The organism is Geobacter sp., from assembly GCF_027327745.1.
In the GTDB taxonomy this organism is placed as follows: Bacteria; Desulfobacterota; Desulfuromonadia; order Geobacterales; family Geobacteraceae; genus Geobacter.
Genome location: NZ_DAHVYG010000041.1, coordinates 1 through 50,952, shown reverse-complemented (window position 1 = coordinate 50,952; position 50,952 = coordinate 1). Strand labels below are relative to the sequence as shown.

Here is a 50,952-nt window from a genome sequence, read left to right as displayed (position 1 = left end):
CAACTGGTGGTCTCGGAGCAGTACGGGGCCAATACCCAGGAGGTGACCGCCCGGGTGGAGGGTGCCCTGGCCGAGCTGCGCCCTGTGCTTGAGGCGCAGGGGGCGGAGCTCCACGGGGGCATCTTCCGGCCCGCCAATTTCATCCGGACAGCCACCCGGAACGTCAGGTCATCGCTTCTCATCGGCGCGGCGCTGGTCATCATCGTTCTCTTTCTCTTCCTCTTCAACCTGCGCACCGCGGCCATCTCCTGCTCGGCAATACCCCTCTCCCTCCTCGCCGCGGTATCGGTCCTGGAACACCTGGGGTTCAGCCTCAATACCATGACTCTCGGGGGACTCGCCATCGCGGTCGGCATGGTGGTGGACGACGCCATCATCGATGTCGAGAACATTCTGCGAAGGCTCCGGGAGAACCGTACCCCGGCGGTGCCGCGGCCGGTGCTGAAGGTTGTTTTCGACGCCTCCCTGGAGGTGCGGAGCGCCGTGGTCTATGCCACCTTCGCCATGACCCTGGTCTTCATCCCGGTCCTGACCATGTCCGGCGTGGCGGGACGCCTCTTCGCCCCCCTCGGCATCGCCTACATCCTGGCGACCCTCGCCTCTCTTCTGGTAGCCCTGACCGTTACCCCGGCGCTCTGCCTCGTCCTCCTCGGCCGGCAGGAGCTGCCGGAAAAGGAGCCGCCGGTGGTGCGCCGGCTGAAGGAGCGCTACAGTTCCCTTCTCGCCGGCGTCGAGCGGCATCCCCGCGCGGTCATCATCGGCGTGGCCCTTTTCACCCTGGCCGGGCTCGCTCCACTCCCATTCTTCGGCGGCGGGTTCCTGCCCGAGTTGAAGGAGGGGCATTTCATCGTCCACATGTCCGCCGTTCCCGGCACCTCGCTCCGGGAATCCCTCCGCCTGGGACGCCAGGTGACCATCGAACTCCTCAAGCTCCCGTATGTCCGTTCCGTGGCGCAGCGGGCCGGGCGGGCGGAGAAGGCCGATGACATATTCGGCACCCATTCCAGCGAATTCGACGTGGAGCTGAAGCCCCTCAGGGGGGAAGAGGCGGAGCTGGCGCAGGGTGAGATCCGGAGGACGCTGGCCCGGTTCCCCGGCGCCAACTTCGCCATCAACACCTTCCTGACCGAACGTATCGAGGAGACTCTCTCGGGCTACACCGCACCGGTGGTGGTTAACATCTACGGCAAGGACCTCGACACCCTCGACGCGAAAGCCCGCGAGGTGGCCGGGGTTCTGGGGCGTATCCCGGGCGCCGCCGATCTCCAGGTGCAATCTCCCCCCGGCACGCCGCAACTGGTGATCAGACTGCGCAAAGAGGACCTGGCCCGCTGGGGCTTCGAGTCCGTGGATGTCCTCGACGCGGTGCGTACCGCCTACCAGGGCGCCGTCGTCGGCCAGATCTACGAGGGGAACCGGGTCTTCGACGTAACCGTCACGCTTGACGCGGCGGCGCGCGGGAACGCAGCGGAGGTCGGGGAGCTGCAGCTGCGGAATCCCTCGGGGACCTATGTCAGCCTCAAGCAGGTTGCCGACGTATATGAGGAGTCGGGGCGCTACGAGATCCTTCACAATGCGGCCAGGCGGGTGCAGACCGTAACCTGCAACGTTGCCGGGCGTGACATCGGCAGTTTCGTCGCCGAGGCAAAGAAAAGCATAGCCGCGAACGTCTCGTTCCCTGCCGGGAGCTACGCCGAGTTCACCGGCGCGTCCGCGGCCCAGGCCCGTTCCCGGCGCGACCTCATGGTCCACTCCCTCATGGCCGGAACCGTTATTATCATCCTCCTCTCCATGGTTATGGGAAACGCCCGCAATCTCCTCCTGGTCATGGCGAACCTCCCCTTTGCCGTGGTGGGCGGGGTACTGGCGGCCTTCATCTCCGGCGGCGTCCTCTCCATCGGCTCCCTGGTCGGCTTCGTGACGCTGTTCGGCCTAACGCTCCGCAACTCCATCATGATGATCTCTCACTACGAGCACCTGGTCCGGGTCGAGGGGATGACCTGGGGGGCCGAAACCGCCATTCGTGGCGCTTCCGAGCGGTTTGCGCCGATCCTCATGACCGCCCTGGTCACCGCGCTGGGGCTCCTCCCCCTGGCCATAGGCGCAAGCGCGCCGGGACGGGAGATCGAGGGGCCGATGGCGCTGGTGATCCTGGGGGGGCTGGTCACCTCCACCCTCCTCAACCTCCTGGTGCTGCCTGCTCTCGCTCTCAGGTTCGGTTCCTTTACGGGGGGCGCCGAAGAATAGGAGCGGGCGCAATCCCGGTTGCCCACCTGACATTAGTCATGGCGAAAGGCAATTTGTTCAAGACGAGAGAAAATGATCTGCAGAAGAACCGTTTCCCGAGCAGGGGGGAGTTATAAGGTGAAAAAAATTGCCGCGGCAATGCTGCCGCTCCTTCTCGCACTGGCCGGCTGTGCGACCTACCATCCTCACCCACTTCCCACGGCGCCAGCGCTTCTGCAGCGCATTCCGCAGGTGGTGCCCGGGCGCGCCCCCCATCCGTTCAACCCCGCCGACGGCCTCGACATGACCGAAGTAGCGATCCTGGCGGTTGCCAACAATCCGGACCTGCGCTCAGCCCGCGATCAGCGTGGCGTAGCGGCTTCCCAGCTCATGGCCGCGGGGATCCTCCCCAACCCCCAACTGACCGCCGGCCTTGACCATCCGTTTGGCGCCGGCCCGGGGTACGTGAACGCCTTCAATCTCGGCCTGAACTACAACGTCGGCGCCCTCGTCACCCGCAGCGCCGCCGTTGCCGCAGCCCGTTCCGCCAGCCGCAAGGTCGACTGGAGCCTGCTCTGGCAGGAATGGCAGGTGGTGCAGAAGGCGCGGCTGCTCTTTATCCGCAGGGTCGAGGATGAGAAGGTGCGGCTTGAGCTGCAAGGATACCGCGACCTTCTTGCCGACCGGTATCGCCGGGCCAACCGGGCCATGGAGCAGGGGAACCTTACCATCAATGCGGTCAGCGCCAACCTGGCGGAGCTCCAGAAGGTGCGGGGCCGGCTGGCGGAGCTTGAACGCCGGCAGAGCCGGACCGGCCATGACCTCAACGCCCTGCTGGGGCTGGCGCCGGACGTGCCGCTTTCCTTGACGGGCGGCGAGGAGCTGCCGGCGCTCACCGACGGGGTGGCAAAGGAGCTCCTCGCCCAGCTTCCCCACCGCCGGCCGGATCTGCTGGCCCTGCAGGCCGGCTACGAAAGCCAGGAAGAGCAGCTCCGCCGGGCGGTCCTGGCCCAGTTTCCCGCGCTGAACATCGGCCTGACCAGGGCGCGGGACACGAGCGATATCAACACTTACGGGTTCGGGGTGAGCCTCACCCTGCCGATCTTCGACCGCAACCAGGGGGCCATCGCCGTCGCCAGGGCGACGCGACGGCAACTGTACGACGAATACCAGGCCCGTCTCGATGACGCTTACAGCAAGGCCGGGAGCCTCCTGGAGCAGATCGCCCTGGTACGGCGCCAGTACCGGGAAGTGGCGGCTGCACTCCCCCCGCTGGAAAAGGTGGTCGGAACAGCCGAGGCGGCACTGGCTGCCGGCAACATGGAATTTGCCACCTTCAGCAGCCTCCGGGCCTCCCTGTTCGAGAAACGGCTGGAGGCGCTCGCCCTGGAGCAGTCGCTCTTCGAGCAGCAGGCTATCCTGCAAACGCTCCTCGGCGCCGATTTCCGGGGGCTCACATCCCCCCCGCAGATTTACCCGGCACCTGGAGAGGAAAAACGATGAAGCGAGCTGTCATAGCGTGGATTATCCTGCTGGCCTTTGGGGCGTTTTCCCGTCAGGCGTTTCCCGCCGGCGGTCCGGTTGCCGCAGTCCGGACCGTGTCGCTCGGGATGCACGAACTGGCGGCGACCATTACCGGTTATGGCACGGTTGGCGCCGATCCCCGGAACACGACCAACATCAGTCTTCCCTATGCGGCGCAGGTTACGCGGCTGCTGGCAGCGCCGGGGGAGGTGGTGAAAAGAGGTGCCCCGCTGGTGGAAGTTTCAGTCAGTCCCTCCGAAGCCCTGGGTTTTACCTTGGCCAGGTCCAACCTGGAATTCGCACGCGCCGAACTGGTCCGGGTGCAGAGCATGGCGGAGCAGCAACTGGCCACCCGCTCCCAGCTCGATCAGGCCCGGAAAAATGTGGCGGATGCGGAAAGGGCTCTGGCCGTCCAGCAACAGCTGGGGACGAACAGGGGGAGCACGATGGTCACGGCCCCCTTTGCCGGCATCGTCAGTATGGTAAGTGCGGCCCCGGGTGACCGGATGCCGGCGGGAACCACCGTCATGCAGCTCGCCCGCCGGGACCGCCTGCGGGTAGTGATCGGCGTCGAGCCTGAGGATATGGGGCTGGTCAGGCCGGGGATGCCGGTGCTGGTCTCGTCGGTGTTCGACGAGAGACTTAAGATGGTGGGGCGGGTGGAAAAGGTTTTCGGCATGATCAACCCGCAGACGCGGCTGATTGACGTTACCGTCACACTCGGACCGGGGCGCGCGGCCGCTCTGGTGGCGGGAACGCGGGTGAAAGGGGTCATCACCGTCAGCCGGCGGAAGGGGTATGCGGTCCCCCGGAGCGCGGTCCTGAAAGATGCCGGCGGCGCCTATCTCTTTGTGGTGCGCAATGGCCGGGCCCATCGCGTTGCCGTGACCCCCGGAATCGAAAGCAACGGCATGGTGGCGGTGAGTGGCATGCTTGCTCCGGGAGACAGGGTGGTAACCGTGGGGAATTATGAACTGCGCGAGGGAATGGCGGTAAGGGAGGGAGGGAAATGAGCCTCTTTACCAGCTGGGTGCAGGCCCATCGGCGCTCCATTCTCTTCCTGGTCCTGATGATGGCGGTGGCCGGAGGGGCCATCTCCTTCCGGTTGCCGGTCGCCCTTTTCCCCAGCGTCGATTTCCCCCGGGTCGTCATCTCCCTCGACGCGGGAGACCGGGCCGCCGAACTGATGGAGCTCCAGGTGACCCGTCCCGTGGAACAGGCGGTGCGGGCGGTGCCGGGGGTAGCGTCGGTCCGCTCCACCAGCAGCCGGGGGAGCGCCGAGATTTCGGTGAACTTCGGGTGGGGGACCGACATGATCTCCGCCATGCTCCAGGTGGAATCGGCGGTCAGCCGGGTCCTTCCGGTCCTTCCGGGCGGGACGTCTTTCGAGGTGAAGCGGATGGACCCGACGGTGTTTCCGGTACTCGCCTACAGCCTCACCTCCGCCACCAGATCCCAGATCGAACTTTACGATATCGCCCGCTACCAGCTGGTCCCCCTCCTTTCCAGCGTCAACGGGGCTTCGCGGGTCCAGGTGACCGGGGGGCGCCGGGAAGAGTACCGGGTGACGGCGGATCCGGCCCGTCTCCAGGCCTACGGGCTCACCCTCGGCGACGTGGCCCGGACCCTTTCGGCAGCCAACGTGATTACCGCCGTCGGCCGCCTGGAGGACCACTACAAGCTCTACCTGGCCATGGTCGACACCCGGCTCACCACCCTGGACGAGATCCGCCAGACCATCGTGAAAAGCGGCCCCAACGGGGTCGTCCGCCTGGAAGAGATTGCCGACGTGCAACGGGATACCGTCCCCCAGTGGCAGCGGGTAACCGCCGACGGCCGGGACGCGGTACTGATCAACGTCTACCAGCAGCCGGGGGGAAACACCGTCCGGATCGCTCGGGAGATCAAGGCCAAGCTAGCCTCCTTCCGGTCCCAGCTCCCGTCGGGGGTGACGATCCGCACCTGGTACGACCAGAGCGAGCTGATCGTCAATTCGGCGGCCAGCGTCCGCGACGCCATCATCATCGGGGTGATCCTCGGGGCGGCGGTGCTGCTGCTCTTTCTGCGCAGTCTCAAGATCACCCTCGTCGCCATTGTAGTAGTTCCGACGGTGCTGGCGGCCACCATCGTCCTGCTCCATCTCCTCGGCATGAGCTTCAACATCATGACCCTCGGCGGCATGGCGGCGGCGGTGGGGCTCATCATCGACGACGTCATCGTCATGGTGGAGCATATCATCCGCCGTCTGCGGGGGGGCCGGGGGGACCACGAAGGACGGGTCATGGCGGCGGCCCGCGAATTCGCCCAGCCGCTGGCCGGGTCCTCTTCCGCGACCATCGTCATCTTCCTCCCCCTGGCCTTTCTGAGCGGGGTCACCGGCGCTTTCTTCAAGGCACTTTCGGTGACCATGGCGGCGGCACTGATCATCTCTTTCCTGATCACCTGGCTCGCCATCCCCATCCTGGCCGACCATCTGCTGGGTGAGAAGGAGGCCCATCGGGAGGAGGGGGGGGCGATCACGATCCGGGTCCACTGCGTCTATGAACGGCTCATGGCACCGCTTATCCGGCGGCCGGCGCTGGTCCTCGCCGGCATAGTCCCGCTCCTGATCCTCGGCTATGTCGGGTACCGCCAGGTGGGATCGGGCTTCATGCCGGTCATGGACGAAGGGGGGTTCATCCTCGACTACCGGACCCCGCCGGGCACCGCCCTTTCGGAAACCGACCGGCTGCTCCGCCAGGTGGAGGCAATCATCAGGGCGACCCCCGATGTGGAGACCTATTCCCGCCGCACCGGCGCCCAGCTCGGCGGCGGCCTCACGGAGGCCAATACCGGCGATTTCTTCATCCGCTTGAAACCGCTGCCGCGCCGCCCCATCGACGTGGTGATGGACGAGATTCGAGGCAAGGTCGAACGGCAGGTGCCGGGGCTAAGGATCGAACTGGCCCAGCTGATGGAAGACCTGATCGGCGACCTGACCGCCGTCCCCCAGCCGATCGAGGTGAAGCTCTATGCCGACGACCAGCGGCAGCTCTTCTCCGTCGCTCGCCGGGTGGCGGACGCCATCGGCAGAATCCCCGGGGTGGTGGATGTCCGTGACGGCATCGTCCTGGCGGGGGACGCCCTCGACATCCACGTGGATCGGACCAGGGCGGCCCTGGAGGGGGTGGATCCCGACGCGGTTACCGGGATGGTGCGGGAGTATCTTTCCGGGGTGGTCACCACCGAGGTGCAGGAAGGGATCAAGATGGTCGGGGTGCGGGTCTGGATCCCGCCGGAGAAGCGCACCACCGAGCCGGACATCGGTTCGTTCCTGCTTCGTGCTCCGGACGGCCATCTCTTCCCGCTGCGGCGGGTCGCCACGATAACCCCCGTCACCGGCCAGCCGGAAATCACCAGCGAGAACCTGAAGCCGATGGTCGCCGTAACCGGCCGGATCAGCGGCCGGGACATGGGGTCGGTCGTGCGGGAGGTTCGCCGGGTCCTCGGGCAAGCCGGCCTGATCCCCCGGGGAGTCTATTTCGAGCTGGGGGGGATGTACCGACAGCAGCAAATCGCGTTCCGGGGGCTCATCGGCGTCTTTGTCGCCGCCCTGGCACTGGTCTTCCTGCTGCTGCTCTTCCTCTACGAGCGGTTCCGGATCGTGCTGGCCATTGCCGTCATTCCCCTGCTGTCGCTGTCGGCGGTCTTTGTCGGGCTCTGGCTCACCGGCACCGAACTCAACATCTCGGCCATGATGGGGATGACGATGATCGTCGGGATCGTCACCGAGGTCGCCATCTTCTACTTCTCGGAGTACCGGGAACTCCTGGAGACCACGGAACCGCTCTCGGCACTGGTGGAGGCAGGAAAGAACCGGATGCGGCCGATCGTCATGACCACCGTCGTGGCAATCCTCACCCTCCTCCCGCTGGCCCTTGCCATCGGCCAGGGTTCGGCCATGCAGCAACCACTGGCGATCGCCATCATCTCCGGGCTGTTGATCCAGGTGCCGCTCGTCCTGGTCGTCCTGCCGGGGATCTTTACGCTCTTGTCTTCAGAGAAGAGAAAGCCATGCAGGGTAAAGGAAGCAAAGTGATGCAACGATTTCCGGAAAATACAAATCCAGTACCGAGACCCGCCGGCAGAAGAGCGTTATCCGGGGTTGACTTTTTCCTGCAGGCACCTTATCATGTGAATACATATTCGCATAAGGATTTGTCATGCTCCCCAGGAAAAGCACCCGGATACGCAAGGAAGAGATCGTTCAGGCGGCCCTCAAGGTCGTCGGCGCCCGGGGGGCAAGCGCCCTGACCATCGCCGCCATCGCCGAAGTGGCAGGAATGAGCGAGGCCAACATCTACCGGCATTTCGGCGGGAAGCAGGAGATCCTCACGGCCCTGGCGGATTTCATCGGTTCCGAGGTCATGGGGAAGGCGGCCGCCATCGCGGCCGGGAGCCGCTCTCCCCTTGAAAAGCTGCACACCATCTTCACCTCCCACATCGCGCTGATCGCGGAGCTGCCGGGAATCCCCCGCTTCATCTTCTCCGAGGAGGTCCATCTCGGCGACCGGGAGCTTTCCAGCTTCATCGCCATGCGGATGGGGAGCTACGTGGAGACCCTTACCGGCATCATCGCGGCGGGTATCGCCGAAGGAGAGATCAGGGACTCCCTATCTCCCCGGGAGACGGCCCTGACGCTCCTCGGCATGATCCAGTTCACCGCCCTCCGCTGGACCGTCGGCGGCACCTCCTTTGACATCCGGGATGAAGCGGCCAGGCTCTGGGAGAACTTCCTTCACCTTATCCGGTAAATTTTTTTGCACCGTATGTGACCAAATGTTCACTTTACATTCTAAAACATGCATACAAGAGGGGACGCCATGAAGAGTCCGGCAATCACCATGGGGCTGTTCTTCCTGCTGTGCGGCAGGCTTTACGCGGCCGAGACGCTGACCCCGGACGAGGCCCTTGCCACAGCCCTGAAAAACCACCCCCAAACCATTGAGGCCCGTGCAAACGTATCCGTCGCCGAGGCACGGACGGGGATGGCCCTTGCCAACTATTACCCGCAGGTGACCATTGCCGCCGACTGGAGCAAGGGGCGCTCCTTCCTCACCCCCCTGGAGAGCATCAGGGAGACGGAGGTCCACACCGAGGCCCTGTACCTCCGACAGACCATCTACGATTTCGGCCGGACCGCAGGGGCGGTGGCGGCGGCGCGTGGAAACCGCATTGCCGCCACCGAGGCCCTCGCCGTGACGCGGCAGGATGTGGCGTTCCGGGTGCGGGGCGCCTACTACCTCGTGCTCGCCGCGGAGAAGCAGGTTGCCGCAACCCGGGAGACCGTCGCGGCAAGGGAGGCGGTGTTTCGCCAGGCCGAGGAGTTCTTCAGGCAGGGGATCAGGGCGAAGGTGGACGTGGCCCGGGCCGAGGCGAACCTCTACGGGGCGCGGACCGCCCTCATCCGGGCGGAGAACAACCGGGAGCTCGCCCGGGTCGAGCTGGCCAACGCCATGGGGCTCCCCTCTCTTGAGGGGCGCCCCCTCGTGGAGCCTGCCGTCCCCCCGGCGCCGCTGCCGGAGCTCGACAAGAGCCGCCGGGAGGCCTTTACCGCCCGGGCCGAGCTCAAACGGATCGCCGCCCTGGAGAGTGCGGCGACGGCAACCCTGAAGAGCGCCAGGAGCGGCTATCTCCCCATCCTGTCGGGGACGGCGAGCGTCGGCTACGCCGACCGGAACTTCCCCCCCGGCGGCAACGTGTGGGGTGTGGGACTGAACCTCACCGTGCCGCTTTTCTCCGGGTTTTCCACGGTGGAGCAGGAGCGGGAGGCCGCCGCCTCACTGCGGGGTGTCGAGGCCCGGAAGGATAACCTGAAGCTGCAGGTCGTCAAGGAAGTGGAATCTGCCTGGCTCGGCGTCAAGGAGGCAGCGGCCCGCATCGAATCGACGACAAAGGAGGAGGAGGCGGCCAGGGAGCATCAGGCCCTGGCCATGGGGCGCTACAAGGAGGGGGTCGGGAGCATCATCGAGGTGACCGATGCCCAGTCCCAGGCCCTCGATGCGGAAACGGCCCATATCCAGGCGGTCTACGACTACCATACCGCCTTGGCCCGTCTCGACCGGGCCGTGGGAAGAGAATGAACAGCACGATCGGCGAGGAGCAAACCATGAAGCTAAACACCCTGGCACGAAGGAAGAAGTACCTGATCTGGCCCGTCGCCCTTGTGGCCGTGATCGTTGCGCTCAAGGCGACCATCCTCGCCCCGCCGAAGGTCGCGGTGGCGAAGGTCGAAAGGCGGGATCTGACGGCCCGGGTCTACGGCAACGGCACCGTCGAGGCAAAGGTCGTCGTGGGGGTATCGAGCAAGATCACCGGGAGGATCGTGGAGCTGTACGCCGATCAGGGAGACCGCGTGCGACGGGGACAGCTCCTCACCAGGCTCGAAAACTACGACTTCATTCAGCAGGAGCACCAGTCGGAGGCGGGGGTAACCAGGGCCGCCGCCGCCATCGACGTGGAGCGGGCCAACCTCCGGAAGGCCCGCGCCAACCTCGCCCTTGCGGAGAAAAACGCCCGGCGCTTCAGGACCCTCGCCGACAGGAACCTGGTCGCCCAGCTGGAGGCCGAGCAGTACGAAAACGCCTGCAAGGTCGCCCGGGAGGAGGAGTCCCGCTGCACCGCGGCGCTGGCGGCGGCACAGATGGAGCAAAAGGCCAACCGCGCCAACCTCGGCTTTGCCCGAAGCAGGGTGGCCGACACCCTCATCTATGCGCCGCAGGATGGGGTCATCATCGCCAGGGAGCTGGAAAAGGGGGCCACCGTGACGCCGGGGCTCGCCATCTTCACCCTGGCCGATCCGCAAACCGTCTGGGTCAAGACCAACGTGGACGAATCGCAACTGAAAGGGGTCGCCGTCGGGAAGCGCGCCGCCATCACCCTCCGCTCGGCCCCCGGCGAAGAGCTTCCCGGCCAGGTGGCCCGCCTCGGGCGGGAGAGCGACCGGGTGACCGAAGAGTTGGAGGTGGACGTGGCCTTCACCCCGCCGCTTGCAAACTTCCGACTGGGAGAGCAATCGGAGGTGTATATCGTCACCGAGGAAAGGATGAAGGTCCCCTCCATTCCCGCCGCCGCCCTCGTCTCCCGGGGGAAGAAGCGCGGCGTGTTCGTTGTGAACGACGGGAGGCTCAGATTCCGGGAGATCTCGGTCGGGATCGAGGATCGGCGCGGCCTTGTGGAGGTGCGGGGCGGGCTTGAGGGGAGCGAGCGGATCGCCCTGGCGCCGCAGCCGGAGATGGCCAAATTCGAAGACGGCATGCGGGTGAGGGTTGCGCCATGAACCTCGCCGTCCGGGACATCCGCTACCACCGGGGGCGTTTCATCCTCACCTCCGTCGGGCTGGGGCTCCTCCTCGGGGTGGTGATGAGCATGGGGGGGATCTACCGGGGGCTCTTCGCCGACGCCCTCTCCATCAGCCACGCCACCCGCGCCGACCTCTGGGTGGTGCAACAGGAGACGAGCGGCCCCTTTGCCGCCATCTCCCGCATCCCGGAGGATATCCGCTACCGGATCGCCGCGGTTCCCGGGGTGGCGGAGGCCTCCCCCCTCTCCTTCCAGACCGTCCAGATCGAGCGCCGGGGAAAGCCGTTTCGCTTCTTCCTCGTGGGGTACGATTTGAACGGCTTCGGCGGGCCGCCCACCATCATCGCCGGCCGGGGCATCCGGCAGAAGCACTACGAGATGGTCGTCGCCCAGGGGATGAAGATGGGGCTCGGCGAGAAGATCCGCCTGGGGCTCCACGACTACACCGTGGTCGGGATCACCGGGAAGATGGTCTCCTCTAGCGGCGACCCGGCGGCCTACGTGGGCCTGGCCGATGCCCAGGAGATCCAGTTCAAAAGCAACAACGACGCCATCAGGAACCAGCGGGAGCGGATCGCGGCCCGCCTTGCCGGGCTCCCGACCCTTTCCCCGCCCCAGACGAAGCTCCTCCGGCAGAACATCACCGCCCTGACGGAGTCGACCCACACGGTGAACACGGTGGTGGCGCGGCTTGCCCCCGGCGCGAACCTGCAGGAGGTCCAGGAGCGGATCGGCCGCTGGAACCACTTCCGGGCCATCTCCGACGGGGAGCAGACCGAGATCCTCACCAAGGGGATGATCGAGAAGGCCCGGATGCAGCTGGGGCTCTTCCGGATCATCCTCCTCGTGATCTCGGCGGTCATCATCTCCCTCATCATCTACACCTCGACCATCGACAAGATCCGGACCATTGCCACCCTGAAGCTGATCGGCGCCCGGAACCGGGTCATCGTCGGCCTGATCCTCCAGCAGTCGCTCCTCATGGGGGTAATCGCCTACGCCATCGGCTACGGCGTCATCTCTCTCACCTACGACAGATTCCCGCGCCGGGTGGAGCTGGTCGCCAGCGACCTGCAATCACTCTTTGTCATCGTCATCGGCATCTGCACGGTTTCGAGTTTCGTGGGCATTCGAAAGGCGCTCAAGGTGGAGCCGGCCGAGGCCCTTGGAGGGTAAGATCATGTACGCAGTGGAAGTCGAAAGGCTGACAAAGATCTACGGCCACGGCGAGACGGCGGTTACGGCCATCGCCGACGCATCACTACAGGTAAAGCCGGGAGAGCTGGTCGCCATCCTGGGGCCGTCGGGATCGGGAAAAACCACCCTCCTCACCTCCATCGGCCTCATCAACGAGCCGACCCGCGGCAGGGTCATCCTCGACGGGACGACCATCGCCGACGACGGGTGGCGCAAGGGGCTCGACCTGAAGAGGGTCCGCCGGGAGAAGATCGGCTTCATCTTCCAGGCCCACAACCTGATCCCGTTTCTCACCGCCCTGGAGAACGTCATGGTGGCGCTGGAGATAAACGGCATGGCCAGGAGGGAGGCGAGAGCCCGGGCCACCGAGCTCCTCGAAGCGCTCAACCTCGGCCACCGGCTGGAGACCTATCCCGCCTTTCTCTCCGGCGGCGAGGCGCAGCGCGTCGCCATCGCCCGGGCGCTGGCCAACCGGCCGAAGGTGATCCTGGCCGACGAGCCGACCGCGGCGCTTGACACCGAGAACGGCAAGAACGTCATGGCGCTTCTGAAGAAGCTGGCGGTGGAGCACCGTTCGGCCATCCTGGTCGTCACCCACGACCACCGGATGGTGGAGGGGTTCGACCGGATCTTCGACGTACGCGACGGAAGGATCATGGGGGAGAGGTAGAAGGAGGGTTGCAGCAGTACCTTCAACCAACGGCCCGGCAAAAATGCCGGGCCGTTGTCGGTTGCCCGATGTGGAAGGAAGTGGCTACGAGGCGAGCCTGAACCGGGTGACGAGGGCCTGGAGCTCCTCGGCCAGCCGGGCGAGCTGCTCGGCGGCCTGGGCGGACTCCTCGGCCCCCCGGGCCGTGTGCTGGACCACGTCGGTGATCTGCTGGATGTTGTTGTTGATCTCGGCGGTGGTGGCGGTCTGCTCCTCCGCGGCGGTGGCGATCTGGCTCACCTGCAGGGTGACGCCGCCGATCTGGTCGAGGATCGCGCTCAGGGCGTCGCCCGACCGGGCAGCGTCGCCCGTCCCGGTCTCCACCTCTCTGACCCCTTCCTCCATGGAGGCCACCGCCCCCTTGGTCTCCCCCTGGATCGCCTTGATCATCAGGGCGATCTCCTTGGTCGCCCTGGTGGTCCGCTCGGCCAGGGCCCGGACCTCGTCGGCAACGACCGCAAAGCCGCGCCCCTGCTCGCCGGCCCGCGCCGCCTCGATGGCGGCGTTCAGTGCCAGGAGGTTCGTCTGGTCGGCTATATCCTCTATGGTGCCGATGATCTCACCAATCTGGTCGCTGCGGGAGCCGAGGCTCTCCACCGTCCGGGCCGAGGAACGGACCCGCTCGGCGATCCGGTTCATGACCGTGAGGGTCTCCTGGACCACGGTCGATCCGGTTTCGGCCCGGTCGTTGGCGTGGCGGGAGCTGTCGGCCGCCATACTGCAGTTGTGGGCGATCTCCGCCGACGTGGCGGCCATCTCCTCGCTGGCGGTGGCGACGGTGGCCGCCTGCTGGGCCACCTCCTCCGCCCCGGTCGACATCTGGGTGGCGGTGGCGTGGAGCTGGGTCGCCGCCGCGGTGACCTGGGAGGCGTTATGGGCCACGAGCGAAATGATCTCGTTGATCCGGTCCGCCGTTACGTTCACATCCCGGGCGAGGAGCCCCATTTCGTCGCAGGTGGTGATGTCGGCCCGGGCGGTCAGGTCGCCGGAGGCGACCCGGTTGAGGACATCGAGCACCTTGTTGAGGGGACGGCCGATGGAAGCGGCGATGGCGGAGCCCGCAAGAAGGGACAGAACGGTCGCCGCCAGGACGATGGACACCATGACGGCAAAGTCACGGCGGTACGTCCTCATGTCGGCGGCGTACGCCGCCTCACCTTCCTTGATGTTGTAAGCGACCAGCGTCGAGGCGGCCCGGGCCGGCTTGTCGTAAAGCGGGGCGACCTTCTCCGTCGCAAAGGCCACCGCCTCGGCACGGGCCGCATTGCCGGAGGCGGCGGCCGAGGTAGCCATCTCCGCAAGCTTTTTCCCCTGGACCAGATAATCCTCGAATCCCGCCTTGAAGACGGCGATCTGCTCCTTCTCGGTGGCGTCCAGATCGTCCTTCAGATACGCGTCGAGACCGCTCTTCACCGCGTCGGCATGGGTCTGGAACTCCTGGCCCTTGGCGGCAACCTTCGCCTGGTCGGCGAGGGCGAGCATGTAGACCAGCGACAGCCGCATCTGGAGGAAGTTATTCTTGAGCTCGGACAGAAGCGCCACATGCTTCATGCTCCCGTTGGATGTGGAAATCCCGGCGCTGGTGCTCCGCATGCCGTGAAGCCCCATGGCGCCGACCACGAGCAGTGCCAGGCAGAACCCCACCGCCATGACGAGCAGTTTGCTGCGAACCCGAAGATTGCTCCATACCTCCATCAATTGACTCCTTTCATCCATGATCCGTGCAGTGGAGGGTGTGCCGCGTCGTTGAGGCGCTCACCGTACATGGACTCTTATCGGACAAGGGGAGAGAAACTTTAGCTTAGAATGGGATAATGTTGCAACATGCGCCCAAACCGCGTTGCAGTTTCGATCCAAGAGCTATTACCGGAGGCAACGCCCAGGAAATGAAAATTGCACTTTACCCCCTGATTTTGTATCATTTGGCGTTTTGTTATTCACCCGACCCAAAGGATCTGCAATGACGGTACGGCTACCGGCCGAATGGGAGGAGCAGGACGGCGTTCTCCTCGCCTGGCCCCATGAAGAGAGCGACTGGCTCCCCTGGCTCCCGATGGTGGAGCTGGTCTACGCCGAGATCGTGAAACATATCAGCCGGTTCGAAACCGCCCTGGTCGTGGCGGCCGACGGCGAGCGGACCGGGGCGATCCTCACCGCCGTCGGCGCGCGGATGGAGCGGGTCCGCCTCTTCGAGATCCCCACCAACGACACCTGGTCGCGGGACTTCGGCCCCATCACCATCGAGCGGGACGGCGCCCCCCTCCTCCTCGATTACGGGTTCAACGGCTGGGGTCTGAAATTCGCCTGCGACCGGGACAACCTCGTCACCCGGCGGCTCCGCCACGGCGGGGCCTTTGGCGCCACCCCCCTGGAGACCGTCGGGCTCATCCTGGAGGGGGGGAGCATCGAGAGCGACGGGGGGGGGGCGATCCTCACCACCGCCGAGTGTCTCCTGAACCCGAACCGCAACCCCCATCTGACCCGGGAGGAGATCGAGGCGACCCTGGGGGCCCAGCTCGGCGCCGACCGCGTGCTCTGGCTCGAAAACGGCTATCTGGCCGGTGACGACACCGACTCCCACGTCGACACCCTGGCCCGCCTCGCCCCGGACGACACCATCGTCCACGTCCGGTGCGACGACGCCGCTGATGAGCACTACACCCCCCTCTTCCTGATGGAGAAGGAGCTGAAAAGCTTTCGGACCGGGGAGGGAAAGCCGTACCGCCTCATCCCCCTTCCCTGGCCCCGGCCCTGCTACGACGAGGAGGGGGAGCGGCTTCCGGCCACCTACGCCAACTTCCTCGTCATCAACGGCGCCGTGCTGGTCCCGACCTACGATGACCCGGCCGACGAAGCGGCGCTGGCGGCCATCGGCCAAGCGTTTCCGGGACGCGAGATCATCGGCATCGACTGCCACCCCCTCATCATCCAGCACGGCTCGCTCCATTGCGTCACCATGCAGATCCCCAAAGGAGTATTGCCATGAAAACCGTAACCGTCGGCCTCGTCCAGCAGAGCTGCACGACCGACAAGGACCTCAACCTCGCCAAGAGCATCGAGAACATCCGCAAGGCCAGCGTCCTCGGCGCGAATCTCGTGGTGCTCCAGGAGCTCCACTGTGGTCCCTACTTCTGCCAGAACGAGGATACCGGCCACTTCGACCTGGCCGAGGAGATCCCCGGACCTACCACCGAACTGCTCGGCTCCGTGGCGAAGGAGTTCGGCGTGGTGCTCGTCTCCTCCCTCTTCGAGAAGCGCGCGCCGGGCCTCTACCACAACACGGCGGTGGTCTTCGAGAAGGACGGTGCAATCGCCGGGAAATACCGCAAGATGCACATCCCCGACGACCCCGGCTACTACGAGAAGTTCTACTTCACCCCCGGCGACCTCGGCTTCGAGCCGGTGCGGACCTCGGTGGGAAAGATCGGCGTCCTCGTCTGCTGGGACCAGTGGTACCCCGAAGCGGCGCGCCTCATGGCCCTGGCCGGCGCGGAGCTACTCGTCTACCCCACCGCCATCGGGTGGGACCCCCGGGACGAGGATGAGGAGAAGATCCGCCAGAAGGAGGCGTGGATCACCATTCAGCGTGCCCACGCCGTCGCCAACGGCCTGCCGGTAGTAAGCGTCAACCGCGTCGGTCACGAGCCCGATCCCTCAGGCCACCTGCCGGGGGCCCAGTTCTGGGGTTCCAGCTTCGTGGCCGGCCCCCAGGGGGAGATCATCGCCCAGGCGTCCAACGATAAGGAGGAGCTTCTCATCACCGAGGTGGACCTGGAGCGGAGCGAGTCGGTCCGCCGGATCTGGCCGTTTCTGCGCGACCGACGGATCGAGGCTTACGGCGATCTGCTGAAACGCTACCGGGATTGAAGGACCCAATCATGGCGCTCAACGAGAAGGAAATCCTGGAGGCCCTCTCCAGCACGAGGGTCCTCACCTCCATGATCACCCCAGCGGTGCTCATCTCCGCCTGCGGCTCCCTCATCTTCTCCACCGCGGCCCGTCTCGGGCGGATCTTCGACCGGGTCAACAGCTACAAGACAGAGCTGGAGGGGCTCATCGCCGCCAAGCTCCCCTACCCCGAAGAGCGCTTCGCCTACCTGGAGCAGCAGCTCCAGCGGCAGCGGGTCCGCGCCCGCCTCATCCAGCGCTCCCTCGCCGCCCTCTATACCGCCACCGGCCTCTTCGTGGCGTCGAGCCTCGGCATCGCCTTCAACGTCGCCTTCGGCTCCGCGGCCACGAGCTGGATTCCGACCGCCATCGCCCTCCTGGGAGGGCTCTTCCTCTTCGCCTCCTGCGCGATCCTCCTCTACGAGAGCCGCCACAACCTCGCCTTCATCAACCGCCACCTCGATTTCATCGACTACCTGAGCAGGAGCTCCCGCGACAGGAAAGGGGACTCCTGAGACGGTCACCGGCCGTCCCCCGCTCCTGGCGATCGGCGAGAGATCCGCACCCCGGACGCAATAAGAGGGGAGAGCCATGGGGCCCTCCCCTCTTTCGCTTCCGGTCCCGCCGGTTACCCCTTCGTCCCGAACCTCCGGCGAAGCGCCCGACGATAGAGCTCCTCGTACTTCGCCGCCGCCTCCTCCCAGGTGAAGCGCTTCGCCATGGCGTTGGCGATGAGCCGTGCCATGGCGTCCTTGCGATGGTACCAGGTGTGGACCGCCCAGCCGACCGTGTCGAAGAGGGCGCCGGCATCGAGGCTCCAGAACTTGAAGCCGGTGCCGGCGAGGCGCGCTTCGTCGAAGTTCTCCACGCTGTCGTCGAGCCCCCCCGTGGCCCGGACGACCGGCAGGGTCCCGTAGCGGAGCGAGTACATCTGGTTCAGGCCGCACGGCTCGAAGGCGCTCGGCATGAGGAAGAAGTCGGCACCCGCCTCGATCCGGTGGGCCAGCGGATTGTCGTAGCCGACGCGGATGGCGAATCTTTCGGGGTGGGCGGCCATGATGTCGCCGAAGTAGAAGTGGGCCCACGGCTCGCCGGCGCCGAGCATCACCACCTGGAGATCGAGGGCGAGGATGCGGGGAATCGCCTCGGCAAAAACATCGATCCCCTTCTGCTTCACGAGCCGCGAAACAAGCCCGAAGAGCGGCACGTCGTCCCGCTCCTGCAGCCCGAAGGCGCGCTGCAGGTCGCGCTTGCAGAGCCTTTTCCCCGCAAGGTCGGCGGCCGAGTAGTTCGCCGCAATGAAGGGGTCGGACTCCGGGTTCCAGTCGTCGTAATCGACCCCGTTCAGGATCCCCACCAGGTCGGCGGCCCGCTCCCTCACCACGCCGTCGAGTCCCCAACCATACTCCGGGGTCTGCATCTCCCGGGCATACCCCTCGCTCACGGTATTGAGGGCCGTCGCGTGGTAGATCCCCCCTTTCAGGAGATTCACCTCGCCGTCCTTCTCCAGACCGAGGAAGGTGAAATGCTCCCAGCCGACGCCGAGGACATCCATGGCCCCCTCGTAGAAGTTCCCCTGGTGCTGCATGTTGTGGACGGTGAGGACCGAGGCGCTCCGGGCGAAGCGGGGGTCGTCCCGGTAGAGGGTGTTGAGAAAGAGCGGCACGGCGGCGGTGTGCCAGTCATGGGCGTGGATGATGTCGGGGGTGAAGCCGATCATCTTCGGCAGCTCCATGGCGGCCCGGGAGAGGAAGATGAAACGGTTGTCGTTGTCGAGGAACCCTACGTTGTCGACCTCGTAGAGGCCGTCGCGGCCGTAGTACCCCTGGTGCTCCAGGAAGTAGACCGGCACGTCACTCCCCGGAAGTCGCCCTTCCCAGACGCCGCAGTACTGCTCGCCGATGATACCCATCGGCACCACGAGTATCCCCGGCAACTGCTTCAGGCCGTACTTTTCCCGATCGACCTTGTAGTAGCGGGGCATCACCACCCGCACATCGTGCCCCAGGCGCTCCAGGTGCTTCGGGAGCACCCCCACCACGTCGGCGAGCCCCCCTTCCTTGGCGAACGGGACACACTCCGAGGCGGCCATGAGGATCTTCAGCTTTTTCATTTATTACTCCCGCGACAATGAGGATCCCGAAACAGGCGGTTTTCGGGCTGACAGGCTCAGGCGGTGGATTGTACCCCGAACCTTTTCCGCCAGCCAAGCCAAAAACGTGATGCGGCGCGATTCTGGCGTTGGTGCGGAGCCGCTTCTGTGGTATCACTCTGGAGAGAACCGAACAAGGAGATCACAATGACCGATACACCCAAATCGTCAGGCGAACGCCACATCGAGCGGGTCATGGACGGGCTCGATCCCTCCTCCGAGCGCTTCCAGGTGCTGCAGAGCGCCAAACGGTTCAAGTCGTCGTGGGTGGAGCTGGGAGACAGGCTCCTCGCCGTCGGCTCCCGCAATCTCTACCGCGAATGGGGTTACGGAAGCTTCGAGGAGTACTGCACGAGGGAGATCCGGATCAAGAAGGAGACCGCCCAGAAGCTGACCCTCGCCTACCGCTTCATAGAGAAGCACGAGCCGGAGATCCTGGCCCGCAGGGAGGAGCCGCGGCCACTTCCCGACTACCGATCCATCGACCTGCTGCGCCAGGCCCGGGAGGAGAAGGGGTTTTCCGACGAGGAGTACGCCGACCTGCGCAAAAGCATCGTGGAGCAGGAGCGGAGCCACCCGACGGTCTTGAAGCAATTTCGGGAGGTGGCGAAAACCCGCGAGGAGCCGGTGCGGGACCCGGCGGTGCCGCTGCGGGCGGCCCTGGCAGCGGCCCGGCGGCTAGGCACCGCCCTGGATGGCGTGGCGGAGCTCCCCGGCGGCTACCGCGAGCTCGTGGGAGAGCTCATCGCCCACCTGGAGGGGGAACTGGAGACGTCCGAAGTCCGGGTGGAATAGGAATAATCTTCCGGGGTAACAAGGATTGAAATGAGAAGAGGCGACGGGAACTCCCGTCGCCTCTTCTGTTTTGCCATGTTTCAGGTTTTGCCCAGTCCCGAGCCCCGACTTAATGCTTCTGCTCTACTGCCTTCCTGGACGGGCCGTTCATCCGGATCGCGGCGGAGAATTCCATCCAGAAGATCAGGTAGATGGAGATCATCAGGGAGAGTCCGATGTTCTGGTTTTCGGCGCCGAGGGCCTTGGCCAGGATCGGAGAGGCGAAGCCGGCGCCGAGGCTCCCGGTGGCATGCTCGAGGAAGTAGAAGACCGGGAGGGTGAGGGCGGTGCCGACCACCATGATGGTGATGCCACGCCCCCGCTTGACCCAGTATTTGGGGGAGAAGCCGTACATCCGCATGAAGATCACCACCCAGATGATCCAGACCGAGTAGTCGACGGCGGCGTCCGGAAGAGCCAGTTTCGCCTTCACCAGTACCACCTCCAGGACGGTGACGACACCCAGGAGAATGAACATCCAGGAGAACTTCTCGTTGGCCTGGGTCTGCCAGTTGCGGCTGTCGGGGGCCGGCGACTCCTTTATCGAGTGATTGTGGGTACCGAGGGCCGAGAAGAGAATGGCGAACCAGATCCCAGCGTTGTGAAAAAGGAGCGACGAGTGGTTTCCGGCGACGTTGGCGATGCGGGACATCGGATCGCGGGCGAAGTCGGCGGCAATTCGCATCAGGAAAAGGTTTGCCAGAATGGAACAGGTGGTGATGACCGCCAGGGTAAAGAGCCGGCGGGGGAGCAGATAGGGGTCGACGCGGTCCGGGAAGCCGAGAATGAAGGCGAACCAGATCAGATACATGATGAGCGGGATGCCGTAGGTGATGCCGTACACCGCATCACCGGCGAAGTCCCCCGCCTGGGCGTAGATGACGTACTTCTCCTTGACGTTGGGGTCGGTGTTGGCCGCTTTCACCACGTCCTTGGGCATCAGCTTCACATGGGGAAGGAGCCCCATGGCGTACCAGCCATGATCCCCCTGGGTGGTATCGACGACCCAGTACTGGTTACCCATCATGTCGTCGAGTCCCTGGAACAGTTTCATACTGAAGGCGGCGCACAGCGAGACCACCACTAAAAGCAGGATTGCGTTCTTGATACTCATCGGCATCTTCGTATCCTCCGTGGAGGAAAACCGGGCTTTCCCCCGGAGTTCCCCTGGCAACTGGTTGGTGGAAGTGTGGAAGTTCTATTCCTTGTGGCTGGTCCAGAACATCGACACGGCATTGGCGGCGAACAGACCGTAGAGCCACATCGTGTTCCAGGCCGGGCCGGACCAGTGACTGCCGTGGCCCCCCCCGACGACTCCCGAGGCAATGATGATGCCGATCATCGCCGTCCCGGCTACCATCGCCACCGCGCGGAGGATGGAACTGTTCCGCCAGGTGTGCCGCTCAAGTTGCTCGATCCTTGCCAGCAGTTCAAGCTCTCTTTCGCTCATCTCTTTTCTCCTTTACGACTGAAATGACGATCAATGACGCAACAAGTGTTAGCGCGTACAGGATGTACGGACCGTGCAGATGAAGGGAAAGATTGTAAAGCATGGCAGCCTCCTTTGTTTAGTTCAGCACTTCGCCGGGGTCAGCACTTCATGGGGGAAGCGTTCGGCCAGTTCCTGGTACTTCATGCACTCGCGGTACCGGCAGCTGCAGAACTTTATGATCATGTTGACGTCGTGGGGAGAGATATAGCCGCAACCCACGTCGCAGATGTCATCACTCTTGCCGTAGAAGGGGCAGACAATTCCGTCCTTCATGGAAACCTCTATGCGAAACCGTATCGGCTAACTGATGCGCATGGGAGTGAAGCAGGATCACCTGGTCGTCACCATCCCCCACTTCGCCCATGCTTGAAGGAGTAACTGTAAACGGTAAGAGCAACCTGTATACCAAAACAGTAAAATCATTTTCGGCAATCGAAAAATTACTGCATTTTCAATGCATTACACACGGAATCACTGGCCCCGGGCGCGCCGGGCGAACCAAACGGCAAAACACCGTTTTTTGCAAAGGCGCGAGAAAGAGGTGAGAGATCATGGCGGAAGCGTTCGCGCCGTATACGACGAAAAAGAACACGAAGTGGAGTTTGTAGAACTATCTTGAAGGGTTAGAAACAGGCCGCCTCCCTGCTTGCAGTCATGCAAGGGGAGGCGGGGGGAGTTTTGCAGAAATGCAAAGAGAGGGGAAGGGAGGGACTTTACGCGAAATCCTCCCGCCGAAGCTGGTACTTCTTGATCTTGCGGTAGATGGTCGCCATGTTCATCCCCGCCTCCCGGGCAGCCGCTTCGACGTTGCCGCGGTTCTTCCGCAGGAGCCCCTTGAGGTACTCGAGCTCGAACCGGGAGAGGGCGACGGCATAGTCCCCCTCTTCCCCTTCCCCCTCGAAGCCGGAACCGGCCTCGCCGCTGCCGGCAGGAACGGGAATCTCGATGAACTGGGAGAGGACCGGGAGGGTGATGTACTCCTCGCTCTCCATGGCGGTGCACGCCTCGATCACGTTCTTGAGCTGCCGGATATTGCCGGGCCAGGCGAAGGCGGTGGCCGCCTCCAGCGCATCGTGATCGAGCCCCTTCAGGGCGGTGTCGAACTTGCGGTTCTGCAGGGTGATGAAATGGGCTGCCAGCAGCGGGATGTCGTCCCGGCGCTCCCGCAACGGCGGGAGGTGGATGTTGACCACGTTGAGCCGGTAGTAGAGGTCCTCGCGGAAGGCGCCGCTCTTCACCGCCTCCTTCAGGTCGGCGTTGGTGGCGGAGATGATCCGGACGTCCACTTTGGTCGGGGTCGTGTCGCCGATGCGGAGAAACTCCTGCTCCTGGAGGAAACGGAGAAGCGTCTTCTGCACGTTCATGGGGAGGTTCCCCACCTCGTCGAGAAACAGGGTCCCGCCGTCAGCCGCCTCCAGCAGCCCCTGACGGTTCTCCCTGGCGCCGGTGAACGCTCCCTTTTTGTAGCCGAAGAGCTCGCTCTCCAGGAGCGACTCGGGGAGCGCCCCGCAGTTGATGGCGACGTATTTCCTGTCCTTGCGGGGCGAGTTGTAGTGGATCGCCTCGGCGATCAGCTCCTTGCCGGTCCCCGACTCCCCGGTGATCAGCACCGAGGTGTCGCGCACCGCGATCTTCTCCACCCGCTCCAGCACGCTCTTGAGCCCCGTGGAGGCGCCGATGATGTTGTCGAACCGGAACTTGCCAACCAGCTTCTCCCGCAACTCCCGGTTTTCCTCCAGGAGCTGGGTATGCTTGAGGGCGTTCTTGACCCGGTAGAGGAGCTCCTCCGGCTCGAAGGGCTTGGTCAGCATGTCGTAGGCCCCCCGGCGCAGGGCCTGGATCGACATCTCCACCGTGGCGTAGGCGGTGATCATGATGACCGGGACCGTCGGGTCCTTCCCCTTTACCTTCTGGAGCACCTCCAGCCCGTCCATCCCGGGCATCTTGATGTCGGTCACCACCAGGTCCCACTCCCCCGCCCTGAACTCCTCCACCGCCTCGAAGGAACGGGTGTACCCCCTTACCGCATAGCCGCTGTCGGCGAGGACCGCTTCCATCATCCGGCAGAGCCCTTCTTCGTTGTCGATCAGCATGATCCGCTTCGCTTCAGACACGTCATCTCACCTCTTCCGAGTCATTTCGTCAACTTACAGCTCTTCCGGCGTCACCGGCAACCGCACGGTCACATCGGTCCCCTTCCCCACCTCGCTCTCGATGATGATCCGGCCGTGGTGCATCTCCACGATCTGCTTCGTGATTGCGAGCCCCAGGCCGGTCCCCCGGGCCTTGGTGGTGAAAAACGGCTCGAAGATCTTCTCCTGGTCCTCCCGGGCGATGCCGGCACCGGTGTCGCTGAAGACGACCCGCACGTACCCCTCGCCGTCGGGGGCGGTCTTCACCGTCAGCGTCCCCCCTTTGGTCATGGCGGCGCCGGCGTTGAGGATCAGATTGATCGCCACCTGGCGGATCTGATCGCCGTCGACCATGACCGGCGGGAGCTCCGGGGAAAATTCCCTGACGATGCTCACGTGATGCATGTCGGTGTGGTTGGCGGCAAAGTCGACGATCTGGCCGAGGAGATGGTTGAGATCGGTCGGCTCCAGCGACGGCTTCGGCGTCCGGGCGTAGGAGAGGAGATCCTGGACGATCTTCTTGCACCGTTTGCTCTCCCGCTTGATCTCGTGGATATACTTGAAGGAGGGCTCCTCTTCGGCGGTCTTCGACTCCAGGTAGGAAGCGTAGCCGAGGATGACCCCGAGCGGATTGTTGATCTCGTGGGCCACGCCGGAGGAGAGGACCCCGAGGGAGGCCATCTTCCCCTGCTGGGCGAGATTCGCCTCCATCTCCTTGTTCTGGCGGATGATGGCGGTCATCCGGTTGAAGGCGCCGGCCAGCTCCCCCAGCTCGTCGCTGGTCTCTACCTCCATCTGCTCGTCGAGCCGCCCCTTCTTGACCTGGCGGATCACCTCCATCATGTGGTTGATCGGATCGGTGAGGACCTTGGCGGCGAGGAAGACCAGCAGCGTCCCCAGGATCCCCACCACGATGATGATGACCGTCATGCTCCCGACGATCCGTCCCCGGATCAGGTTCGCCTCCTGGTAGAACTCGTCCTCGTAGGAGCCGACCGCCACGATCCACCCCCAGGGGCGGAAATAGTCATAACGGACGATCTTCATCCGGGGGTGACTCTCGCCGACGTTCTTCCACGGGTAGCGGATCCACCCCCGCTTCTTCTCCACCATCTCCCTGATGAACTTCCTGCCGCTGGAATCGACGGCGTTCAGGAAATTCTTCCCCTCCCCGTCGGGGTGGACGGTGAAGTTCCCCTTCTCATCCATGCAGAAGATATAGCCGGTCCGCCCCACCTTCTTGCTCTTGATCTTCTCCTTCAGCTCCTCGAAGGAGCGGCGCTCGAAGGCGAGGTTATCGTAGGTTTCCTCCAGGTACCCCCCTGCGGCGATGATCCAGTCCCACTGGGGGAAATAGCGGTACGCCACCACCTTCTTCCGGGGGTACTTGTCGCCCAGCACCGCGTTGCGCCAGGGATAGACGATGTAGAGGATCTCCCCCGGCTTCGACTTCAGGGCGTTCCGGCACATGATCCGGATGAAGGGGCGACCGTTCTCGTCTTTCTCGTTGTAGACGTTTTCCCCTTCCCGGGCGATGTGGACCTTCAGGTCTCCCCTGGTGGTCATGGCGTAAAGGTAGCCGGTCTCGCCGACGTTCACCCGCTTGAGGGCCTTTCGGGCCGCCTCCTGGGCGCTGCGGAGATCGATCTTGCCGCTTTCGTATTGGCGGTTTTCCGCCTCCACCACGTTGTAGGAAAGGTTCGTGAGGGTAGCGAGCTCCAGGCGGACGGTCCGCTCCTTGTCCTGCTTGTAGACCTGGAACTGCTGATGGTGGGAGTTGAGGAGGTCGATGGTGAAGCTGGCCATATGCTCCAGGTCGTCTCGCGCCGTCTGCGTGATCCCACGGTAGGCCTGTTTGGTGGAGATGTAGCTGATGACCCCGCCGACGACGATGATCGGGACCGTGACGAGCGGCAGCACCAGCACCAGCATCTTCCAGCGGAGCTTCAGGTTGTTCATGAAGGCGAACAGGTAACGGTGCATGGCCCTCTTCTATCCCTGCGGAGTCACGAAGGATATTATGTAAACGGCATAAAAAAAGCCAGCAGTATTTTGCATTTCTGCAAAACGGGGTGCGGCAACGGGGATAGGTATCTTCGATGAAATCAGGAGGGAAATGACCTGAAGGTGCCAGAGGTTACCCCCTGATCGGTGTAATTCAGGAATGACCAGTCTCAACGAACTGATGGAGGGACCTGACCAGCTTGAAAAGCGCTTCTCGGTCGAGTTCGACCTCGGCAGGCAGATCCTCGTAGCGAAACAGGGTTCCGTAAGGGGAGAGGATATCGAGATCGGCCAGGCCGGCTGGAAGCGGTTGTCCGGAATCTGCCAGAAGGTCCATCAGCAGGCGGAGGTTATGGGTTCTGGGATAGCCGATGCCAGCGTGGAAAAGCAAAGCCTAGAGAAATTTTTCCACGGCCTGTTGGCAATGAAACCCGAAGATTTCATCACTTACACGGTTGGATGAAAGTATTTCGGACAGGAGCGCCTCATCGTCGGCAGCCTTTTTGAGCAGGAGCATAGCCTGTTCATGCTGCCTCATAAATTACCTTCCCTTCCGTTTTTGCCCGATAATATACGTTGCCCGGGGTTTCAGCCCAATAATCGAACATCTCCTGGCTGACCACCAGCAGATCGACGGGGATACGAAGGGGGCTCAATGTCCGGTTAAGGCGCACCATCTCGGCAATGCGGTCCTTCACCTCGGCTTCGATGACGAGAATATCGATATCGCTGTCTTCACGTGCTTCTTTTCGGGCATGAGAGCCAAACAGGATGATTTTTTGCGGACGGGCAGTCTCCTTGAGCAACTCGGCAGCCCTGTCCAGAAGAGCTTGATCTATCATGGGCAACTCCATGCATTGATGCGTGTTAACAGGAAGGCTGGTGAAATTAGGATTATACAGGATTAACCGGGCAAATCAACAGGTTAGGGAATGGGCGACAGAAGCGCAGAAAGAGGATGCTCGTGAAGATCATCGGGGCATAGTTCTGCTTTGTCACATTAACCCCTTGCGATTCCCCTGTTTCAAACAAACGCCCTGACCCCGAGAATCTGCTCGCCGATGATCAGCTTCTGGATCTGGGAGGTCCCCTCGTAGATGGTGGCCACCTTGGCGTCGCGCAGATAGCGCTCCACCGGGTGGGCATTGGAGTAACCGTAGGCGCCGTGGACCTGGATGGCGTCGGTGGCGGCCCGCACCGCCGCCTCGCTGGCAAAGTACTTTGCCATGGAGGTTTCGAGGGTGTTGCGCTCGCCGCGGTTCTTGAGCTCCGCCGCCCGCAGGACGAGAAGCCGCGCCGCCTCCAGGTCCACCGCCATGCGGGCGATCATGTCCTGCACCAGCTGGAACGAGGCGAGGGGGCGGCCGAACTGGGTGCGGCTGCGGGTGTATGCCGTGCACGCCTCCACGCACCCCCGGAGGATCCCGACGCAGCCGGCGGCCACGCCGAAGCGGCCGTTGTCGAGGGCGCCGAGGGCGATCCGCAGCCCCTCGCCCACCGTCCCCAGAAGGGCACCGACAGGCACGCGGCACTCCTTCATGACGATCCCCGCCGTATTGGAAGCGCGCAGGCCGAGCTTTCCCCGGATCTCCGAGGTGGAGAAACCGGGCGACTTCGTCTCCACGAGAAAGGCGGCGGTCCCGTCGTGCCCCGCCGCTGGGGAGGTCCGGGCAAAGACGATCGCCACATCCGCCACCCCGCCGTTGGTGATCCAGGTCTTGGTGCCGTTCAGCACCCACCCGCCGTCCCGCCGCTCGGCCCGGGTGGCGATGCCGGCCGCGTCGCTTCCAGCCCCCGGCTCGGTGAGGGCGAAACAGCCGAGAAGCTCGCCACGGCAGAGGGGTGGGAGGTAGCGGCGCTTCTGCTCCTCGCTCCCCCAGCGGAAGATGACCTGCTGGACGAGCGACACCTGCACCGAGATGGTGGTCCGCACCGACGAGTCTCCCCGCCCCACTTCCTCGAAGAGTAGCGCATCGCTCACCCACTCCATCGCCCCCCCGCCGTACTCCCGCGGGATCACCCCGCCGAGGAGCCCCGCCTCTCCCATCTTCCGGATCGTCTCGGCGGGAAAGCGCTCCCGGGCGTCGTTCTCCCGGGCATGGGGAATGATCTCCGCCTCGGTGAACGCCCGGGCCCGGTCGCGGATCCTCTGCTGCTCCTCGGTCAGGGTAAAGTCCATGGTCTGCCTCCCTCTCCTTCCGTTGCATCGTATTTTCCCAGTATAACCGGGCTCCCGCCGGCGGCAACAACAGTCGAAACTTGTGGGGAGCCCGCGCTCTGGTATCGTTAATCTGAGGAAATGGCGAAACGGGGAGGTTGCACCATGGGCGACGTACTGAACTACATCGACGGGAAGTGGCTCCCTGCGGGGAGGGGGGAATGGTTCGAGAGCGTCAACCCGGCGGACAGCCGGCAGACCGTGGCGCGGGTGACCCGCTCCGGGAGGGAGGATGTAGACCGTGCCGTGGAAGCGGCGCGCTCCGCCTGGCGCACCTGGCGGCTCGTCCCGGCGCCGCGGCGTGGCGAGCTCCTCTTCCGCACGGGGGAGATCCTGATCCGGCGCAAAGAGGAGCTCGGCGAACTCGTCACCCGGGAGATGGGGAAGGTGCTCGCCGAAGGGCTCGGCGACGTGCAGGAGGCGATCGACATGGCCTTCTACATGGGGGGGGAGGGGCGGCGCCTGGCCGGCGAAACGGTGCCGTCGGAGCTCCCCGACAAAGAGTGCAGGAGCGTCCGGGAGCCGGTGGGGGTGACGGCGCTCATCACGCCGTGGAACTTCCCCACCGCCATTCCCGGCTGGAAGCTCTTCGCGTCCCTCATCTGCGGCAACACCGTGATCCTCAAACCCTCCTCCGACACCCCCGCCTGTGCCGCCGCCCTGGTGGAGGCACTGGAGGCGGCGGGGGCCCCGGCCGGGGTGGTGAACCTCGTGAACGGCCCCGGCGGGGAAATCGGCGAGTACCTCGCCACCCACCCCGGCGTCGACGCGGTTTCGTTCACCGGATCGGTGGCCGCCGGAGAACGGCTGGAAGGGATCCTCGGCACCCGCCACCGCCCCCTCGCCACCGAGATGGGGGGAAAAAACGCCATCATCGTCATGGACAACGCCGATCTGGACCTGGCCCTGGAAGGGGTCCTCTGGGGGGGGTTCGGCACCAGCGGCCAGCGCTGCACGGCGGCGAGCCGGGTGGTGGTGCACGAAAAGGTCTACGACCGGTTCCTCGGGATGCTCGTGGACGGAGCGCGGCGGCTGCGGCTCGGGGACGGCCTTACGGCGGGGACCGACGTGGGGCCGGTGGTGAACGGGCAGCAGTGTGAACGGGTCCTCGACTACATCCGGATCGGCGTCGAGGAAGGGGCGCGGCTCGCCGTCGGCGGGCGGCGCGCCGCGGAAGGGGAGCTCGCCCACGGCTGTTTCATCGAGCCGACAGTCTTCGCCGACGTGAAGCCGGCCATGCGGATCGCGCGGGAGGAGATCTTCGGTCCGGTGGTGAGCGTTCTGCGCTGCGCCAGTTTCGAGGAGGCGGCGGCCATCGTCAACGACGTCCCCTATGGGCTCTCCTCGGCCATCTACAGCCGCGACGTGAATACCACCGCCCGGGCCGAGCGGGAACTGCAGTCGGGGATCGTCTACATCAACGCCTCCACCATCGGCGCGGAGATCCAGCTCCCCTTCGGCGGCTGGAAGCATTCGGGATCGGGGCACCCGGAGGCGGGGGGGCACGGCGGGGCGCTGGAGTTCTTCAGCCGGATGAAGGTGATCTACCGCGATTTCAGCGGACGGCTCCAGAAGGCCCAGATCGACCGGTAACGCGGCGGTGGTCAGAGCCCCCCGAAGAGGCACTCCGTCTCCACCGTCGGCGCCAGGCGGCGCTGCAGCTCCGTCGGCGGCATCGGCCGGCCGAAGAGGTATCCCTGCACCTCGTCGCACCCCCGCTCCTTCAGAAACGCCCGCTCCGCCTCCTCCTCCACCCCCTCCGCCAGCACCCGGAGCCCCAGGCTGTGCCCCATGGCGACGACCGCCTCGACGATGGCCCGTCCGTCGGCATCGGTGGCGATGTCGCGCACGAAGGCGCGGTCGATCTTCAGCCGGTCGATGGGGAAATGCTTGAGGTAGCTGAGGGAGGAGTAGCCGGTGCCGAAGTCGTCAATGGCGAGACTGACCCCCCGGGCCTTGAGGTCGACGAGGGTCATGATCGTGTCGCTTTTTCCCTCCATGAGGGTGCTCTCGGTCAGCTCCAGCTCCAGAAGCTGCGGCTCGAGCCCCGTTTCCGCCAGGATCCGTTCCACCGTATCGACGAAATCCGGATGGCTGAACTGATACCCCGAGACGTTGACCGCAACGCTCACCGACCGGCAGCCGGCCTCGATCCACTCCCGGCACTGGAGGCAGGCGCTCCGCAGCACCCAGTCGCCCAGCCGGCGGATGAGCCCGATCTCCTCCGCCACGGGAATGAAGCGGGAGGGGGGGATCAGCCCCTGCTCCGGGTGACGCCAGCGCAACAGCGCCTCGACGCCATAGATCGCTCCGCTCTGCAGGTCGATCTGGGGCTGGTATTCCAGGAAAAACTCCTCGTCGAGCAGTGCGCGCCGCAGGCTCTCCTCCAGGGTGCGGCGGGCCCTGGCGCTGCGGTTCATCTCCTCCGAGAAGAAGCTGAAAGCGTTTCGCCCCTTCGCCTTGGCATCGTAGAGGGCCATGTCCACATGCCTGAGGAGCGACTCGCCATCTTCGCCGTCTTCGGGGAAGATGGTGATCCCGATACTCGTGGAGATGAAGATCTCCTTTCCGTCGATGGCGAACGGAGAGGCGAGGAGATCGAGGAACGTCCGGGCACGGTCGGCAATGCTGCGCCGGTCGCACGGTGGAGCGATGATGACGGCGAACTCGTCCCCCCCGACCCGTGCCAGGAAGTCCGAGGGACGGATGCTCTCCCTGAGCCGTTCCGTGACCGCCTTCAGCAGCTCGTCCCCCAGGACGTGCCCCAGGGTGTCGTTCACATCCTTGAAGCGGTCGAGATCGAGGATCAGAAGCCCCGAGACGCCCCCCATCCTCCTCCCCGTGGCGATGGTCTGGACGAGGCGGATCTGGAAGAGGCTCCGGTTGGGGAGCGCGGTGAGGGGGTCGAAATAGGCGAGCTGGCGGATATCCTCTTCGGCCTTGCGGCGCTCGCTGATGTCATGGGCGATGCAGACGAGCCCCTGGATATCCCCGGCGGGGCCGTGCATCGCCGCCCCGGAGATGACCACCGGGATCACCTCCCCGTCCTTGGCCCGGTACAGGAGCTCCCGGTCCGGCACCCGCTCCCCGCCGGCCATCTCCGCCAGGAGTTCCTGGGCTGCGACCCGGTCGTCCATGACGGAAACGAAGGGTTGGCCGGAGAGTTCCCCGTCGCGGTACCCGAGAAGCGAGCAGAGGGCGGGGTTGGTTCCGGCAATGGTACCGTCGGGGGTGAGGACGAGGAGGGCATCGGCCATGGAGCGGATGACGTTGTCGAGATAGGCGCTGGTAGCGACGATCTCCTCCTTGGCCGAGCGGAGGTCGTCGGTCATCTGGTTGAAGGCGGCGGCGAGGGTCCCAATCTCGGTGTATGCCGCCACGTCGATCCGCGTCTCCAGCTCTCCCTGTCCGACCCGCACAACGCCGTCGTGGAGCGTGGCGATGGGACGGGATATGGCCCGGGCGGCAAAAACGCCCCCCACGATGGCGAGGGCGAAGGCAACGGAGGAGAAGGCGGCGATCTTCAGGTAGGAGGCGGAGATGGTACTGTCCACTTCATTCCGGGTCGAGGCAAGCTCCTCGGCCTCGTAGGCCGAGGCTTGTTCCAGGGTTGAGAGGAAAACCCGCTCTTCCCCCTCGAACCGCTCTTTCAGTGGGAAGATCTGGGCCGACGACGCCCCCCTCTGAACGGCCCGGACGATCTTGCCGCTCGTTTCGACCATCCGCCGGCCCGACGTCTCGATTGCAGAGGTTATCTCCCGCTCCGCCGGTGATAGCCTGGCACGGGAATCGAGTTTCCGCAGGGTGTCGTCGAACATCTTGGCAGCCGACTCGATCATGATGAGATCGTCGGTCCTGTCCGTCTCACGCGCCTGCCGCGACTTCCCGGCGTGGGCGGAGTAGGCGAGCTCGATCGTGGAGGAGACGATGCGCAGCCCCGCGGTCCGCAGGTCGTTCAGGGCCATCATCTGCGGCACGACGTCATCGGTGACGACATCGAACACGCCGCTGATCTCGGTGACGGAACGGCCGCCGAAATAGCCGACCAGCGCCGTGAGAAGGGCGAAGAAGCAGCATCCCGCTATCAGTGTATCTCTGATCTTCATTCAGTCACGGGATTCCGGGAAGTAATGGCGCCGACCGCACGACCGGTGCCACCCGCATAGTATTGATATTGCATCTACTCAGTTCATATCGGCCGCCTCGGAAAAAACTTTACCGATGAAATGTTTTTCCCCGATTCAACCGTTGATGAGGGAGTCAAGCTCGGCGATGAGGTCGTCGGCGTCTTCGAGCCCCACGGAGAGGCGGACGAGGGTGTCGGTGACGCCGCGGGCGGCCCGGGCCTGCGGCGGCATGGCGGCGTGGGACATCTTGGCCGGATAGGAGATGATGCTCTCCACCCCGCCGAGGCTGACGGCGAAGGCGGCGAGGGTCGAGCCCTCCAGGAGCCGGCGGGTGAGCTCCACCGATTCGAGCCGGAAGGAGAGGACCGCGCCGGGGCCAGCGGCCTGGCGGGCGTGGACGTCGGCCCCGGGGTGGCTGGCGAGCCCCGGGTAGAAGACCTCCGGCACCCGCTTCTGGGCCACCAGCCAGCCGGCCACCGCCACGGCGCTTCGCTGGCTCTCCTCCATCCGCACCTTGAGGGTTTTGAGCCCCCGGAGCACGAGCCACGAATCCTGGGGCCCCAGGACCGCGCCGAAGCCGTTCTGGATGAAGGCGAGCTGCCGCCCGAGCTCCTCGTCCTTCGTCACCGCGAAGCCGCAGATGACGTCGCTGTGGCCGTTGAGGAACTTGGTGCCGCTGTGGAGCACGATGTCGCAGCCGAGCTCCAGGGGACGCTGGAGGTAGGGGGGCATGAAGGTGTTGTCCACGAGCGTTATGGCCCCCTGATCCCGGGCGATCCGCGCCGCCCCGGCCAGGTCGGTGATCTTCAGGAGCGGGTTGGAGGGGGTCTCCAGGAAGAGCCCCCTGGTGTTCGGCCGGAAGGCTGTCTCGATCTTCCCGGGGTCGGTGGCGTCAACAAAGGTCGACTCGATCCCGAGGCGGCTGAAGAGGCGGGTCAGGACCCGGAAGGTCCCGCCGTAGACATCCTCGCAGACCACCAGGTGATCACCGGGGGAGAAAAGAAGGAGCGCCGAGGAGATGGCCGCCATCCCCGAGGCGAAGGCGAAGCCGCGGCTCCCCCCTTCGAGCTGGGCAATGGTCTCTTCCAGCGCCTCCCGGGTCGGGTTGCCGGAGCGGGCGTAGTCGTACTTGCCGAAGTGGTCCACCGACTCCTGGGCGAAGGTGGAGGTCTGGTAGATCGGGACCGAGAGCGCGCCGGTGGTCGGGTCGATCTCGTGGCCGGTATGGATGATGCGGGTGCCGAATTTCATGTGCTGGGCTCCTTTTTCGTTATGCTTCAAACGCCTGGGTCAGGTCGGCGATGAGGTCGTCCGCGTCCTCGATCCCCACCGAGAGCCGCAAAAGCACCTCATTGATCCCGAGGCGGCGCCGAACCTCCACCGGGATGTCGGCGTGGGTCTGCCCCTCGGGGAAGGTGATGAGGCTCTCCACCCCCCCGAGGCTCTCGGCAAAGGAGAGGACCTTCGTCTTCAGCAGCAGCCGCTCCACCAGGGGACGCTCCGTCACCTCGAATGCGACCATGGCGCCGAACCCCCTCGCCTGTCGCGCCAGGAGGTCGTGCCCCGGATGCTCGGAGAGGCCCGGGTAGTAGACCCGGCGCACCCCGGGGTGGGTGGCGAGCCAGGCGGCGATGCGGCGGGCGTTGGCCTCCTGCCGGTCGAGCCGCACGGAGAGAGTCTTCATCCCCCGGATGGTAAGCCACGAATCCTGGGGGCCGAGGATCGCCCCCACCGAGTTCTGGTGGAAGTAGACCCGTTCCGCCAACCGGGGATCCTTCACCACCGCCAGGCCGGCCACGGTGTCGTTATGGCCGGCGAGGTACTTGGTGGCGCTGTAGACGGTGATGTCGGCCCCCAGCTCCAGGGGGCGCAGGAGGTAGGGGGTGAGGAAGGTGTTGTCGACGATGTGCAGCAGCCCCTTCTCCCGGCAGAGGGCAGAGAGGGCCTCGATGTCGGCCACCTTGAGGAGCGGGTTGGTGAGGGACTCCACGAAGAGCGCCTTCGTTTCGGGGCGGATCGCCTCCCGCACCGCCGCCGCGTCGCTCGTGTCGACGTAGCTGAAGCTGAGGCCGAACCGGCTGAAGAGCTGGTCGAAGAGGCGACAGGTGCCGCCGTAGAGATCCTCGGTCACCACCAGGTGGTCCCCCTTGCCGAAGAGGTAGAGGAGATTGGTGATGGCGGCCATCCCCGAGGCGTAGGCGAATCCCCGGGCGCCGCCGTCGAGGCGGGCGATCCCCTCCTCCAGCGCCTGGCGGGTCGGGTTGCCGGAGCGGGAGTAGTCGTAGCCGGTGCTCTGCCCGAGCCCCGGATGGCGGAAGGTCGCCGTCTGGTAAATGGGAACCGTCACCGCCCCGGTCCGGGTGTCCCACTCCAATCCGATCTGGGCCGCCTGTGTCGCGATGTTCATGGCAATGCTCCTTGAATGAAAAAATCCCCTTCCGGGGTGCGGAAGAGGATTCATCTCGCCTGAGGGGCGTCGCTCTTCCTTATCTCCCGGAACCTCTCGGTTCCGCAGGAATTGGCACCTTCCCCTTGCGGGGGGTTGCCGCGACGTCATCGGGCCGGTCCCTCGGTCGCTCGTGATAAGTACTTGATATTGGGTTGTTTATTCGTGAATCAACAAGTAAAGTTACAGACTGAAATTAATACTACTGAGCAGGTAAAGTTTAGTCAAGCCGTTTTTTCGCCCTTTCCGGCGAGGACCGCCAGCATCTCGTCGTGGATGAGGCCGTTGGAGGCAAGGATGCGGTGGTCAAAGATCGAGTGCGGCTCGCCGGCGTGGTTGGTGACCCTCCCCCCCGCCTCGGTGACGAGGAGCTGGCCGGCGGCCATGTCCCACGGCTTGAGCTTCACCTCCCAGTATCCGTCGAGACGCCCCGCCGCCACGTAGGCGAGGTCGAGGGCCGCGGCCCCTGCCCGTCGGACTGCCCGGGCGGCGAACTGGAAATTGAAGAAATTGTCGAAGTTGTTCTCGTTGTCGCGGGTCCGGTCGTAGGGAAAACCGGTGGCGAGGAGGCACCCCTTGAGGGGATGGCGCCGGGAGACGCTGATCGGACGCCCGTTGAGCCGCGCCCCCTCCCCCTTCACGGCGGTGAAAAGCTCGTCCATCATCGGGTGACAGACCACGCCGAGCCGCACCTCGCCATCGATCTCCAGGGCGATGGAGACCCCGAACCAGGGAAAGCCGTGTGCGTAGTTGGTGGTGCCGTCGAGGGGATCAATGACCCAGCGGAAGCGGGAGCCGGTGGTGTCGTACCGGTTCTCCTCGGCCAGGATGTCATGGTCGGGAAAGGTGTCGCGGACCATGCCGACGATCAGCTCCTCGCACGCCCGGTCCACCTCGGTGACGAGATCGATCTCCCCCTTGAAGCCGATCTCGTGCTCGCACCAGAGCTGCTCGCGCTGCAACTCCCCCGCGCGCCGGGCGGCCTTCACCGCCGTTTCCAGGTATCGTTCCATCACGATCGTTATCCTCCGGAGACTGTCTTTCCCGTCTTATACCAGAGCCCCCCGGCGCCCGGCGACAAAAAAAGCCGTCCCCCACGAAAGGGAGACGGCGGGAGGCATCTCGGAATTTTTGAACCCCGGAACGGCGTTTTTGCCGGTTCGGCCGTCGGCCGCCCTTACTCCGCCACCGGGAAGGTGAGGGTGAAGGTGGTCCCTTCGCCGACGACACTCTCGACAGTGATGGTCCCCCCTATCCCCTCCATGATCTTGCGGGTCACAAAGAGACCGAGCCCCGTCCCCTCCCCCGGTCCCTTGGTGGTGAAGAACGGGGTGAAGAGCCGCGCCAGCATCTCGGCGGGAATCCCCGGGCCGGTATCCGCCACCTGAACCACCACCCCGGACTTTTCACCGGGAAAGGAGCGGAGAAAGAGCTTTCCCCCCTCCTCCATGGCCTGGAGGGCATTCATGATCAGGTTGATGAAAATCTGCTTCACCCGGTTGCCGTCGGCGGCGATGGAGGGAAGCCGGAAATCGAGGTCTTCGATGACGGCAATGGAGCGCTTCTGGGCCTCGTAGCGGAGGAAGAGCATGACATCGCGCAGGACCTGGTTCACGTCCGCCTCCCGCCTCCCTTCCCCGTCGGTGCGGGAGAAGGAGAGGACCCCCTTCGTCAGCTCGGCGAGGCGGGCCGCCTCCAGATTGATCCGCTCCACCAGCTCGCGGACGAAGTCGGGAAGCCCCTCCTCGCGCAGAATCATCTGGGTGGCCGAAACGATGACAGACAAGGGGGTATTCAGCTCGTGCACCACCCCGGACGCCATCTTCCCGAGCTCGGCCATCTTCTCGTTGAAGGCCAGCAGGTCGAGCAGCTCGCCATCGGCCGGTCCGTTGTCGGCAAGGTATTTTGCAAGTGCGTTCGTCATCGATGCGCAGCAACCCCGGCAGGTAGAGTATCCATCTCTTCAATAGGCACGAGGCATGCCAGAAAACGCATTGCACACCTCGCTGAATTCACGACATATTTTTTCTGCCGACCCAACCACATGACGATTTATTGCGCAGATTACTGCCCAATATTCAAGCATAAAAAGAAAGCCGCCCGATGAGGGCGGCTTTCGTGTCGTCCGGCAACGGAGGCCGGCATTTCTAGTTGTAGGCAGACTCCGAATGCTGGGTCTGGTCGAGGCCCATGATCTCGTCTTCCTTCTCGACGCGAAGTCCGATGGTCTTGTCGAGGATGAAGGCGATGACCAGGGTGACGATGAAGGCGTAGGCGCCGGCGGCCGCCACCGCGATCACCTGTGTGACGAACTGGGAGACGTTGCCTGAGAGGAGCCCCGTGGCACCCACCGTGGCGAAGACGCCGGTGGCGAGGGCGCCGAAGGTACCACCCACGCCATGGACGCCGAAGGCGTCGAGGGAGTCGTCGTACTTCAGCTTGGCCTTCATCATGACGCCGCCGTAGCAGACCACGCCGGCGGCAAGCCCCATGAGGATGGCGGCGCCGGGCTGCACGAAGCCGGCGGCGGGGGTGATGACGACCAGGCCGGCAACGACCCCGGAGCCGAAGCCGAGGGCGGAAGGCTTGCCGGCATGGATCCACTCGGCGATCATCCAGGAGAGGCCGGCGGCGGCCGGGGCGATGGTGGTGGTGGCGAAGGCGAGACCGGCGAGCCCCCCCGCCGCGTCGGAGCAGTTCACCCCGACGATGGCGGAACCGGCGTTGAAGCCGAACCAGCCGAACCAGAGCATCCCGACCCCGAGCATGGTCAGCGGCAGGCTGTGGGGAGCCATCCGCTCTTGGGGGAATCCGTGCCGCTTCCCGAGGAAGACCAGGAACGCCAGGGCCGAGATACCGGAGGAGAGGTGAACGACGGTGCCGCCGGCGAAATCGAGGGCCCCTTTCTTGAAGAGCCAGCCGTCGGTCATCCAGACCCAGTGGGCCAGGGGATCGTAGACCAGAGTGGTCCAGAGGAGCACGAAGACGCAGTAGGCGGAGAACTTCACCCGCTCGGCGATGGCGCCGGAGATGAGGGCCACGGTGATCATGGCAAACATGCACTGGTACATGGCGAAGACGTACTCGGGAATGGAGCCCGGCTCGGTCGGGACGTTCTGGAACAGGGCATAGACCGGGTTGCCGTCCTTGAAGCTGATGAGGCCGTTCATGAGCGCCTTGGAGAGGTTGCCGACAAGGCCGCCGCCCACGTCGGGGCCGAAGGAGAGCGAGTAGCCGATGACCGCCCACTGCACGCCGACGATCCCCATGGCGACGAAGGAGTGCATGATCGTCGAGAGGACGTTCTTCTGGCGGACCATGCCGCCGTAGAAGAAGGCGAGGCCCGGGATCATGAAGAGGACCAGGGCGCAGGAGACGAGCATCCAGGCGGTGTCGCCGGTATTGAGGACCGGATCGACGTTCTTCGGGGGAGCCGGTGCGACTGCAGCGGCAGGAGCGGCGGCAGGAGTGGTTGCAGCCGGGGCCGGGGCGCTGGCTGCGGTAGTGGCCGATGCGGCCGGGGATTTGTTCTCTTCCGCGAGAACCGTGACGGGCATCACAAACAGCATTGTTGCTACGAGCAGCTTGATACATCTTTGTATCATTGTTTTTCAACCTCCGTTTTCTGGTAGTCGTTTATTGGTAGTGTATTCAATCCTTGCAAAGGTTCCGCACAGGTGATCAGACCGCCTCGTTCCCCTTCTCACCGGTCCTGATGCGGACCGCTTCATCGAGGGGAAGGATAAAGATCTTGCCGTCGCCGATCCGGCCGGTCTTTGCCGTGTTTTCGATGGTCTCGACGACCTTCGCCACAAGCTCGTCGGCAATGGCGATTTCGAGCTTGACCTTGGGAATAAAGTCGACGACGTACTCGGCACCACGGTAGAGTTCCGTATGCCCTTTCTGGCGGCCAAATCCTTTCACTTCGCTGACCGTAATACCTTCGATCCCGATTTCGTTCAGGGCATCCTTGACCTCATCCAGCTTGAACGGTTTGATAATCGCTTCTACAAGCTTCATTGCTTTCCTCCAATCGTGGTTTTTCAGCCCATCTCGTGCGTTTCACCAACCATTTAGCACAAAGAATGCCGATTTTTTTGTCTGTATTCTCGATACCTTACCAACTGTTATCGCACTTTCCCATTCACCCCTGCCCATTTCGGAGGCCCACCGCTCAAAATTCGTGCAACAGGTGGAGTCGCCGCCGGCGATACCGGCGGCGACCGGGGGTTTTCCGACTTATTCAGGCTTGTGGGGATAGTGTCCGCCCCCCAACGGAAGATGACGGAGGTTGAAGTCGGGATAGGCAGTGACCGCCACTTCGGCCTGATCGAGTCCTTCCAGTTCCAGATCCTTGGGGACCCGGAGGCCGATGACCTTGTCGAGTACCTTGAAGAAGACCCAGGAGATGATGAAGACATAGACGATGTTGGTCAGGGTGCCGATGCACTGGGCGATGAACTGGCCGGAATCGCCGTACAACAGCCCGGTCACCGGGCCCTTGACGCCGTTGAAGCCGTCGCCGTATTTGCCGTCGGCGAAGAGCCCGAGGGCCAGGACCCCCCAGGCGCCGTTGGTGCCGTGCACTGAAACGGCGCCGACCGGATCGTCGATCTTCAGGACCCGCTCGACGAAGAAGACGCTGACGGTGCAGAGGATGCCGGCAATCAGGCCGATCAGCACCGCCGCAGGGGCAGTTACAAAGGCGCAGGGCGCGGTAATCGCCACGAGCCCGGCCAGCAGACCGTTGGCGCTCATGGAGATGTCGGGCTTGCCGTAGCGGATCCACATGAAGACCCACGACGAGAAGGCCCCGCCAGCACCGGCCAGCATGGTGTTGGTGGCGACTACGGCAATCCGGAGGTCGGTGCCGGCCAGAGTGGAACCGGCGTTGAAGCCGAACCAGCCGAAGGCGAGGATGAAGCAGCCCACGACCGCCATCGGAATGTGGTGTCCGGGGATCGGGTTGGGGGAGCCATCCTTGTTGAATTTGCCGATCCGCGGTCCGATCACCATGGCCCCGGCAAGGGCGCAGACCCCGCCGGTCAGATGGACGACCGAAGAACCGGCGAAGTCGACATGGCCGTGGCCAAGCCCGAAGTTAGCGCCGAGTGTGGCAAGCCAGCCTCCCCCCCAGACCCAGTTGGCATAGAGTGGGTAGATGATGCCGGAGACAAAGAAGCCGTATACGAAGAACGACTTCATGTTCCACCGTTCGGCCATGGAGCCGGTACGAATGGTTGCGGTGGTCTCCATGAAGACCATGTGGAACAGGAACAAGGCGAAGATGGATGCGTCATAGACATCGCCCGAGAGGAAGAACCCCTTCATGCCGAAGAGGCCGAAATCTTTGCCGAAGAGATGGATGACAAACTCGCTGTTCAGCGCCTTTGCACCACCCAGCGCAGCTACACCGCCAACTCCGCCCATCTGCAGGGCGAAGCCGCAGATCCAGTAGCCGAGGAGGCCAAGACCGTAGACCATGAAGTTCATCGCCATGGTGTGGCCGGCATTCTTCGCCCGGGTGAAACCGGTCTCCGCCATGGCGAAGCCTGCCTGCATGAACATGACGAGGAAGCCGCAGATCAGGGTCCAGACCATGTTGATGGAGATTCGGTTGTGGCCGACGACGTCTGCCACCTTTGCGGCCAGCGGCTCGGTCTTGCCGAGCTTGTCCAAGTCTTCCTGGGTCGGGGCGTTGGCGGAGCCGCCGACGATGTCGCCAGCTACGCCGGTATTGGCCCCGGAAGGGTCGGTCGTCGCCGCAGGTGCGGGCGCCGGCGCGGCGGGGGGAGCCGGTGCAACGGCCGCCGGCGCTTGTGCGGCCGGTGCACCGGCAGGTGCCTGGTCAGGGGCCTTTTCGGCCGGCTTCTCCTCGGCTAGGGCCGGGAGGGCAAGGATCAGCACCATGAGGCAGGAACAGAGGATGGTGGTCCATTTCCGATAGAGCTCTCTCACTTTGTACTCCTTTCAACTTGGCTCGGTGAGGGGGCTCCGTTGCCCCTGGTCCTCATCGCATTAACCGTTGGGTTGATCTCCGTATTACGGAATATTGATGTCAAGCTGGGTAGTAACGGTGTTCTTGCCGCCGGTGTAGCTGTCGTTGTAGATGTCATAGGCGACGATCAGGGAAACGTTCTTGGAGAAGGCCCACGAAATGCCGAAGTTGAGGGCGCCCACGGCGCTGTTGCCGCTCTGGTAGTCGACCGCCATCCAGAGCTTGTCGGAGATTTCGCTCATGGTCCGGTCCCAGGAGAGGAGCACGCCGTCGTTGGCCGCCTTGCCGTCGCGGTCCACCAGCACCTTGCCGCTGCCGTGGTAGTAGCCGGCCGAGATCCTGCCGAGGGAGGGGACGGCTCCGAAGGCGGGGAGGGTCTTGGCTGCAAGGACATAGGAGATGTTTTGGGTGGTGACGCCGAGTTTGGTGCCAAAGTTGTAGCCACCGGCCGCCAGGGCGGGAGAACCCTTGAAGAGGGAGTCCTCGGGGGTCCCGAGTTTGGCGTTGAAGTAGAAGGGGCTGCTGTCGGCGGGGGAACTGGTGCCGGTCTCCATGTAGTCGCCGCCGACTTCCAGCTGCAGCTTCTCGAAGGGGAGGACGCCGACGGTGATCCCGCCGTCGAAGGTGTTGCTTGCCGGACCGTTTTTCGAGGTGCGGATATAGTTGTCGATCCCGAGGTGGACGGTCTTGTATGCCTGAACGTCGGTGGAGGGAATCCAGATCTGGGTCGAGGGAGTGGCAAGGGCCGTACCGGTTGTTGCAGCGATCAGCGTCATTGCCAGGGCAAAAATCTTCGTTGTCTTTTTCATAACCATACTCCTTTGTAATAAAATTTGAGAATCTTCAGCTACTGCCTGGTGCTGCCACACCTGCCTACCCTTTCATCATACCCCCCTTTCCACCGAAATAAAAAACACCCCCATCAAGGTTTGATGGAGGCGCCGTTGCCTGACCTGAAACCGGTGTTCGAAACATCGCCGGGCACACCCTTGTGCCGCCGAATCTGCCACAATTTAGCAGGAAATATGCCAGTCTACCCTTCTCCCTGTTTACCCAGTGTTTCCCGTTAATTAGAGAATCACCCCTTCCGCGTCCCCACCCCAAACGCAAAAGGAGGTGCCACCGGCACCCCCTTTCTGATCATTTTTTATGCACCCATGCCTTCCGACGCGCAGATGCGTCAGGAGGCCCGACCAACACCGAGCACCCTCCCGGCTCCGAGAGCCACCACTGCCACCGCGGCGCTCATCATCGCCCCCATTTTCGCTGCACCCTGGATCACCGGGTCGACAAAGGCCTCGCCGGAGACGAAGAGGGCGACGGTGAAACCGAAACCGCCGATGATCCCGGCGACGAAGAGCTCCTTTTTCCGCATGCCGTGCGGCAGAGGAAACCCGAATCGTTCCGCCACGCTTCCGAGGAGGAAAATTCCCCCGCACTTGCCGAGGAGCAGTGCCATGAAGACGAGCCAGGTTATGGTGCCGGCGGATGAAAACCGTACGCCGGCATTGGCAAGGCCGAACATAAACATCCCGAAATCGACCACCACCTTCCACTCGTGCTCGAACCGGGCCAGCGGCGACCTGTCCCCGGGGTCGTCCTCGAAGAGATGCATCTTCTCCCGCCGGGCAGGCACCAGGAAAGGGACGATGAAGACGAGGGCAAGGGCCGGATGGAGGTGGGCCCGGTGGAGCCCGAACCAGCTCATGATCCCGGGAGCGAGGAGGTAGGGCCAGTAGTTCCGTACGTGGCAGCGGCGCAGAACGTAGGCAAGGAGCATCCCCCCCAGCAGCAGCAGAAGCCAGCGGGGCTCCACGGGGGAATGGGGGTCGGGGTAGAAGAGGGCGATGATGGCGAGCCCGATGCCGTCGTCGGCCACGGCGAGGAGCAGGAGAAAAGAGATCGCCGGGTGCTCGCTCCCGAAGACGAGCCGGGCCACCAGCCAGGCGAACGCTATGTCCGTGGCGGTGGGAATCCCCCACCCCCGGGCGAGCTCGGCGGAACCGATCAGGTGATTGAGTCCCAGATAGACCAGGGCGGGACCGGCCACCCCCCCCAGTGTTGCCAGGAGCGGATTGACCGCCTTGCGGGGGGGATTGAGGTCCCCTCCGGGAAGACAGCTCTGGGTGATCTCCACGGCGGCGATCCCGAAGAAGAAGACCATGAAGATGTCGTTGGTCAGAAAATGAAACGTGAACGGCCCCAGGAACGGGCGATGGAGGAAGCCGTCATAGCCGGCCGGGTCGAGGTTGGCCCAGGCAAGCGCTAGGACTACCCCCGCGAGCAGCGGTACGGAAAACTCCCGCAAAAGATTGATTCGTCTCTTCATGGTGCTCCCTCGTTTCGGAGATTCATGGCAATTTCACCGCCGTCAGGCCGCCTTCAACGCACATTTCCCCGAGGCATAGAGTCTGCGAAGATCGCCGTCGGAGAGGGGACGCTTCATCCGCTGGGCAATGGCCCGCACCTGCTCCATGAGGCAGACCGCCTCCTTCCTGGAGAGGACGATGCCGAGCTCGCGGTAACGCTCAACTAGGCCGCTGGTCCCCGAGTGCTTGCCGACCACCAGATGCCGGGTGAGCCCCACCTCGGCCGGATCGAACCCCTCGTAGTTCCTCGGGTTCTTGATAACGCCGTCGGCGTGGAGCCCCGACTCGTGGGAGAAGACCCGCTCCCCCACCACCGCCTTCCACGGTGGGACCGGCCGCTGCGAGGCCCTCCCGACAAAGCGCGAGATCTCGTGGAAGCGGTGGGTGTCGATTCCCGGATCGATGCCGCAGGCAAGCTTGAGCCCCATCACCACCTCCTCCAGGGCCGCGTTGCCGGCCCGCTCGCCGAGACCGTTCACGGTGGTGTTCACGAAGCGGGCACCCGCCTTGATCCCGGCGATGGCGTTGGCGGTCGCCATCCCGAGGTCGTTGTGGGTGTGGACCTCGATGTCGACCTCCGGCACCGCCGTCCGCAGCGCCCGGACCTTCTCGTACATGGTGAAGGGGTCGAGAATGCCGAGGGTGTCGCAGAAGCGGAACCGGTCCCCCCCCAGGGAACGGGTGATCTCCATCAGTTCCACGAGGAACAGGAGGTCGGCGCGGCTCGCGTCCTCGCCGCCGACGGAGACGTAGAGCCCTTTTTCCTTGGCGAAACCGAGGGCGACCTTCAGCTGCTCCTTCACCCACTCCCGGCTCTTGCGTATTTTATGGGCAATCATCTGATCGGAAACCGACAGGGAGATGTCGACCGCCGTCACCCCGCAGTCGATGCTCGCCTGGATGTCCGGAACCACGGCCCGGTTCCAGGTGATGAGGCGGGCATTGAGCCCCAGATCCACGAGGGCCCGGATACAATCGCGCTCCTCCTCCCCCATGGCCGGGATGCCGCACTCCAGCTCCTGGACCCCGATGCCGTCGAGCATCCGGGCGATGGCAATCTTTTCTTTCTTGCTGAAAACCACGCCGGCGGTCTGCTCGCCGTCCCGCAGCGTGGTGTCGTCGATGATGATCGGTTGTCTGGCCGCGTTTTCCATGTCTGGCTCCTTCCCCTGAAAAGACGAAACCCCGGGACGATCGTTCCGGGGCGCCATTGCCGACAGAGTTCGAATATGACTCAGGGATAGCACAAGCCGTGCCACGAAAGACGCCAAGAGCCCCGCAGGGAAGCGTCAGACGGCGCCGGCGATACGGAGGAAGTTGGCGAAGAGCCGCCGGGAGGCGTCACGGTAGGAAACGGCGCCGGCCTCGAACTCGGCGATAAAGCGGTCTGCGGCCCGGGCGTCCTCCCCGTCCCAGCCGGCCCAGGCGCCGACGATGGCGGCGGTCACCTCGGGATGGAACTGGAGCCCGTAGGCCGCCTTCCCCACGCGGAACGCCTGGTTCGGACAGGCCGGCGACGAGGCGAGGAGCACCCCCCCGCGGGGGATGGCAAAGGTGTCGTTGTGCCACTGAAACGTCGAAAACTCGCGGGAAATGCCGGCAAAGAGGGGATCGCTCTCCCCCGCGGGGGTAAGGACCACCGGCAGGGTTCCCCGCTCGCCGTTGGCGCCGGGAGTGACCGGCGCACCGAGGACATCGGCCAGGAGCTGGCCGCCGAGACAGATGCCGAGAAACGGCACCCCCGCGTCGACCGCGTCCCGGATGAAACGCTTGACTTCAAGCAGAAACGGGTGCCGCGCCGTATCGTGGACCCCCATCACCCCGCCGAGCACCAGGGCGGCCCGAAATTCAAGGGGCGGCGGCACCCTCTCCACCTCCCACGCCTGAAAGATCCGAAACGGGATTTTTTCCGACTCTAGGTGTTCGGCGCAAGTTCCCGCCGGCACCTCGGGGTCGCTCTGGATGACTGCGATCATACCCTCTCCCCCCAAAAATGACTAAGAATTAGGCACCCGGTTCAACAGTTTCGCGCATGTCCACCTCTTCTGCACGGAACGGGCCGGCGCGGCTGGCACGGGCTACGTGCACCGGTTATACTTAGCGGAGAGCACCATCCCACCATAAGGAGGCCCCCGTGACCCCTGCCATCCTCATCGCCGCCCTCATCGCCCTCGTCTCGATGATCTTTTCCCTCCAGAACGCCCAGAAGGTGCAGGTGACGTTTCTCGCCTGGTTTTTCGAAGGGCCCCTGGTGGTCGTCCTGCTCATAACCTTTCTGGCCGGGGCTTCCGCCGCCTGGCTGGCAACCCTGCCGACCCGCCTGCGCCTGCGCCGGGAGCTTGAAACGCACCGCCGGCACGACGAAGAAGAGGGGAAACAACAAGAAGCCGGCTCACCCCACCGTCAGGGGCTCTGAAAATCTTTTCCATCCAATCCGTAAAACAGCTAAACCCCTCCCTGATGGCGCCCGGCTCGCCCGGGAGCTGGAGCAACTCGTGGGTCAGTTCAGGCTGGTGGAGCGAACGAGGGGGAGACCTCTCTCTCCTGCGATTGCGACGCCGTTGCGATGGTGTACAATCGAACAGTAAAGGATACTCCCGCATTACCCGTGGCGGAGATCACCAGCACGACAGGGAGGGGTCAATGTCAGAAAAGGAACGCCAGGAGCGGCTGAAGGGGATTCTCCTCGAACGGAAGCGCACGCTTTGGAACGAGCTGCGGAACGAGCTGTTCCAGACGCTGGGAAAGGAGTACAACGCCCAGTTCGACCGGGGGATGGATCCGGGGGATCAAAGCCTGATCGATCTCATCGAAGATACCGGGCTGAAGGTGACCGACATCCGGCGGGAGGAACTGACCCAGATGGAAGAGGCGGAACGCAAGCTGGTGGAGGGGACCTACGGCACCTGCGAGGAGTGCGGCGGGGTGATTCCCGAAGAGCGTCTGGCGGTGGTTCCCTTCGCCCCGTGCTGCGTCGACTGCCAGGAGCGGCGCGAGAAGCCGCTGCGCCCCCTGCCGGGGGTCACCCTGTAGAACGACCTTACTCCGCCGGATAACGGTCCAGGCTCACCAGCGTCTCGCGCAGCTCGAAGCGGGCCACGGCGAAGAGCTTGTCCAGGAGCCGCCCCGTCAGGGCGGCGGGGAAGAGGGGAAAGGCAACCCGGTAAATCAGGTCGAGGTACTCGTCGTTGCGGTTTTCCTCCAGAAAGAGGGCGCCGTAGGGGAGGATGGGCGCCGTGAGGAGGGCATCCTCCATGACACTGTCGTCGTCGCTCCAGAAGGGAAGGATCATCTCCAGGGAAATGCGCCCCCCCTCCCCCTCGGGATCTTCGGCGACAAAGAGGAGGATCTCGTCCTGGGGGGTACCGCCATGCTCCAGCACCTCGGGGCAGACGGCGTCGGCCGCCACGACCACCAGCCGCCCGTGCCTCGGATCGAGACCGTAGGGAACCCCCGTGCGGTCCAGATAACGCTCCAGGAATTCGTAGTGCTTCGTCTGCCAGCGCCCCAGTCCCCGGTAGAAATCGGGGCGGATCACTTCAATGTTCGCCTCCAGCTCCTCAAGGGGGATGAACGGCTCCTCCCCCGGCGCGGGACGCGGATTCCGCAGCTCGGGGTTATTCACCACCAGCCGAAGGTGCGACCGTTTTCTCTCGTCGGTTTCGTTTTCCATCGTGGATCCTTCCTCACCGTCTCGTTACCCCTCCCAGCAGGCAGAGGTATTAAAGCATATCAGGCGCAACGCCGCCGGTCCAGTCATCTCTCTTGCCGAAGTTCCGACGTGGTCCCACTCCGTAAACTTTAAATATTATTCATCAAAAAGACGTTGAGCCTGCCCTGAATCCATTTTATAGTTGCTCTCACAACGGGGGGTGCCATGGAAATAAGAGAGCAGAGGCGGTTTCGCCGGGTTTCGTTCGTCACCGAGTCTTTCATCGTCAAAGACGATCAGCAACTGAAGGCAACACTGCTGGATCTATCCCTCAAGGGGGCGCTGCTTAACCTGGACGAATCTTCGTCCCTCGCCTCGGGGGACCCCTGCTCGGTTTCCATCGCCCTCGCAAACTCGATGGTCGTCCTCGAATTCGAGGCGCAGGTCGCCCACGTGCGGGGGACCCACGTTGGGGTGAAGATCGTAAGAATAGACCTCGATTCCATGACCCATCTCCGGAGCATCCTCGAACTCAACTCCGCCGAGCCCGAAGGGGTCCGGCAGGAACTCTCCTTCCTCTAAGGAGCCTGTCGGACTTAGGATAAATCTGCTGCAAATCCGTCTGGCCGGTCCATATTTCGCCGCTTTCTTGGTCAATAGAATAACTATTGACCTGCAAAATCGACAAAATCTGCCCTCGACCAGCCGAATTCTCGCGACGATTTCCTAAGTCCGACTGACTCCTGCGGCGATATGACGAAGGGCGGCCCATGGGGCCGCCCTTTGCCGTTTCTACTCCTGCTTCTCGAAGTTCCCCTTCTCCTGGCACTGGGGACATTTCTGCGGCTTGCACCGCCCCTCCTTGGTGAAGCCGCAGGTCGAACATTTCCAAGTGGCCATCATTTCCCTCCTTTATCATATTCGGCAGTTGCCGGAAGCCCTGCTCCGCTCGGACGGCCTATTTCTGCTGTTCTAAGGTTTATCGGCATTGTTCTCCAGCTTGATCTCCCTGACCGGACCGAATACCGACAGCGGCCGGTCGAACTTCTTCTCGTCCCCCACCACGACGGTCACCATCCCGTCGGGGTGGAGATAGGTGCGGGCCACCCGCAGGACGTCATCCTTCGTCACCCTGGCGATGTTGGCGCGGTAGTTCTCCAGATAGCCGTCGGGGTAGCCGAAGAACTCCACCCGCGCCCGCTGGTTCACCACCACGTCGGCCCGGGCGAAGCCGAAGATGAACGAGTTGATGATGGCGTCCTTGGCGAGGGTCAGTTCCTGGTCGCTCACCGGGGCCTTCGTCATGCCGGCGATGATGTCGCGCATGAGGCCGATGGCCCTGGCCGTGGTCTCGCTCTTGGTCTCGGTCTGGGCCTCGAAGGTGCCGATGAAGCGCCGCCCCACGTCGAAGGCGGCATAGACGTTGTAGGCGAGCCCCTCGTTGGAACGGACCTCGGTCATGAGCCGCGAGGTGAAGCCGCCGCCGAGGATGTAGTCCATGACCCGGATGGCGTAGAGATCGGGATTGCTCTTGTCGATCCCGAGGTGCCCCATCCGGATGGCCGACTGGTTCACATCCTTCTGGGCTTCGAGAACTGCTGGCTTCACCTCCTTCGCCGGCTCGGGGACGGCGGGGGAGTCGACCGCCTCGCGCTTCCAGCCGCCAAAGACCTTCTCCAGGAGCGCGATCATCTCCTTCGGATCGAAATCCCCCGCCACCGCGAGGATCACGTTGTTGGGGTGGAAGTAGCGGTCGTGGAACGCCACCAGGTCGTCGCGGGTGATCGCCGTCACCGTCGCGACGGTCGGGACGCGGCCCAAGGGGTGGTTCGGGTAGAGCGCCTTCCGGAACTCCCGGTCGGCGATCTCCTTAGAGTCGTCGTTCTGGCGGCGCAGCGCCTCGATGGTCCGTTTCCTGGCCAGCTCCACCCGATCTTCTCTGAACGCGGGGGTGCGCAGCACCTGGGAAAAGAGCTCCAGGGTCCGGGGGAGATTGCGCGTGAGGCAGGAGAGGGAGACGTTCCCCATCTCGGCGCCGATGCTCGACTCCACTGAAGAGGCCATGAATTCCAGCTCCCGGTCAAGCTGGTCGGGGGTTAGCTCCTTCGTACCGCCGCTGCGCATAACCGCCCCGGTGAGCCCCGCAAGCCCCACCTTGTCGGCCGGCTCGTAGATGCTCCCGATGTTCACGTAGGCGGTCATGCTCACCAGCGGCAGCTCCCGGTCGGGAATCATGTGGACGATCATGCCGTTGGAGAGGACAGCCCGTTGACTTTTCGGCACCTCGAACTTCAGCGGCGCAAAGGTCATGGTGCGGGGGTCGGCCCGCTTCGGCTCCGCCCCCAGGGCGGCGGCGGGAAGAACAACGGCGGCAAGAAAAATGAGTGCGAATCGTTTCACGATATTCATCGGTTATCCTCGTTGAGTAAATAACGGCATTTTCTGCCACAGAGGGCACAGAGATCACAGAGGGTTAAGAAAAATCAGCATGGCCAGACCTTCGCAACGTTTTGTTTATTCTCTGTGTTCTCTGTGAACTCTGTGGCTGACTGATTTTTTGGATAATCGGGGAGCGCAGGCTCAGTTTTCGGCCTTTTTCGTGATGAACCCGGCGATCCGGTTCTCGCGGGTGAAGTACTTCTTCGCCACCCGCATCACGTCGTCGGGGGTCACCTTCGCCACCTGTTTCCGGTGCTCGATCAGGTAGCGCCAGGTGCCGGCCACCGCCTCGTACTCGGTCAGGTTGCGGGCAAGCCCCCCGTTGGAGAGCATCTGGCGGTTCTCCTCGTACTCCAGCTTGTTGAGGATCTGCTGCAGATCCCGCCCGGAGACCGGCTCTTTTTTCAGCCGCTCCAGCTCCTCGTCGATGGCCTGCTCCACCTCGGCCACGGTGTGGGGCGCCCGGGTAGTGGCGGCGACGACGAAGAGGTTGGGGTAGCGGCTCCCCGGAGCCGAGAAGCTGGAGACCTCGGTGGCAAGCTGCTTCTCCACCACGAGCTTGCGGTAGAGGCGGGAGGTACGGCCGCTGGTGAGGACCATGTCGATCACGTCAAAGACGTAGTCGTCGGGGGAGCCGATGGTCGGCTTGTGGAAACCGACGAGAAATTCGGGACCGGCGGCGGCGATCACCTCGACGCGTCGCTCCCCCACCTGCGGCGGCTCGATGGTCGCCACGGGAGGAACGGGGGTTCCCGGCGGGATGGAACTGAAATACCGCTCCACCAGGGCGATGGTCTTCTCCGGGTCGATGTCCCCCACCAGGGCGATGATGGCGTTGTTCGGCTTGTAGTACTCCCGGTAGAACTTCTCGGCCTTGGTCCGGGTCAGGTTCGCGATGTCGGAGGGCCAACCGATGATCGGCTGGCCGTAGGGGTGGGCGTGGTAGGAGGTCGCCACGAACTCCTCCCAGAGCTTCGACCCCGGCTCGGTGTCGTAGGAGCGGCGCCGCTCCTCCATCACCACGTCCCGCTCGGTATAGAACTCGCGGAGCACCGCGTTCTGCATCCGGTCACTCTCAATGGCGGCCCAGAGCTCCAGCTTGTTGGACGGCATGTTGATCAGGTAGGTGGTCCCGTCCTTGCCGGTCATGGCGTTGTAGCCGGTGCCGCCGTTCTTCGCGTAGATCTCGGCGAATTCCTCCTTGACGACGAACTTCTCCCCCTCGGCCTCCAGCTCCTTGAGCCGCTTCGACAGCTCGGCCACCTTCGCCGCATCCGCCTTGTCCCCCTTTGCCTTTTCAGCGGTGAGGGCGAGGGCGGTCTTCTCGATCCTGTCCAGGACCGGCTTCTCGGCGGCATAGTTGGTGGTCCCGAGGGTCTTGGTCCCCTTGAAGAGCATATGCTCCAGGAGATGGGCCACCCCCCGCTCGTCGCTCCGCTCGTCCACGCTGCCGACCCGGAAGCGGATCCAGGCCGCCACCGTGGGGGAGGTGTGGCGCTCCACCATCAGGAGCTTCATCCCGTTCTTCAGGGTATGCTCCCGCACCCGCTCCTCCAGGCCGGCGCCGAAGACCGGGAGGGAGAGGAGCATCACCATGAAGCACACAACGAATCTTACCGTTTTCATCAGCACCTCGTTTCGTTCAGCTTGAAATGTCGTCACTTTTATGGCCTGCAGGCCTTGTCGGGATCTCATTTTCTCAGCGCTGTTGAAATTTTCACTTGCCAGCCAAAGAACTGAAATATATACTTCAAATATATATTATCGTGGAGGCCTATCATGAAAACTGCAAAAATATTTCAAAATGGACAAAGCCAGGCTGTCAGGCTTCCGAACGAATTAGGCTTCGACGACAGCGAGGTATTTATCAAGAAAAGCGGCAACGTCGTTCAGTTGATTCCCCGGACCGATTCGTGGAATTCCCTATTCGGCAGCCTCAAAAAATTTTCCCGCGACTTCATGACCGAGCGGATACAACCTGAACTGGACAAGCGGGAGAGTTTCTGATGAAACTGCTCCTCGACACCAATATCTGCATTTACATCATCAAGCAACGGCCGGCGGCCGTACTTGATCGTTTTCTGGAGTACCAGATCGGCGACATCGGCATTTCCTCCATAACCCTCTCCGAATTACGCTACGGTGTTTCCAAGAGCGCCCACAGAGAGAAAAACGCCAAAGCTCTCGACGAGTTCATCATCCCA

General features: G+C 63.9%; 45 protein-coding genes and 1 riboswitch. Of the genes, 19 read left to right on the top strand and 26 right to left on the bottom strand.

All coding sequences use genetic code 11. From position 1 onward, the window contains the following. The 9 genes from M6689_RS08805 to M6689_RS08765 all read left to right on the top strand — a co-directional run. On the top strand, positions 1–2,247 hold a 2,247-nt coding region (locus M6689_RS08805; RefSeq protein WP_298270413.1), incomplete at its 5' end, for an efflux RND transporter permease subunit. A gap of 117 nt (positions 2,248–2,364) precedes the next feature. Beyond that, the gene (locus tag M6689_RS08800) at positions 2,365–3,729 is read left to right on the top strand and encodes a TolC family protein (RefSeq protein ID WP_298270411.1); all 1,365 of its coding nucleotides are present in this window, start codon (positions 2,365–2,367) and stop codon (positions 3,727–3,729) included. Next, positions 3,726–4,763 carry an efflux RND transporter periplasmic adaptor subunit gene (locus M6689_RS08795; protein ID WP_298270408.1) on the top strand — a complete coding sequence of 346 codons (1,038 nt, stop codon included), beginning with the start codon at positions 3,726–3,728 and terminating at the stop codon, positions 4,761–4,763. The genes M6689_RS08800 and M6689_RS08795 overlap by 4 nt, the downstream gene beginning before the upstream one ends. Beyond that, positions 4,760–7,828: an efflux RND transporter permease subunit gene (locus M6689_RS08790; RefSeq protein ID WP_298270405.1), complete on the top strand. Its 3,069-nt coding sequence runs from the start codon at positions 4,760–4,762 to the stop codon at positions 7,826–7,828. Before M6689_RS08795 ends, M6689_RS08790 begins: the two co-directional genes overlap by 4 nt. Before the next feature lie 124 nt (positions 7,829–7,952). Next, a complete protein-coding gene (locus M6689_RS08785; protein WP_298270404.1) occupies positions 7,953–8,543 on the top strand; it encodes a TetR/AcrR family transcriptional regulator in 591 nt (196 codons plus the stop codon). 69 nt (positions 8,544–8,612) lie between these two features. Further along, positions 8,613–9,872, top strand: a complete 1,260-nt coding sequence (locus tag M6689_RS08780; RefSeq protein ID WP_298270402.1) for a TolC family protein — start codon at positions 8,613–8,615, stop codon at positions 9,870–9,872. Positions 9,873–9,898: 26 nt separating this feature from the next. Further along, positions 9,899–11,068 (top strand): efflux RND transporter periplasmic adaptor subunit, encoded by a 1,170-nt coding sequence (locus tag M6689_RS08775; protein WP_298270399.1) that lies wholly within the window; start codon positions 9,899–9,901, stop codon positions 11,066–11,068. Further along, complete coding sequence (locus M6689_RS08770; RefSeq protein ID WP_298270397.1) at positions 11,065–12,267, top strand: ABC transporter permease; 1,203 nt, start codon at positions 11,065–11,067, stop codon at positions 12,265–12,267. The genes M6689_RS08775 and M6689_RS08770 overlap by 4 nt, the downstream gene beginning before the upstream one ends. A 4-nt stretch (positions 12,268–12,271) precedes the next feature. After that, on the top strand, positions 12,272–12,958 hold the full coding sequence (locus M6689_RS08765; RefSeq protein WP_298270394.1) for an ABC transporter ATP-binding protein: 687 nt from the start codon (positions 12,272–12,274) through the stop codon (positions 12,956–12,958). Positions 12,959–13,042: 84 nt separating this feature from the next. On the opposite strand, the gene M6689_RS08760 is transcribed toward M6689_RS08765, so the two are convergent. Next, positions 13,043–14,692, bottom strand: a complete 1,650-nt coding sequence (locus M6689_RS08760; RefSeq protein ID WP_298270391.1) for a methyl-accepting chemotaxis protein — start codon at positions 14,690–14,692, stop codon at positions 13,043–13,045. Between the two features lie 265 nt (positions 14,693–14,957). On the opposite strand from M6689_RS08760, the gene M6689_RS08755 reads away from it, so the two are divergent. From M6689_RS08755 to M6689_RS08745, 3 genes are read left to right on the top strand one after another with little or no spacing between them, the layout of a single operon-like run. After that, the gene (locus M6689_RS08755; protein WP_298270388.1) at positions 14,958–15,983 is read left to right on the top strand and encodes an agmatine/peptidylarginine deiminase; all 1,026 of its coding nucleotides are present in this window, start codon (positions 14,958–14,960) and stop codon (positions 15,981–15,983) included. Then, positions 15,980–16,864 (top strand): carbon-nitrogen hydrolase, encoded by an 885-nt coding sequence (locus M6689_RS08750; protein WP_298270385.1) that lies wholly within the window; start codon positions 15,980–15,982, stop codon positions 16,862–16,864. Before M6689_RS08755 ends, M6689_RS08750 begins: the two co-directional genes overlap by 4 nt. 11 nt (positions 16,865–16,875) lie before the next feature. After that, complete coding sequence (locus M6689_RS08745) at positions 16,876–17,400, top strand: DUF2721 domain-containing protein (protein ID WP_298270382.1); 525 nt, start codon at positions 16,876–16,878, stop codon at positions 17,398–17,400. A 113-nt stretch (positions 17,401–17,513) separates the two neighbouring features. Here M6689_RS08745 and glgA read toward each other — a convergent pair whose 3' ends face one another. Beyond that, positions 17,514–18,998, bottom strand: a complete 1,485-nt coding sequence (gene glgA, locus M6689_RS08740; RefSeq protein ID WP_298270380.1) for a glycogen synthase GlgA — start codon at positions 18,996–18,998, stop codon at positions 17,514–17,516. Positions 18,999–19,184: 186 nt separating this feature from the next. Here glgA and M6689_RS08735 point away from each other — a divergent pair, with 186 nt between their 5' ends. Next, positions 19,185–19,832, top strand: a complete 648-nt coding sequence (locus tag M6689_RS08735) for a hypothetical protein (RefSeq protein ID WP_298270377.1) — start codon at positions 19,185–19,187, stop codon at positions 19,830–19,832. A 109-nt stretch (positions 19,833–19,941) separates the two neighbouring features. On the opposite strand, the gene M6689_RS08730 is transcribed toward M6689_RS08735, so the two are convergent. The 8 genes from M6689_RS08730 to M6689_RS08695 all read right to left on the bottom strand — a co-directional run bounded on the left by M6689_RS08730 (position 19,942) and on the right by M6689_RS08695 (position 27,678). Beyond that, positions 19,942–20,991, bottom strand: a complete 1,050-nt coding sequence (locus M6689_RS08730) for a hypothetical protein (RefSeq protein WP_298270375.1) — start codon at positions 20,989–20,991, stop codon at positions 19,942–19,944. A 78-nt stretch (positions 20,992–21,069) separates the two neighbouring features. Beyond that, the gene (locus M6689_RS08725; protein WP_298270373.1) at positions 21,070–21,321 is read right to left on the bottom strand and encodes a hypothetical protein; all 252 of its coding nucleotides are present in this window, start codon (positions 21,319–21,321) and stop codon (positions 21,070–21,072) included. A gap of 123 nt (positions 21,322–21,444) precedes the next feature. Next, complete coding sequence (locus M6689_RS08720) at positions 21,445–21,636, bottom strand: hypothetical protein (protein WP_298270370.1); 192 nt, start codon at positions 21,634–21,636, stop codon at positions 21,445–21,447. Between the two features lie 440 nt (positions 21,637–22,076). Continuing rightward, positions 22,077–23,477: a sigma-54 dependent transcriptional regulator gene (locus M6689_RS08715; protein ID WP_298270367.1), complete on the bottom strand. Its 1,401-nt coding sequence runs from the start codon at positions 23,475–23,477 to the stop codon at positions 22,077–22,079. A gap of 33 nt (positions 23,478–23,510) precedes the next feature. Continuing rightward, positions 23,511–25,478, bottom strand: coding sequence for a cache domain-containing protein (locus M6689_RS08710; protein ID WP_298270365.1), 1,968 nt, complete (start codon positions 25,476–25,478; stop codon positions 23,511–23,513). A 175-nt stretch (positions 25,479–25,653) separates the two neighbouring features. Further along, positions 25,654–25,836 carry a hypothetical protein gene (locus M6689_RS16295; protein ID WP_366949740.1) on the bottom strand — a complete coding sequence of 61 codons (183 nt, stop codon included), beginning with the start codon at positions 25,834–25,836 and terminating at the stop codon, positions 25,654–25,656. Between the two features lie 187 nt (positions 25,837–26,023). Then, positions 26,024–26,341, bottom strand: a complete 318-nt coding sequence (locus M6689_RS08700) for a nucleotidyltransferase domain-containing protein (protein WP_298270360.1) — start codon at positions 26,339–26,341, stop codon at positions 26,024–26,026. A gap of 182 nt (positions 26,342–26,523) precedes the next feature. Beyond that, the gene (locus M6689_RS08695; protein ID WP_298270358.1) at positions 26,524–27,678 is read right to left on the bottom strand and encodes an acyl-CoA dehydrogenase family protein; all 1,155 of its coding nucleotides are present in this window, start codon (positions 27,676–27,678) and stop codon (positions 26,524–26,526) included. Positions 27,679–27,822: 144 nt separating this feature from the next. Between M6689_RS08695 and M6689_RS08690 the strand changes: the two genes are divergently transcribed. Beyond that, the gene (locus M6689_RS08690) at positions 27,823–29,310 is read left to right on the top strand and encodes an aldehyde dehydrogenase family protein (RefSeq protein ID WP_298270356.1); all 1,488 of its coding nucleotides are present in this window, start codon (positions 27,823–27,825) and stop codon (positions 29,308–29,310) included. Between the two features lie 11 nt (positions 29,311–29,321). Here the strand turns inward: M6689_RS08690 and M6689_RS08685 are convergent, their stop codons facing one another. The 12 genes from M6689_RS08685 to M6689_RS08630 all read right to left on the bottom strand — a co-directional run bounded on the left by M6689_RS08685 (position 29,322) and on the right by M6689_RS08630 (position 44,633). After that, entirely contained in the window at positions 29,322–31,823 is a 2,502-nt protein-coding gene (locus M6689_RS08685; RefSeq protein WP_298270355.1) for an EAL domain-containing protein, read from the bottom strand. A 135-nt stretch (positions 31,824–31,958) separates the two neighbouring features. Further along, positions 31,959–33,095, bottom strand: coding sequence for a PLP-dependent aspartate aminotransferase family protein (locus M6689_RS08680; RefSeq protein WP_298270353.1), 1,137 nt, complete (start codon positions 33,093–33,095; stop codon positions 31,959–31,961). Positions 33,096–33,114: 19 nt separating this feature from the next. Beyond that, entirely contained in the window at positions 33,115–34,251 is a 1,137-nt protein-coding gene (locus M6689_RS08675) for a PLP-dependent aspartate aminotransferase family protein (protein ID WP_298270350.1), read from the bottom strand. A gap of 76 nt (positions 34,252–34,327) precedes the next feature. Beyond that, positions 34,328–34,433, bottom strand: a riboswitch (SAM riboswitch). 81 nt (positions 34,434–34,514) lie between these two features. Continuing rightward, on the bottom strand, positions 34,515–35,303 hold the full coding sequence (locus M6689_RS08670) for an inositol monophosphatase family protein (RefSeq protein ID WP_298270347.1): 789 nt from the start codon (positions 35,301–35,303) through the stop codon (positions 34,515–34,517). A gap of 164 nt (positions 35,304–35,467) precedes the next feature. Further along, the gene (locus M6689_RS08665) at positions 35,468–36,214 is read right to left on the bottom strand and encodes a HAMP domain-containing sensor histidine kinase (RefSeq protein ID WP_298270344.1); all 747 of its coding nucleotides are present in this window, start codon (positions 36,212–36,214) and stop codon (positions 35,468–35,470) included. A gap of 223 nt (positions 36,215–36,437) precedes the next feature. After that, on the bottom strand, positions 36,438–37,895 hold the full coding sequence (locus M6689_RS08660) for an ammonium transporter (RefSeq protein WP_298270341.1): 1,458 nt from the start codon (positions 37,893–37,895) through the stop codon (positions 36,438–36,440). Between the two features lie 76 nt (positions 37,896–37,971). Further along, positions 37,972–38,310: a P-II family nitrogen regulator gene (locus M6689_RS08655; protein ID WP_298270339.1), complete on the bottom strand. Its 339-nt coding sequence runs from the start codon at positions 38,308–38,310 to the stop codon at positions 37,972–37,974. A 219-nt stretch (positions 38,311–38,529) separates the two neighbouring features. Next, complete coding sequence (locus M6689_RS08650; protein WP_298270336.1) at positions 38,530–40,248, bottom strand: ammonium transporter; 1,719 nt, start codon at positions 40,246–40,248, stop codon at positions 38,530–38,532. A gap of 84 nt (positions 40,249–40,332) precedes the next feature. After that, positions 40,333–41,097, bottom strand: coding sequence for a hypothetical protein (locus tag M6689_RS08645; protein ID WP_298270334.1), 765 nt, complete (start codon positions 41,095–41,097; stop codon positions 40,333–40,335). A gap of 371 nt (positions 41,098–41,468) precedes the next feature. Further along, a complete protein-coding gene (locus tag M6689_RS08640; RefSeq protein ID WP_298270331.1) occupies positions 41,469–42,617 on the bottom strand; it encodes a Na+/H+ antiporter NhaA in 1,149 nt (382 codons plus the stop codon). 42 nt (positions 42,618–42,659) lie between these two features. Further along, entirely contained in the window at positions 42,660–43,811 is a 1,152-nt protein-coding gene (gene nifV / locus M6689_RS08635; protein WP_298270329.1) for a homocitrate synthase, read from the bottom strand. 135 nt (positions 43,812–43,946) lie between these two features. Continuing rightward, positions 43,947–44,633 (bottom strand): type 1 glutamine amidotransferase, encoded by a 687-nt coding sequence (locus M6689_RS08630; protein ID WP_298270327.1) that lies wholly within the window; start codon positions 44,631–44,633, stop codon positions 43,947–43,949. 158 nt (positions 44,634–44,791) lie between these two features. On the opposite strand from M6689_RS08630, the gene M6689_RS08625 reads away from it, so the two are divergent. Further along, a complete protein-coding gene (locus tag M6689_RS08625; protein WP_298270326.1) occupies positions 44,792–45,073 on the top strand; it encodes a lipopolysaccharide assembly LapA domain-containing protein in 282 nt (93 codons plus the stop codon). A 227-nt stretch (positions 45,074–45,300) separates the two neighbouring features. Beyond that, complete coding sequence (locus M6689_RS08620) at positions 45,301–45,690, top strand: TraR/DksA family transcriptional regulator (RefSeq protein ID WP_298270324.1); 390 nt, start codon at positions 45,301–45,303, stop codon at positions 45,688–45,690. Positions 45,691–45,697: 7 nt separating this feature from the next. Here the strand turns inward: M6689_RS08620 and M6689_RS08615 are convergent, their stop codons facing one another. Further along, on the bottom strand, positions 45,698–46,330 hold the full coding sequence (locus M6689_RS08615) for a hypothetical protein (RefSeq protein ID WP_298270322.1): 633 nt from the start codon (positions 46,328–46,330) through the stop codon (positions 45,698–45,700). A 204-nt stretch (positions 46,331–46,534) separates the two neighbouring features. Between M6689_RS08615 and M6689_RS08610 the strand changes: the two genes are divergently transcribed. Beyond that, on the top strand, positions 46,535–46,891 hold the full coding sequence (locus tag M6689_RS08610; protein WP_298270319.1) for a PilZ domain-containing protein: 357 nt from the start codon (positions 46,535–46,537) through the stop codon (positions 46,889–46,891). A gap of 210 nt (positions 46,892–47,101) precedes the next feature. Here the strand turns inward: M6689_RS08610 and M6689_RS08605 are convergent, their stop codons facing one another. The 3 genes from M6689_RS08605 to M6689_RS08595 all read right to left on the bottom strand — a co-directional run bounded on the left by M6689_RS08605 (position 47,102) and on the right by M6689_RS08595 (position 50,374). Then, complete coding sequence (locus M6689_RS08605; protein WP_004514523.1) at positions 47,102–47,209, bottom strand: RCKP-type rubredoxin-like domain-containing protein; 108 nt, start codon at positions 47,207–47,209, stop codon at positions 47,102–47,104. Positions 47,210–47,281: 72 nt separating this feature from the next. Further along, positions 47,282–48,718, bottom strand: a complete 1,437-nt coding sequence (locus tag M6689_RS08600) for a pitrilysin family protein (protein WP_298270310.1) — start codon at positions 48,716–48,718, stop codon at positions 47,282–47,284. Positions 48,719–48,889: 171 nt separating this feature from the next. Next, a complete protein-coding gene (locus M6689_RS08595; RefSeq protein WP_298270308.1) occupies positions 48,890–50,374 on the bottom strand; it encodes a pitrilysin family protein in 1,485 nt (494 codons plus the stop codon). A gap of 153 nt (positions 50,375–50,527) precedes the next feature. Here M6689_RS08595 and vapB point away from each other — a divergent pair, with 153 nt between their 5' ends. Next, positions 50,528–50,755 carry an antitoxin gene (gene vapB, locus M6689_RS08590; RefSeq protein ID WP_298270306.1) on the top strand — a complete coding sequence of 76 codons (228 nt, stop codon included), beginning with the start codon at positions 50,528–50,530 and terminating at the stop codon, positions 50,753–50,755. After that, a partial coding sequence (locus M6689_RS08585; protein ID WP_298270304.1) for a PIN domain-containing protein occupies positions 50,755–50,952 on the top strand: 198 nt, incomplete at its 3' end. The genes vapB and M6689_RS08585, both read left to right, overlap by 1 nt.

Bases quoted from the DNA above. Each gene is read 5' to 3' on its own strand.
- M6689_RS08795 (WP_298270408.1), top strand. From the start codon at position 3,726: ATGAAGCGAGCTGTCATAGCGTGGATTATCCTGCTGGCCTTTGGGGCG.
- M6689_RS08790 (WP_298270405.1), top strand. From the start codon at position 4,760: ATGAGCCTCTTTACCAGCTGGGTGCAGGCCCATCGGCGCTCCATTCTC.
- M6689_RS08785 (WP_298270404.1), top strand. From the start codon at position 7,953: ATGCTCCCCAGGAAAAGCACCCGGATACGCAAGGAAGAGATCGTTCAG.
- M6689_RS08780 (WP_298270402.1), top strand. From the start codon at position 8,613: ATGAAGAGTCCGGCAATCACCATGGGGCTGTTCTTCCTGCTGTGCGGC.
- M6689_RS08775 (WP_298270399.1), top strand. From the start codon at position 9,899: ATGAAGCTAAACACCCTGGCACGAAGGAAGAAGTACCTGATCTGGCCC.
- M6689_RS08770 (WP_298270397.1), top strand. From the start codon at position 11,065: ATGAACCTCGCCGTCCGGGACATCCGCTACCACCGGGGGCGTTTCATC.
- M6689_RS08765 (WP_298270394.1), top strand. From the start codon at position 12,272: ATGTACGCAGTGGAAGTCGAAAGGCTGACAAAGATCTACGGCCACGGC.
- M6689_RS08760 (WP_298270391.1), bottom strand. From the start codon at position 14,692: ATGGAGGTATGGAGCAATCTTCGGGTTCGCAGCAAACTGCTCGTCATG.
- M6689_RS08755 (WP_298270388.1), top strand. From the start codon at position 14,958: ATGACGGTACGGCTACCGGCCGAATGGGAGGAGCAGGACGGCGTTCTC.
- M6689_RS08750 (WP_298270385.1), top strand. From the start codon at position 15,980: ATGAAAACCGTAACCGTCGGCCTCGTCCAGCAGAGCTGCACGACCGAC.
- M6689_RS08745 (WP_298270382.1), top strand. From the start codon at position 16,876: ATGGCGCTCAACGAGAAGGAAATCCTGGAGGCCCTCTCCAGCACGAGG.
- glgA (WP_298270380.1), bottom strand. From the start codon at position 18,998: ATGAAAAAGCTGAAGATCCTCATGGCCGCCTCGGAGTGTGTCCCGTTC.
- M6689_RS08735 (WP_298270377.1), top strand. From the start codon at position 19,185: ATGACCGATACACCCAAATCGTCAGGCGAACGCCACATCGAGCGGGTC.
- M6689_RS08730 (WP_298270375.1), bottom strand. From the start codon at position 20,991: ATGCCGATGAGTATCAAGAACGCAATCCTGCTTTTAGTGGTGGTCTCG.
- M6689_RS08725 (WP_298270373.1), bottom strand. From the start codon at position 21,321: ATGAGCGAAAGAGAGCTTGAACTGCTGGCAAGGATCGAGCAACTTGAG.
- M6689_RS08720 (WP_298270370.1), bottom strand. From the start codon at position 21,636: ATGAAGGACGGAATTGTCTGCCCCTTCTACGGCAAGAGTGATGACATC.
- M6689_RS08710 (WP_298270365.1), bottom strand. From the start codon at position 25,478: ATGCACCGTTACCTGTTCGCCTTCATGAACAACCTGAAGCTCCGCTGG.
- M6689_RS16295 (WP_366949740.1), bottom strand. From the start codon at position 25,836: ATGGACCTTCTGGCAGATTCCGGACAACCGCTTCCAGCCGGCCTGGCC.
- M6689_RS08700 (WP_298270360.1), bottom strand. From the start codon at position 26,341: ATGATAGATCAAGCTCTTCTGGACAGGGCTGCCGAGTTGCTCAAGGAG.
- M6689_RS08695 (WP_298270358.1), bottom strand. From the start codon at position 27,678: ATGGACTTTACCCTGACCGAGGAGCAGCAGAGGATCCGCGACCGGGCC.
- M6689_RS08690 (WP_298270356.1), top strand. From the start codon at position 27,823: ATGGGCGACGTACTGAACTACATCGACGGGAAGTGGCTCCCTGCGGGG.
- M6689_RS08685 (WP_298270355.1), bottom strand. From the start codon at position 31,823: ATGAAGATCAGAGATACACTGATAGCGGGATGCTGCTTCTTCGCCCTT.
- M6689_RS08680 (WP_298270353.1), bottom strand. From the start codon at position 33,095: ATGAAATTCGGCACCCGCATCATCCATACCGGCCACGAGATCGACCCG.
- M6689_RS08675 (WP_298270350.1), bottom strand. From the start codon at position 34,251: ATGAACATCGCGACACAGGCGGCCCAGATCGGATTGGAGTGGGACACC.
- M6689_RS08670 (WP_298270347.1), bottom strand. From the start codon at position 35,303: ATGGAACGATACCTGGAAACGGCGGTGAAGGCCGCCCGGCGCGCGGGG.
- M6689_RS08665 (WP_298270344.1), bottom strand. From the start codon at position 36,214: ATGACGAACGCACTTGCAAAATACCTTGCCGACAACGGACCGGCCGAT.
- M6689_RS08660 (WP_298270341.1), bottom strand. From the start codon at position 37,895: ATGATACAAAGATGTATCAAGCTGCTCGTAGCAACAATGCTGTTTGTG.
- M6689_RS08655 (WP_298270339.1), bottom strand. From the start codon at position 38,310: ATGAAGCTTGTAGAAGCGATTATCAAACCGTTCAAGCTGGATGAGGTC.
- M6689_RS08645 (WP_298270334.1), bottom strand. From the start codon at position 41,097: ATGAAAAAGACAACGAAGATTTTTGCCCTGGCAATGACGCTGATCGCT.
- M6689_RS08640 (WP_298270331.1), bottom strand. From the start codon at position 42,617: ATGAAGAGACGAATCAATCTTTTGCGGGAGTTTTCCGTACCGCTGCTC.
- nifV (WP_298270329.1), bottom strand. From the start codon at position 43,811: ATGGAAAACGCGGCCAGACAACCGATCATCATCGACGACACCACGCTG.
- M6689_RS08630 (WP_298270327.1), bottom strand. From the start codon at position 44,633: ATGATCGCAGTCATCCAGAGCGACCCCGAGGTGCCGGCGGGAACTTGC.
- M6689_RS08620 (WP_298270324.1), top strand. From the start codon at position 45,301: ATGTCAGAAAAGGAACGCCAGGAGCGGCTGAAGGGGATTCTCCTCGAA.
- M6689_RS08615 (WP_298270322.1), bottom strand. From the start codon at position 46,330: ATGGAAAACGAAACCGACGAGAGAAAACGGTCGCACCTTCGGCTGGTG.
- M6689_RS08610 (WP_298270319.1), top strand. From the start codon at position 46,535: ATGGAAATAAGAGAGCAGAGGCGGTTTCGCCGGGTTTCGTTCGTCACC.
- M6689_RS08605 (WP_004514523.1), bottom strand. From the start codon at position 47,209: ATGGCCACTTGGAAATGTTCGACCTGCGGCTTCACCAAGGAGGGGCGG.
- M6689_RS08600 (WP_298270310.1), bottom strand. From the start codon at position 48,718: ATGAATATCGTGAAACGATTCGCACTCATTTTTCTTGCCGCCGTTGTT.
- M6689_RS08595 (WP_298270308.1), bottom strand. From the start codon at position 50,374: ATGAAAACGGTAAGATTCGTTGTGTGCTTCATGGTGATGCTCCTCTCC.
- vapB (WP_298270306.1), top strand. From the start codon at position 50,528: ATGAAAACTGCAAAAATATTTCAAAATGGACAAAGCCAGGCTGTCAGG.